The organism is Aurantimonas marina (genome assembly GCF_017183135.1).
GTDB classification, from domain to species: Bacteria; Pseudomonadota; Alphaproteobacteria; order Rhizobiales; family Rhizobiaceae; genus Aurantimonas; species Aurantimonas marina.
Genome location: NZ_JADDXW010000002.1, coordinates 280833 through 323173, shown reverse-complemented (window position 1 = coordinate 323173; position 42341 = coordinate 280833). Strand labels below are relative to the sequence as shown.

At 64.7% G+C, this 42341-nt stretch carries 46 protein-coding genes (1 of these 46 only partly in view); 16 read left to right on the top strand and 30 right to left on the bottom strand.

Features of this window, described 5'->3' with window-relative positions; all coding sequences use genetic code 11:
* Positions 1-257 precede the first annotated feature (257 nt).
* Positions 258-2168 (bottom strand): putative bifunctional diguanylate cyclase/phosphodiesterase, encoded by a 1911-nt coding sequence (locus tag ING15_RS04325; protein ID WP_206453546.1) that lies wholly within the window; start codon positions 2166-2168, stop codon positions 258-260.
* Positions 2169-2702: 534 nt separating this feature from the next.
* Here ING15_RS04325 and ING15_RS04320 point away from each other — a divergent pair.
* Positions 2703-3131 (top strand): L,D-transpeptidase, encoded by a 429-nt coding sequence (locus ING15_RS04320; protein ID WP_206453545.1) that lies wholly within the window; start codon positions 2703-2705, stop codon positions 3129-3131.
* A 12-nt stretch (positions 3132-3143) separates the two neighbouring features.
* Here the strand turns inward: ING15_RS04320 and ING15_RS04315 are convergent, their stop codons facing one another.
* The 8 genes from ING15_RS04315 to ING15_RS04280 all read right to left on the bottom strand — a co-directional run bounded on the left by ING15_RS04315 (position 3144) and on the right by ING15_RS04280 (position 10405).
* Positions 3144-3371, bottom strand: a complete 228-nt coding sequence (locus tag ING15_RS04315) for a hypothetical protein (RefSeq protein WP_206453544.1) — start codon at positions 3369-3371, stop codon at positions 3144-3146.
* 26 nt (positions 3372-3397) lie between these two features.
* Positions 3398-4321, bottom strand: a complete 924-nt coding sequence (locus ING15_RS04310; RefSeq protein ID WP_206453543.1) for a universal stress protein — start codon at positions 4319-4321, stop codon at positions 3398-3400.
* A gap of 244 nt (positions 4322-4565) precedes the next feature.
* The gene (locus ING15_RS04305) at positions 4566-5501 is read right to left on the bottom strand and encodes a lipid A biosynthesis lauroyl acyltransferase (RefSeq protein ID WP_206453542.1); all 936 of its coding nucleotides are present in this window, start codon (positions 5499-5501) and stop codon (positions 4566-4568) included.
* Positions 5498-6547, bottom strand: coding sequence for a zinc-binding dehydrogenase (locus tag ING15_RS04300; protein ID WP_206453541.1), 1050 nt, complete (start codon positions 6545-6547; stop codon positions 5498-5500). The genes ING15_RS04305 and ING15_RS04300 overlap by 4 nt, the downstream gene beginning before the upstream one ends.
* Positions 6548-6690: 143 nt before the next feature.
* Positions 6691-7989 (bottom strand): beta-ketoacyl-ACP synthase, encoded by a 1299-nt coding sequence (locus ING15_RS04295; protein ID WP_206453540.1) that lies wholly within the window; start codon positions 7987-7989, stop codon positions 6691-6693.
* Positions 7990-7999: 10 nt separating this feature from the next.
* Positions 8000-9211, bottom strand: a complete 1212-nt coding sequence (locus ING15_RS04290; RefSeq protein ID WP_206453539.1) for a beta-ketoacyl-ACP synthase — start codon at positions 9209-9211, stop codon at positions 8000-8002.
* Between the two features lie 195 nt (positions 9212-9406).
* Positions 9407-9688 (bottom strand): acyl carrier protein, encoded by a 282-nt coding sequence (locus ING15_RS04285; protein WP_206453538.1) that lies wholly within the window; start codon positions 9686-9688, stop codon positions 9407-9409.
* Positions 9689-10015: 327 nt separating this feature from the next.
* The gene (locus ING15_RS04280) at positions 10016-10405 is read right to left on the bottom strand and encodes a DUF302 domain-containing protein (RefSeq protein WP_206453537.1); all 390 of its coding nucleotides are present in this window, start codon (positions 10403-10405) and stop codon (positions 10016-10018) included.
* Positions 10406-10880: 475 nt separating this feature from the next.
* On the opposite strand from ING15_RS04280, the gene ING15_RS04275 reads away from it, so the two are divergent.
* The gene (locus tag ING15_RS04275; RefSeq protein ID WP_206453536.1) at positions 10881-11330 is read left to right on the top strand and encodes a MarR family winged helix-turn-helix transcriptional regulator; all 450 of its coding nucleotides are present in this window, start codon (positions 10881-10883) and stop codon (positions 11328-11330) included.
* Between the two features lie 256 nt (positions 11331-11586).
* On the opposite strand, the gene ING15_RS04270 is transcribed toward ING15_RS04275, so the two are convergent.
* Positions 11587-11790 carry a dodecin family protein gene (locus ING15_RS04270; protein ID WP_206453535.1) on the bottom strand — a complete coding sequence of 68 codons (204 nt, stop codon included), beginning with the start codon at positions 11788-11790 and terminating at the stop codon, positions 11587-11589.
* 431 nt (positions 11791-12221) lie between these two features.
* Between ING15_RS04270 and ING15_RS04265 the strand changes: the two genes are divergently transcribed.
* The gene (locus ING15_RS04265) at positions 12222-12749 is read left to right on the top strand and encodes a hypothetical protein (protein ID WP_206453534.1); all 528 of its coding nucleotides are present in this window, start codon (positions 12222-12224) and stop codon (positions 12747-12749) included.
* Here ING15_RS04265 and ING15_RS04260 read toward each other — a convergent pair.
* Positions 12739-12948, bottom strand: a complete 210-nt coding sequence (locus ING15_RS04260) for a hypothetical protein (RefSeq protein ID WP_206453533.1) — start codon at positions 12946-12948, stop codon at positions 12739-12741. The genes ING15_RS04265 and ING15_RS04260 overlap by 11 nt on opposite strands.
* A gap of 331 nt (positions 12949-13279) precedes the next feature.
* Between ING15_RS04260 and dusA the strand changes: the two genes are divergently transcribed.
* Together dusA and ING15_RS04250 are read left to right on the top strand one after the other, a co-directional pair.
* Positions 13280-14281 carry a tRNA dihydrouridine(20/20a) synthase DusA gene (gene dusA / locus ING15_RS04255; RefSeq protein WP_206453532.1) on the top strand — a complete coding sequence of 334 codons (1002 nt, stop codon included), beginning with the start codon at positions 13280-13282 and terminating at the stop codon, positions 14279-14281.
* Positions 14282-14364: 83 nt separating this feature from the next.
* A complete protein-coding gene (locus ING15_RS04250; RefSeq protein ID WP_206453531.1) occupies positions 14365-15189 on the top strand; it encodes a sulfite exporter TauE/SafE family protein in 825 nt (274 codons plus the stop codon).
* 16 nt (positions 15190-15205) lie between these two features.
* Here the strand turns inward: ING15_RS04250 and ING15_RS04245 are convergent, their stop codons facing one another.
* From ING15_RS04245 to ING15_RS04235, 3 genes are all read right to left on the bottom strand, one after another.
* Positions 15206-15913: a retropepsin-like aspartic protease family protein gene (locus ING15_RS04245; RefSeq protein WP_206453530.1), complete on the bottom strand. Its 708-nt coding sequence runs from the start codon at positions 15911-15913 to the stop codon at positions 15206-15208.
* The gene (locus tag ING15_RS04240) at positions 15906-16151 is read right to left on the bottom strand and encodes a DUF1289 domain-containing protein (protein WP_206453529.1); all 246 of its coding nucleotides are present in this window, start codon (positions 16149-16151) and stop codon (positions 15906-15908) included. Before ING15_RS04240 ends, ING15_RS04245 begins: the two co-directional genes overlap by 8 nt.
* A gap of 108 nt (positions 16152-16259) precedes the next feature.
* Positions 16260-17765, bottom strand: coding sequence for a sensor histidine kinase (locus tag ING15_RS04235; protein ID WP_206453528.1), 1506 nt, complete (start codon positions 17763-17765; stop codon positions 16260-16262).
* A gap of 239 nt (positions 17766-18004) precedes the next feature.
* On the opposite strand from ING15_RS04235, the gene ING15_RS04230 reads away from it, so the two are divergent.
* The 3 genes from ING15_RS04230 to ING15_RS04220 all read left to right on the top strand — a co-directional run bounded on the left by ING15_RS04230 (position 18005) and on the right by ING15_RS04220 (position 19805).
* A complete protein-coding gene (locus ING15_RS04230) occupies positions 18005-18616 on the top strand; it encodes a glutathione S-transferase (RefSeq protein WP_206453527.1) in 612 nt (203 codons plus the stop codon).
* Positions 18617-18627: 11 nt separating this feature from the next.
* Entirely contained in the window at positions 18628-19245 is a 618-nt protein-coding gene (locus ING15_RS04225; protein WP_206453526.1) for a uracil-DNA glycosylase family protein, read from the top strand.
* Between the two features lie 74 nt (positions 19246-19319).
* A complete protein-coding gene (locus ING15_RS04220) occupies positions 19320-19805 on the top strand; it encodes an Lrp/AsnC family transcriptional regulator (protein WP_206453525.1) in 486 nt (161 codons plus the stop codon).
* 73 nt (positions 19806-19878) lie between these two features.
* On the opposite strand, the gene ING15_RS04215 is transcribed toward ING15_RS04220, so the two are convergent.
* The 6 genes from ING15_RS04215 to ING15_RS04190 all read right to left on the bottom strand — a co-directional run bounded on the left by ING15_RS04215 (position 19879) and on the right by ING15_RS04190 (position 25785).
* Positions 19879-20748 carry an NAD(P)-dependent oxidoreductase gene (locus ING15_RS04215; protein ID WP_206453524.1) on the bottom strand — a complete coding sequence of 290 codons (870 nt, stop codon included), beginning with the start codon at positions 20746-20748 and terminating at the stop codon, positions 19879-19881.
* Positions 20749-20841: 93 nt separating this feature from the next.
* Positions 20842-21648 (bottom strand): ABC transporter permease, encoded by an 807-nt coding sequence (locus ING15_RS04210; protein WP_206453523.1) that lies wholly within the window; start codon positions 21646-21648, stop codon positions 20842-20844.
* Positions 21645-22355 carry an ABC transporter permease gene (locus ING15_RS04205; RefSeq protein ID WP_206453522.1) on the bottom strand — a complete coding sequence of 237 codons (711 nt, stop codon included), beginning with the start codon at positions 22353-22355 and terminating at the stop codon, positions 21645-21647. Before ING15_RS04205 ends, ING15_RS04210 begins: the two co-directional genes overlap by 4 nt.
* A 287-nt stretch (positions 22356-22642) precedes the next feature.
* Complete coding sequence (locus tag ING15_RS04200) at positions 22643-23440, bottom strand: ABC transporter substrate-binding protein (protein ID WP_206453521.1); 798 nt, start codon at positions 23438-23440, stop codon at positions 22643-22645.
* 210 nt (positions 23441-23650) lie between these two features.
* The gene (locus tag ING15_RS04195; RefSeq protein WP_232845547.1) at positions 23651-24895 is read right to left on the bottom strand and encodes a multidrug effflux MFS transporter; all 1245 of its coding nucleotides are present in this window, start codon (positions 24893-24895) and stop codon (positions 23651-23653) included.
* Positions 24892-25785, bottom strand: coding sequence for a DMT family transporter (locus ING15_RS04190; protein WP_232845546.1), 894 nt, complete (start codon positions 25783-25785; stop codon positions 24892-24894). The genes ING15_RS04195 and ING15_RS04190 overlap by 4 nt, the downstream gene beginning before the upstream one ends.
* 207 nt (positions 25786-25992) lie before the next feature.
* Between ING15_RS04190 and ING15_RS04185 the strand changes: the two genes are divergently transcribed.
* Entirely contained in the window at positions 25993-26487 is a 495-nt protein-coding gene (locus ING15_RS04185) for a hypothetical protein (protein ID WP_206453520.1), read from the top strand.
* A 35-nt stretch (positions 26488-26522) separates the two neighbouring features.
* Here the strand turns inward: ING15_RS04185 and ING15_RS04180 are convergent, their stop codons facing one another.
* Both ING15_RS04180 and moaA read right to left on the bottom strand, forming a co-directional pair.
* Positions 26523-27002 carry a hypothetical protein gene (locus ING15_RS04180; protein ID WP_206453519.1) on the bottom strand — a complete coding sequence of 160 codons (480 nt, stop codon included), beginning with the start codon at positions 27000-27002 and terminating at the stop codon, positions 26523-26525.
* 4 nt (positions 27003-27006) lie between these two features.
* Positions 27007-27996 carry a GTP 3',8-cyclase MoaA gene (gene moaA / locus ING15_RS04175; RefSeq protein WP_206453518.1) on the bottom strand — a complete coding sequence of 330 codons (990 nt, stop codon included), beginning with the start codon at positions 27994-27996 and terminating at the stop codon, positions 27007-27009.
* A gap of 189 nt (positions 27997-28185) precedes the next feature.
* Between moaA and ING15_RS04170 the strand changes: the two genes are divergently transcribed.
* On the top strand, positions 28186-28551 hold the full coding sequence (locus ING15_RS04170; RefSeq protein ID WP_206453517.1) for a gamma-butyrobetaine hydroxylase-like domain-containing protein: 366 nt from the start codon (positions 28186-28188) through the stop codon (positions 28549-28551).
* A 21-nt stretch (positions 28552-28572) separates the two neighbouring features.
* Here the strand turns inward: ING15_RS04170 and ING15_RS04165 are convergent, their stop codons facing one another.
* The 3 genes from ING15_RS04165 to ING15_RS04155 all read right to left on the bottom strand — a co-directional run bounded on the left by ING15_RS04165 (position 28573) and on the right by ING15_RS04155 (position 31912).
* On the bottom strand, positions 28573-29307 hold the full coding sequence (locus ING15_RS04165) for a peptidase (RefSeq protein WP_206453516.1): 735 nt from the start codon (positions 29305-29307) through the stop codon (positions 28573-28575).
* Positions 29308-29567: 260 nt separating this feature from the next.
* The gene (locus ING15_RS04160; RefSeq protein ID WP_206453515.1) at positions 29568-30515 is read right to left on the bottom strand and encodes an alpha-E domain-containing protein; all 948 of its coding nucleotides are present in this window, start codon (positions 30513-30515) and stop codon (positions 29568-29570) included.
* Positions 30516-30517: 2 nt separating this feature from the next.
* Entirely contained in the window at positions 30518-31912 is a 1395-nt protein-coding gene (locus tag ING15_RS04155) for a circularly permuted type 2 ATP-grasp protein (protein WP_206453570.1), read from the bottom strand.
* A gap of 291 nt (positions 31913-32203) precedes the next feature.
* Between ING15_RS04155 and ING15_RS04150 the strand changes: the two genes are divergently transcribed.
* The 4 genes from ING15_RS04150 to ING15_RS04135 all read left to right on the top strand — a co-directional run bounded on the left by ING15_RS04150 (position 32204) and on the right by ING15_RS04135 (position 36403).
* The gene (locus tag ING15_RS04150) at positions 32204-32683 is read left to right on the top strand and encodes a TspO/MBR family protein (RefSeq protein WP_206453514.1); all 480 of its coding nucleotides are present in this window, start codon (positions 32204-32206) and stop codon (positions 32681-32683) included.
* Between the two features lie 112 nt (positions 32684-32795).
* A complete protein-coding gene (locus ING15_RS04145) occupies positions 32796-33557 on the top strand; it encodes an SDR family NAD(P)-dependent oxidoreductase (RefSeq protein ID WP_206453513.1) in 762 nt (253 codons plus the stop codon).
* A 96-nt stretch (positions 33558-33653) separates the two neighbouring features.
* Entirely contained in the window at positions 33654-34988 is a 1335-nt protein-coding gene (locus tag ING15_RS04140) for a type III PLP-dependent enzyme domain-containing protein (RefSeq protein ID WP_206453512.1), read from the top strand.
* A complete protein-coding gene (locus ING15_RS04135) occupies positions 34985-36403 on the top strand; it encodes a pyridoxal phosphate-dependent aminotransferase (RefSeq protein WP_206453511.1) in 1419 nt (472 codons plus the stop codon). Before ING15_RS04140 ends, ING15_RS04135 begins: the two co-directional genes overlap by 4 nt.
* Here the strand turns inward: ING15_RS04135 and ING15_RS04130 are convergent.
* Genes ING15_RS04130 through ING15_RS04120 form a run of 3 tightly spaced genes read right to left on the bottom strand, consistent with a single transcriptional unit; the run spans position 36371 to position 39425 of the window.
* On the bottom strand, positions 36371-37300 hold the full coding sequence (locus ING15_RS04130; RefSeq protein ID WP_206453510.1) for a glycosyltransferase family 2 protein: 930 nt from the start codon (positions 37298-37300) through the stop codon (positions 36371-36373). The genes ING15_RS04135 and ING15_RS04130 overlap by 33 nt on opposite strands.
* A 4-nt stretch (positions 37301-37304) precedes the next feature.
* Positions 37305-39110, bottom strand: coding sequence for a B12-binding domain-containing radical SAM protein (locus ING15_RS04125; protein ID WP_206453509.1), 1806 nt, complete (start codon positions 39108-39110; stop codon positions 37305-37307).
* Positions 39111-39425 (bottom strand): acyl carrier protein, encoded by a 315-nt coding sequence (locus tag ING15_RS04120; protein ID WP_206453508.1) that lies wholly within the window; start codon positions 39423-39425, stop codon positions 39111-39113.
* A 100-nt stretch (positions 39426-39525) separates the two neighbouring features.
* Between ING15_RS04120 and ING15_RS04115 the strand changes: the two genes are divergently transcribed.
* Positions 39526-40425, top strand: a complete 900-nt coding sequence (locus tag ING15_RS04115) for a hypothetical protein (protein WP_206453507.1) — start codon at positions 39526-39528, stop codon at positions 40423-40425.
* Here ING15_RS04115 and ING15_RS04110 read toward each other — a convergent pair.
* Together ING15_RS04110 and ING15_RS04105 are read right to left on the bottom strand one after the other, a co-directional pair.
* Entirely contained in the window at positions 40338-41501 is a 1164-nt protein-coding gene (locus tag ING15_RS04110; RefSeq protein WP_206453506.1) for a radical SAM protein, read from the bottom strand. The two genes, ING15_RS04115 and ING15_RS04110, sit on opposite strands and share 88 nt — an antisense overlap.
* A gap of 66 nt (positions 41502-41567) precedes the next feature.
* Complete coding sequence (locus tag ING15_RS04105) at positions 41568-42092, bottom strand: GNAT family N-acetyltransferase (protein ID WP_206453505.1); 525 nt, start codon at positions 42090-42092, stop codon at positions 41568-41570.
* Between the two features lie 160 nt (positions 42093-42252).
* On the opposite strand from ING15_RS04105, the gene ING15_RS04100 reads away from it, so the two are divergent.
* Positions 42253-42341 carry the start of an S-adenosylmethionine decarboxylase family protein gene (locus ING15_RS04100; RefSeq protein ID WP_206453504.1) on the top strand. 265 nt of this gene lie beyond the right edge of the window, so only the first 89 of its 354 coding nucleotides appear in the window; the start codon lies at positions 42253-42255; its stop codon lies off the right edge, out of view.

Below are 42341 nucleotides of genomic sequence, written 5' to 3'. Positions count from 1 at the left end.
GTTCGTAGCGGCGTCGCGACATCAAGGCCTCCTCGTTCGGACCCTTGAATCAGTCGCGTTATCCGTTGCCAACCAGATTTATGAGTTTACGGCCTAGGCCTTTCCGAGAAAAACTCGGCGGCCGATGAGTCGATGATGCCCTGAACCGTTGCGGTCTTGGAATTCCACGCGATTTTTGCGTGAACGATCGCGGTTACCGCGCTCCGGTCTCCTGCGGCCGCGCTACGGTCCTGGCCATGGCGCGCGCGGCGCCAGCGTCAGGAGCGGTGGTTTGCACGCTCCAGAATGGGAGCAGCCGCCGGATTTTCCGCGACGTTGTGCCGGAAGCGCTCCAGGATCTCGGCCGCCACCTGGTCTGCCGGCATTGGCCGACCGAAGAAATAGCCTTGCATCTGATCGCAGCCCAGGCTCTTCATCAGCGCCACCTGCGCCTCGGTCTCGACACCTTCGGTGGTGACCTTCATCTTTAGATGATGGGCCATGGAGACGATGGTCTCGAGAAGCCGTGATACATTCGGTTCGCCATTGTCCAGCGCCACCATGAAGGACTGGTCGATCTTCAATTTGTCGAAGGGAAAGCGCCAGAGATAGCCGAGAGACGAATAGCCCGTGCCGAAATCGTCCATGTCGACCGAGATTCCAAGCGTCTTCAACTGACGAAGTTGCGCAAGAATGTCGTCCGAGCGATCGAGCAACAGCGATTCGACGACCTCGATCTCGAGTCTGTTTCCGCCGATGCCGGCCCGGTTGAGAGCCGCCTCGACGATCTTTACCAGATCTCCATCACCAAACTGGACCGCGCTGAGATTGACCGAGACGAATAGGTCCTTCGGCCAGAGTGCGATCTGGCGGGTTGCCTCGCGGATAACCCATGTGCCGATGGCTTTGATGTAGCCGCGTGCTTCGGCGATCGGCACGAACACAGCAGGAGAGATGTGGTCGCCCTTCTCATCGCGCAGCCGCAGGAGCGCCTCGAAGCCAAGCAGGCGAGAGCCGTCGCCATTGACGATCGGCTGATAGAAGAGTTCGAAGCTTTCATTCTCGACCGCCTCGCGCACCAGCGCCTCGACATAGCGTCGGTGGTGCATCGCCTCGTCCATTGTGGGCTCGAAGAAGACGAGATTGCGGCTTTTGTCGGTCTTGTGGTGCAGATGCGCGATCTCGGCATGCTTGACCAATTCGGAGTGGGTCCGCCCGTCCTCTGGCACCATGGCGCAGCCGATCGAAACCCGGGGCTTGACGATCTCCCCGGCGAGTTCGGCCGGCTCGCAGACCGCGTCGAAGATTCGTTTGGCCAGTGCCGCAATGTCCTCGACCGAGGTAATGCGACGGCGCAGAACCGCGAAGTCGTCGGCACCGATCCGGCCGACGAGATCGCAGGGATCGACAACCGCGGCAAGGCGGGCCGCGACCATCGTCAGAAGTTCGTCGCCGCAGTTCTGGCCAAGCCGGTCGTTGATCTCGGAAAGTTCGTCCAGATCGATGTACAGATAGCCCATCTGCTCCCGCGTTGCGCGCACCGTGGCTAGAACGCGGTCGGTTTCCTCCTGCATGCGTCTGCGATTCAACAGGTTGGTCAGGGCGTCATGATTGGCCAGGAAGTCGATGCGGTCGGCTGCCTCGGCGATCTTGCGTTTGCGGCGCAGGTAAAGCAGCAAAGGCACCCCGGTCGCCAGGAACAGGATGAGCAGCAATGACGCCGAGGCGCGGGCGAGTGTGACCTTGAACGCATAGCGCTGGGCGATCATGTCGGCGACCACCGAGACATAGCCGATCGTCTGGCCATTCCGAATCAGGGGGGCCAGAAACGAGGGATTGGTGACGCGGTCGTCTTCGACGATCGACCATGCGCCGGACTTCGTCAGCACAGCTGTCGAAAGCCGATCACCCGAACTGATGCCGCCCGGCCGGTCGCGCAGCAACCAGTCGTAGCGATCGGAACGGGACCGATACACTTCCTGACCTTCACGGTCGAAGACGGCGAAGCTTTCGATCCCCGCCAGGCCCGCGATCTTGCGGATGGATGTCTCGGCGTCAGAGGTGCGGGTGATACTGGTCAGAAACGCGTCGACATGTCCTCCGGGTCCCAAGAGAAGGCGGGCAAACTCAGCGCCGCGAGCGCGTGCACCCGTTTCGACGAGCTCTCCAACAGTCGCTCCGCCGATCATGAACGCGCTCGTGACGACAAACCCGGAGATAATCAATCCGCCGAGCAGGGTTGCGCCGTATCGTTTTATCACGCTGAGCAGCATTGCCATCCGCATCGATATTCAGGCGTAACGCTAGAGCGAAGATGTAAACAATTGTCGAATTCGAGTTCGGTAGACAATTGTTGCGGTCATTTCTTGCCGCCTCGCGTGCCTTAATACCGACCCGGGGTAATAGGGATCCACACGATGACGTCGAACGGGCTTCTCCGGCCATCAGCCGCAAGGCTCAGTGCGCCGCGTCGCCTCTCGTCCTGTTCCTCGTCATGCGTCGGCGCCTAGGCACCGGCCATGGCCAATTGAAGGGGTTCCTGTCACCGCCGGTTGGAATAAGGGGCCCTCGTCGAAAAAGAACTCATCCGTCGCCACCGTCCGAGCTCGCGAAAAGCCACGCAGACGGCACATCACGCGATCGGCAATTGACCATCCGACGGATGTGAAATTAGACTTTTTTGGGGCGACTATTTTATGCCTTTCGGGGCTGGAGAGGTTTTCATGAAAAACGGACTGCTTGTCATCGCCGTGATGGCCGGATTCCTCGCATTCGCTATGTCCAGCGCCACGGCGGGGCTGGTGGCCAAGGTCGATCTTTCGTCCCAGACGCTGACCGTCATCAAGAACGGCAGGGTGATGTATCGCTGGCCGGTGTCGACGGCGAGGAAGGGCTATGTGACACCTACCGGGAGTTGGCGGCCCAAGCGCACGCACCGCATGTGGTATTCGCGCAAATACGACATGTCGCCGATGCCCTATTCGGTCTTCTACCATGGCGGCTACGCGATTCACGGCACCAACGCCGTCAGCCGCCTCGGACGCCCGGCGTCGCACGGCTGCGTGCGGCTCCACACCGCCAATGCGCGCATCTTCTACTCGCTGGTCAAGAAGATCGGGATGCGCAATACCCGGGTCATCGTGCAGCGCTGACCGGAGCATCGCTCAGTGGGGCGGCCGCAAGACCCGCTGCGCGAGATCGGGGGCGTCGGCGGGGCGGGCGACGACCACCGTCACCTTGTGCCCCATGCGCTCGACCCGGTCGGCGTCCGATAGCGCGGAGCGGATGGCATCGACGCGCCGGTCGAAGAAACCATGGGGTGAGTGGCAGAAGGAAACCATCCAGCGTCCGCCGGTCGGTTCCACGCAGTACCGCAATTCTGACGAGTGCATAGCAATATCTCCTTCGCTTGCGGCCCTCAGTGAGCCATGAGGAGCGGGATCGGGCAGTCCCTCAGAAGGGCTCGCGTGACCCCGCCGAAAATCATCTCGCGCAGGCGCGAGCGTCCATAAGCCCCGGCGACCATGAGGTCCGCGCCGACGATCGCCGCCTCGTTCAGCAGCGCCTCGGCCGGGTGGTTCCATTTCGGCAAATGCCGGACCTCTACCGAAATGCCGTGGCGGGACAAATGCTTGGCCATATCGGCGGCGGGTTCGATGCGCTTTTCCTCGCTGGAGGATGTCTCCGCTACGGAAACCAGATGTACCCGCGCCGCGCGTTCCAGAAAAGGCAGCGAGGCGGCGATCGCGTGGGAGCACTCAGTGGTATCGCGCCAGCCGATGAGGATCGTCCGCGGGTCCTTCGCCGCCGCCGCATCCGGCGGCATCACGAGAGCAGGGGCTCCGGCATCGAAAAGAACGGCTTCCAGAATATCCGTCCGCCATCTGTCGCCATCGGGGCGGCCGAGCAGAAACAGGTCGAGCGAACGGGCCAGCGTCGCCGTCGCCGGGACGAGTTCGTGCGGCATCCCGTCGACGCGCCGCAATTCCGCAGAGAAGTCCAGCCGATCCAATCGGGCGCGAATCGTCTTCTCGGCGACGTCTCCCGCGGCCGCGCCTTCGGCCCAGATCTCGGCGGGAAGGCCCTCGTAGCCGGGTCCGATCGGGATGAAGGCGGTCGGAATGGGGTTGGCGAAAAAGGCTTCGACATGGGCACCGAAGATGGTGCGGATCGTCTGCAGGTGAGCGATCTTCGCCGCGTCCTGATCGCCCCCGTCGAGATGAACCGCAAGGTCCGCGATCCGATGCGATCGATTGCGCTGGCTGCGGGGCGAGGGCGCGTTTTCGAAGTCGGGTGCTCTCGCGTCGCCATCCGCTCCGATCCGCGTTCCGATGGTGCCCATGGGGTGTTCCTTTCGCCTGTCGGAGTATCGCTCCATTGGAAAGGACTTTCCACGCCCTCGTGGCCCTGAACCTTGATCCGGGTCAATCGCCGGAGGATTTGGCGTCCGCTCGACCACGGCCGGTCGGCCGCCGTTGCCGATCGGGCAGGCGACCCGCATCAGATCACGACGAGATCGCACTGCCTCCGGTCAGGGAGCGCGTACTGCGAGCGGAACATGGATATCCACTTTTCCCGATTCCGCGCTAGCGCTTGGTCAGCGGCTTCGATTTCCAGCGGTCGTGAAACCACATCCACTGTTCCGGGTGCTCGCGCACCCAGCCTTCGACGGTATCGTTGAGCAACTGGCAGGTCGCCGGAACGTCGATTTCGCCGGTGGCGTCCCGTGGCAGATCCAGCCGCGGCTTCAATTCGAGGCGATAGCGGCCGTCCGGTAGCCGGATCGAACGGGCCGGATAGATTTCGCAGTCGAACTGGCGGGCGAGTTTCGGCAGCAAGGGGTTGGTCTTGCAGGGGCGGCCGAAGAACGTCGTCTCGACGCCTTTGCGGAATTTCTGGTCGACCAGCATGCCGACCGAGCCGCCCCGCTGTAAAACGCCGGCGAGCGACCAGGCGGCACCGGCTTTTGAGGGTACCAGATGTCCGCCGCTGGTGCGGCGGGCCGACTGAACCTCCTTGGCGATGTAGCGGTTGTTGGGCTGGCGGAAGAGCGCGGTGAATTCGAGGCCGAACGCCGCCGCGCCGATCGGCAACAGCTCGAAGCAACCGAGATGGCCAGTGAAGAAGATGAAGGGTCCCTTGCGCTCGCGCAATTCCAGGAACGTGTCGACGCCCTCGACCTCAATTCGCCCGCGGCCGGGGTTTTCCGGGTCGAAGTCGAAGAGATCGTCGAGAAACACAAACTCCGCGGCGATACGGCCCATCTGGCCCCAGTTCTCCCGGGCAATGCGCTCGACCCAGGCGTCATCCTTTTCCGGATAGGCTTGGCGCAGATTGTCCTTGGCAAGCCGGTGGCGCGGCGTCAGCGGCCCCAATAGCCGCGCCGTGCGGTCGGCGAAGGCGAGGCCCGTTCCGGCTGGCAGCAGGCGAACCAGCCGGAGAAGCCCGAACAGAAGTTGGGCGATAAGATAATCCGCCGCCCGTTTGCCCCGCAGAGCGAGGCGAGCTGTTGCGGGATTCATAGGGTGTCCGCGCCCTCGGCCTTCAGGTCGAGAACGATCTTGCCGAATACCGCGCGCGTTTCCATTCGTTTCAGCGCGACCTCGATCCCATCGAAGCCGATCCTGGTGTCGATCACCGGATGGACGAGGCCGCGCGCCATCTTCTGCATGGCGTCGCGCATATTCTCCATGCGGCAGCCGAAGGAGCCGATCAGCCGCAGTTGCTGCTGGAAGAGCATCATCAGATTGATCTCGGTTGAGATGCCCGAGGTCGAGCCGCAGGTCACGAGCCGGCCACCACGCTTCAGGCACAGCATCGAGCCCGGGAAGGTATCCTTGCCCACGTGCTCGAAGACGACGTCGACGCCCTTTTTCTTCGTCAGCTTGCGGGTGACGCCCTCGAAGCGATCCTCGCGATAGTTGATCACGTGATCGGCGCCCAGCGCCCTGGCGCGCTCGATCTTGTCATCGGAGCCGACCGTCGTGATGACCGTGCAGCCCATCTTCTTGGCGAGCTGGATCGCGGCCGAGCCGATGCCGGAGCCGCCGGCGTGAATCAGGATCGTTTCGCCCGGCTCGAGCTTGGCATTGTCGAACAGCATGTGCTCGACGGTGCCGAAGGTGACCGGCGCCAGCGCCGCGCCAACCGCGTCGCAGCCCGGAGGGGCAGGGACGAGCAGCCGGGCCGGCAGGTTGACCTTCTCCTGCGCGAAGCCGTCGAGATGGAAGCCGTGGACACCACCGACATGCTCGCAGAGATTGTCGCGACCCTCGCGGCAGGCCCGGCACAGGCCACAGGTGCGCGCACCGTAGATCGAGACCAGCTGACCGGGCAGAACCGAAGAGACGCCTGGGCCGATCGCCGACACCACACCGGCGGCCTCGGCGCCGACGACCAGCGGCATCTTGCGCTTGGCGAACGCCATGCCGCGCCAGCCCCAGACGTCGATGTGGTTGAGCGCGACTGCCTTGATCGCCACGGTGACCTCGCCGGGGCCGGGCTCGGGCGGCGGTGGCAGGTCGACCACCTTCAGGTCGCGGTCGCCGACGAGTTGCAATGCCCGCATGATTCTACCTCAGCCTGGATCACGATGACATCCGATCGGTTTCGCCCCAATCCCACGTGATCGAATTTCGCAAATGAAAGCGAAAGAGACGCAGGAAACCGTTCCTGCTCTTGCTTGCGCTCTTGATGTTGTGGAACCGGCGGTCAGGCGCGCGGTTCGCGCCCGATGACGAGACAGACGTTCTGGCCGCCGAAGCCGAAGGAATTGGACAGCACCGCGCGGATATCGGCCGAGCGTGCCGTGTTCGGTACGGTGTCGAGAGGGATCGCCGGGTCCGGATTGTCGTAATTGATCGTCGGCGGCAGCACGCTGTGTTGCAGCGACAGCACCGAGAAGGCGGCCTCGATCGCCCCGGCCGCGGTCAGCGTGTGGCCGATCATCGACTTGTTCGACGAAATCGGGGTGGTCTTCAGCGCTTCGCCGAAGACGGCGCCGAGACCGGTCGCTTCCATCCGGTCGTTTTCCGGAGTCGAGGTGCCGTGGGCGTTGATGTAGTCGATGTCGGTCGGCGCCATGCCGGCGTCGGCGAGGCCGGCGTTGATCGTCGCGATGATCGGCGAACCGTCCGGTTTGGAGCGCGTGCGGTGAAAGTCGTCGGCGCGTTCGCCGCAGCCGTGGATGATACCGAGGATCTTGGCCCCGCGTGCCTTGGCCGCGGTCAGCGACTCCAGGACGAGCGCGCCCGCGCCCTCCGCCATGACGAAGCCGTCCCGATCCTTGGAGAAGGGCTTGGAGGCCTTTTCCGGGACGTCGTTGTTGGTCGACAGCGCCGAAAGCAGCGAAAAGCGGATCACCGATTCCGGCGTGATCGAACCATCGGTGCCGATGGCGATCGCCCGCTCGCTCTCGCCGCGCCGGATGGCCTCGACGCCGAGCTGAATGGCGGTCGCGCCCGAAGCGCAGGCTGTCGAGAGGGTAATCGGCAGGCCACGGGTTCCGAGCCGATCGGCCAGCAGCTCGGAGATCCGGCTGCACTGGGTCAAACGGTAGATCGCGGGATTGGGGTGACGCCTTGCCACTTCCAGCAGCCGGTCATAGCCGGCCTCCTCGCGTTCGGCGCCGTCCATCGCGTCGAGGGCGAGACGATGCTTCCATTCCATCTCCACCGGCGGAGCGGCCAGGAACAGCGGTCCTGCGAAGTCGTTATCCGGCAGGCCGGCCATCTGGATGGCCTCGGACCCGGCGGCTTCGGCCATGGCATAGGAGAGCGTGGTCGAGGTGTCGTTCTCCGCTCCCATGAAATCGACGGAGCCGGAAATGGTCGTCCGCAGCCCTTCGGTCGAGAACCGCTCGATGCTGTGAATGCCCGAGCGGCCCGAGGAGAGCGCGGCCCAATTGTCCTCGACGCCGCGGCCGAGCGAGGACACGATGCCAAGCCCGGTGATCGCGATCACCGGACGGCCCAGGAAATCGGTCTCCACGGCGGTCACATTGGCGCTCATGATCTGGTCCTCACAATCTGCGGCCGTCCACGGCCTCAAGCAGACAAGCGCCCTCGGCATGCAGATGGCCGATCGCGGTCACGACCGCCCGGCGGGGCCTTGCCGATGCCGGCTGTTCCTCGCCGGGATCGAGAGGCGGCAGGGCCTCACCGCGCGACAGAGCACCCGCCGCCAGCGCGATCCCGGCGGGTAGCTGCGCCTCGAAGGAATGGCCGAGCAGCGTTCCATAGGCCCGAACCGGCGCCCCCGGAAAGGTATTTTGCAGAACACTGTGTTCGATAGCCAGAAGATCGGCGATGCCCGTCGCGCCCGACAGAACCAGTGTCTCTTCCGCCGGCCCCTGCTGCGGCGGCAGAACGGCCTCAAAGCGAGCCTCGGTCGCGGCTGTCTCGCGGCGGCCGCGGTCGCCGGTCGCGGTGAGGAGCCGGGCGTAGGCGAGCGCCGATCGCGCGGCGGCATGCTCGGCCGATTCCAGGATGACGAAAGCGCCGACGCTGCCCACGGCGATGCCGTCATGGGGCGCCACGCGGGACGACACCGGGCGCCACTCGTCCTTGAGCATCAACTCGGCGAGATCAAAATTGAGGATCAGATCCTTGCGCTCGGCCGAAAACGCGCCGCCAACCAGACAGATGTCGCTCTGGCCGGACGCGATCCGGGCCCTCGCCGAGGCGAACGCCGAAATCCCCGCCGCTTCCTCGCCCATGAAGGTGCGCGACGAGCCCGTCACTTTGTGGACGATCGAAATGTTACCCGCGAGGAGGTTGGAAAGCTGCGTCAGAAACAGGGTGGGGCGCAGTTCCGTCGACAGGGTTTCGTTGACGATCCGATCGCGGTCGTTGGACCCACGAGCCCGTTCCATCACTAGCGCGTCAACCGTCATGTCGCGCTCGCCGCCCCCGGCTGCGACGACCATATCGATCTTGCCGCGTACCGCCTCGTCGGCGGGAATGCCGGCGTCGTCCAGCGCGAGCCCGGCCGCGTAGGTGCCCAGCTTTTGCCAGGTCTCCATCTGACGCTGGTCGCCCTTCTTGGGGATCTGGTTCGACCAGTCGAGCGGGGGCAGGGGGTGGACGAAATACGGCGCGTAGGTCTCAGCCTCAATCTTCGGCTGCGGCGCAGGCCCACGGGCGAACGCGTCGAGATGTGCCGCGACTCCCTCGCCGAGAGAGGAAACCAGCCCGATTCCGGTTATGACGACGTCCCTGGCACTCTCAGTCATGCGAATGTTCCAAGCTTCCGGACCGTTCCGCCTCCCACCGGTGCGATCGGTTTATGGCGTCCCGCGCTCCCCGGCACGATGGCGACACTCCGCATGGGTCGTCGGATGCCATCCTGTCGCCATTCAAGCACCACGCCAATTCCCCGCACTCGCTCGAAGGCGGGGGAGTGGCGGCGGCGCGATGATGACGCTGCCTCAGACGGCTTTTGCTGCGCGCAATTCATCGATCTTCGCGCAGAGATTCTTCAGCACGAAATATTCTTCCGTCGGAACGTCGCCGTCATTGACCTCCTGGGTCCATTTCTCAAGTGGGATCTTGATCCCGAACTCCTTGTCGATCGCGAACACGATGTCCAGGAAATCGAGCGAATCGATTCCCAGATCGTCGATCGTATGACTTTCCGGTGTGATCTGGGCGCGGTCGATCTCGCTGGTCTCGGCGATGATGTCCGCGACCCGGTCGAAGGTTGAAGACAATGATTTATCCTTGTCTGATGGGCCAGGGCGAATTTGGCGCGAAGCTATAGGGAATTCGGGGCCAAATGCAAAGCCGCGATCACCCTGTGCCGACATGGCGGGCGCTATGCTGGCGCAAGGTGTCGAAAATGTGGGGTGTGTGGGCGTCAAGCGCGGTGCTTTCGTTTGACTGTAGCACACCCGCCGGCATTGGCGCGCTCAAACCATCCCGCCTGCGATCAGAGGGGATGGTTTCGAGGATACCGGTTGTTTGACCGGGAACCGCTCGGCGGAGATGGCTCATGCTTCGACGAGCCCGCTCCGCCAACGGATCATCGCAGGCTGGTGTCAGATGTTCTGGACCACCGTTTCAAGCATGTCGCGCACCTGACCGGCGACCGATGTCAGCTCTGTGTTATCGATCGATGCCATCGAGGCCACTGGATCGACCGCGCTGACCTCGACGGCGCTCGGTCCGGTCTTTCGCAAAATCACGTTGCAGGGAAGCATGGCGCCGACGCGCGGCTCGATGCCGATGGCCTGATGCGCCATGCGCGGGTTGCAGGCGCCGAGGATCAGATAGTCGTCCATGTCGATGTCGAGCTTCTTCTTCATCGTCGCCTTGACGTCGATCTCGGTTAGAACGCCGAAGCCCTGGTCGGTGAGCGCAGATCGGGTGCGTTCCACAACGGCATCGAAATCCTCCGCGTCGAAGACCCGGTTGATCGTATAAGCCATTTGATGTCTCCTTAAAAAAAGGCTCAGCGGCTGAGATATTTCACCAGAGCAGCAATCGCCAGGATGACGATCACCAGCAGCAACAGCATCCAGAAACCGCCGAATCCCATGCCGCCGCCCATCCAACCAAATCCGTCCATCATCGGTTCCCCTTCGCTGTTTCTCACGAGCGGCAGAGCGCTCGCAGTTCACTGTGTGGCCAGACCGCGACATAGGGTCAATGATCGGAATCAACAGGCCCGGCGGCTTCGCGCCTGCTGGATGTCGCGGGCTCCGAAGCATTCGATGCAGGCGCCGAGGGTCGGAAATGCTTGCGTTTGAGGGATCAGGCGGAACAGTCGGCGCGATTGCAACGTTTGCTCAACACGACCGGATCACTTTCCAACGGTCGGCGACGCAGGGCCCTTGGCCACGGCGGGCCGATCGCGGCAAGCCGGAGATGATGTCCAGATCTCCAGGTGCAGGGCAACGATTGATGAGCGCGAACAAGACAGAGGGCCGAACCCTTTTTCTCACCAACCGGTTGATCCGGGCGGCTACCGCGCTTGGCCGGATCACCGCCCAGGTGCACAGGGATCAGCACGGCCTTACCCCACCGGAATTCAGCGTTCTGATCATTCTCGGCGCCGCAGATGGGAAGGCGTTCACCTCGTCCTACATCGTCGAAACCACGGCGATGGACAAAACCAAGGTCAGCCGGGCGGTGTCATCTCTCGATGATCGGGGGTGGCTGGGCCGAAGCCGTGCGACCACCGACCGGCGTTTTGAATATCTGACCCTGACGGAAGCGGGCATGCGTGCCTACTCGGCGCTCGTCCCGAAGGTCGAGGAAGCCGAAAACCAGGTGCTGAGCGAATTGAGCGAGGACGAACTCGCTGGGCTCGAACGGGGGCTGGCCGGCCTCGACCGGGCCTTCGATCACTAGATAAGCGGGGGAGGGATCGACCGGAGGGGCTTCGGCGCGTGAGTCGGGTGCGCGTGCCGACGTGCTCACCCCTGCTGCAGGTGCGGCTTCGGCAAAGCGAGGATTCGGCCGGACGTGTCATGGGAACAAGACGCGATCTCGCCGCGTAAATCATGGGCCACGCATGCGGATTCCACTCCTGGTCCAAGGGATAATGCCCCCGGACGTTCTTGACCTGCACGATGGATGCGCGAAGACGTGAGGCTGCGGTCCGGTCTCAGTCCTCAAGCAGGAAGGTGACCATCAGATTGACCTTGAATGCGGTTATCTTGTCATCTTTGACCCGAACCTCTTGCTCCTTCACCCACGCACCCTGGACGTTGCGCAATGTTTTCGTTGCCCGGCTGATGGCTTCGCGAATCGCCGCCTCGAAGCTTTCAGGCGAGGTTGCGGAGATTTCTGTGACGCGTGCGACGGTCATGATATTTTCCTCCCGCGAGTAAATTGAGAAAACGGTTTGTGGCTGCTGGAGGTTCCGTCTCCGTTTTGAATCCTGACAGTCGTCGGACGCTGGGCGAGCCAATGGCGCGGCGCCGCGTCGATGCCGGCCCCATTACAAAGGTCGGCTGTTTGCTCCATATCGAACTCCAGGGCGTTCAAACGCGATCTTCAATGGTGCAGGCATCATGCAATTCATCCAAACACGCCGCTTTGCCGTCGCGCCCATGATGGATGGGACATGCCGTTCCTAATCAGGTAGCGATTCCAAACATTTAGCGCTACAATATCGTAGCATGTAGCACCGAGGTTTGGATTGAACAAACATCAAAAACCCCCGGGGCGACCGTCCGCAAGCCGGAAGCCGAGCAACAAACCTGAACGACGGCGGAATACCGCCGCGAGGAAAATTCTATGACGACCGAAAACGACACCGAGAACCGCCAGCAAGCGGTCACGAGTGGGTATGTGATGGTGCCGATTGAGGCTAGCGAGGCAATGCTTGCAGCAGCATGGCGTGAGTGCAGCGAAGGTGGAAAGGAAACATACAGGTCCGCATGGGGGGCTATGATTCAGGAATGGCAGGCCGCAGCTGTCAAGGATTCCTTGACAGCTCAACCCATCGCTTACGCAGCATTTGCCGACAGCGGGAATATTCAGATCTGGTGCTCTGATCCAGAGCAGGCGGAAACGCTTCGCCAAAATTACGGACACGATCTGAAGCCCCTTTACGCAGCCCCGCCCGCCCCTGACATTAGCGGGCTGGAGTTGTTCGCAAAGCGCGCTATCGGGATATGCGAAGGCGAGGCGGGCGAATGGGATTCGGACGATGTAATCATCCAGAAGAACTATGCCCAAGCCTGCGCCAATCGTATCCGGCGGTTGCGCGACGAGTTTCTCGCCGCCCACAAGCAGGAGGGGGCTGGCAACGTCAGCGGCTGATACTGATGCCGAGAGCGGTGATTGCGATCATCGTTCCGATGATCCACTTCCAGTGATCAAGCCAGAACTGAAATATCCGACTGAGCGCTCTTGCTAGAGGAGGGCGCTCATAGTGGCCCTGCAAAAAGATGATCGCGTCGAGGTCGTTTTGCGGCTCGACATATCGGCCCTGATACCAGTCTTTGATTTTCTGCCACATCAGCTACTCCGATCCGCTGGACATGGATAACCGCCCCGTTCATTCCGTGCTAGGGCGGGTGGATAGTCTCCACAAGCAATGACTGACGGAGCGCGCTGTCGGTAGTGCCGGTCGGTCCAAATTTCGAAAAGACCGACTGGCGATAATTCGATTCCCGCTAAGGCTTTGAACCGACTGGAAGAGTCCCAAAAAGTGCTACAGACCCGTTCGTAGCAATTTTTTAGCACCGGACGCTGGGGCGGAAGCACTGAGCTTCGGGATACTGCAACGGGCGCAAGATATCCAGAAGTGGCCCCATCAGCATCGCTAACAACGATTGGACGGACAGCAAGTGTTAAGTCATTGGGAACACAGTAGATTTTCCATTGCGCCTATGATCGACTGGACCGATCGTCACTGCCGGTTCTTTCACCGGCAGTTGACCCGGCGCGCGTTGCTCTACACCGAGATGATCGTCGCAGACGCGATCCTGCATGGCGATGCGGAACGGCTCCTCGGCTTCGACGCTGCGGAGCACCCGGTGGCGCTGCAGATCGGCGGTTCGGATCCGGACAAGCTGGCGCGCGCCACGCGGATCGCCGCCTCTTATGGCTATGAGGAGATCAACCTGAACGTCGGCTGCCCGTCGGATCGCGTCCAGTCCGGCACTTTCGGCGCCTGTCTGATGCGCGAGCCGAGCCTCGTCGGCGAATGTCTGGCAGCGATGGCCGAAGCCAGCGCCGTCCCGGTGACGGTCAAGTGTCGGCTCGGCGTCGACGATCAGGATCCCGAAGAGGCGCTCGACTGGCTTGCCGACGCGGCCGTGGCGGCTGGCGTCGCGGGTATCTGGGTCCATGCGCGCAAGGCCTGGCTCGAAGGGCTCAGTCCAAAGCAGAATCGCAACATTCCGCCGCTCGACTACGATCGGGTTCATCGCCTGAAGCAGCGGCTTCCCGGTGTCTTCGTGGGGCTGAATGGCGGCTTGAAAACGCTTGGCGAGGCCGAGGCGGAGCTTCCCCACGTCGACGGCGTGATGATGGGACGCGCCGCCTATCAGACGCCGGACCGGCTGGTCGACGTCGACGCCCGCTTCTTCGGCGAAGCAGCCCGGAGCATCGATTTTTCCGCGCTGATCGACACCATGGCCGCCTACGCCGGCCGGCACATCGCGCAAGGTGGCCGGCTCGGCCAGGTCACGCGGCACATGATCGGGCTGTTCAACGGCATGCCCGGTGCTCGGCGCTGGCGGCAGATCCTGTCCGAGGGCGCAAGCCGTCCCGATGCCGGGCCGCAACTGCTCAAGGAGGCGTTTGCCGCCGTGCGCATCGAGGCTTTCGGGCGCGCCGCCGCCTGAGTTTCACGGCCCCGGCCGATCTTTCGCCCTTCGACGCGCCGAAACAGGGATGCAAAGGTCGCGTCGACGGCCTATGACGCGCCATGATTCCGATCGATCTCGCTTCCCTTGCCGCTCTGGCCTTGCCAATCGTCGCGGCCGCCGCAGCCGCCGGCTTCCTCGCCGGTCTGTTTGGCGTCGGCGGCGGGGCGATCTTTGTTCCCGTCCTCTATCAGACCTTCGAGGGGCTTGGCGTCAGCCACGCCGTCTCGATGCATCTGGCCATCGGCTCTTCGGTCGCGATCATCATACCGACGTCGCTGCGCTCGCTTGCCTCGCACTGGAAGCGGGACGCGGTCGACTGGCGGTTGCTGAAGGGCTGGACGATCGCCATCCCGCTCGGCGCCGTCGCCGGGGCCGCTGTCGCGGCGTCGGCCACGTCGGCGGAACTTCGCGCGATCTTCGCCGCGCTCGCCCTCACGCTCGGACTGAAGCTGATCTTCGGGCGTATCGGCTTCTTGCTGGGTCCGGACCTACCGGGCCTTGCCGGACGCTCGGTGGCCGGATTCCTCATCGGTCTGCTGTCGTCGCTGATGGGAATCGGCGGCGGTATTCTCAACAACACCTTCATGACCCTCTACGGCCGGCCGATGATCCAGGCGGTGGCGACCAGCGCCGGCGTGGGCGTCCTAATCTCGGTTCCCGGCGTTCTCGCCTATATCGTCGGCGGCTGGGGCAATCCGCTGCTGCCGTCGTTCAGCCTTGGTTTCGTCAGCCTCGCCGCCGTCGGCCTCGTCGCGCCGGCCTCGATCCTCGCGGTGCCGCTCGGCGTGGCGCTGGCGCATCGGCTGACCCGACGCCAGCTCGAGCTCGGCTTCGGCGGGTTCCTGCTGATCGTCGCGGCGCGCTTCGCCTATAGTCTGCTGTGACTGCCGATCGGGCGACCTAATCCGTCAGGATCAGCCGGTCGCCGCGGAAGTCGAAGGAGGTGAGGGTGTTGAGGAAACTCATGCCCAGAAGAGCGACGCCGAGACCCTCACCCTCGGTGACCGCCGCCGGGACATCGTGGCGCACGATATCGCCGACGCGGACCGCGTCGAGCCGGATCGGTGCCGCCCGGGCGATGCCGTTCGCCGTCATCACCTCCTGTGAAAAGCGGAGGCTGGCCGTGTCGATGCCGATCGTCTCGGCGATCGTTCGGTCCATGGCGACAACGGAGGCGCCGGTGTCGACGATAAAGGAGACAGACTTGCCGTCGATCGAACCGTCCAGCCGGAAATGATCGTCCCGTCCGCGCAGCGTCATGAACCTGTTGCCCTCGGGGGCGCCGATCGCCACGAGCGTGCCGGGCACAAGCGCCGCCATCAACCGGTTTTTCAGGGAGGCCAAGTCCGGCAGGAAGGTATAGAGGCCGATCAGTACGACAAAGGCGAGAAACCAGATCGCCGCGCCCCTCAGTGCTTCGCCGAGACGGGTGCGCAGCATGAGAACCGCCGTCGACGCCAGCACCAGGCCCCAGGCACCATAATAGGCAAGGCTGGCGAACTGATCGTCATCAAGGCCGACGATTTTGCCGTCGCCATTGAACACGAGCGCCAGACCGGCCGCGGCCAGAAGGCCGAGGATGATCCAAAGGAGCCGGCCGCTACGCATCGCTGCCGGCGTCCATTTCACGCCGCTCGCGGGCACGCCGGGAGCGGGCGGTCTCGCGCCGCGCCGGTCGCTCGACGTTCGCGAGCCGGCTGGGCAGCACTTCAGTCACCGCGCGGCGGGTCTCGGGCGAGACCGAGGTCCAACTGGCGATCTCCTCGCCGGTCCGCCCGCAGCCGAAGCAGTAGCCGCTCTTCGGATCGAGTACGCAGACGAGGATGCAGGGGCTTTCGATGCTCATGAGTCCCGCCGGGTCTGGTCACAGCCATGGTCGTTCACAGGCGTTCATATGGCGAGCGTAGGGAGACGGAACAAGCAAAAAACCGGCGACCGGGCACCGCGCATCCGTTCATTCCTGCTCGTCGAGCGCCGGCATCACCTCGAGGACACGGGAGTTGGGGAAGATCGCGATCGCCTCGGTGCCTTCGCGCAGACGCGACAGGAGTTCGAAGCTGCCACCATGCATTTTGACCAGCGCCTGGACGATCGGCAATCCAAGACCGGTGCCCTGTTCGGCGCTCTTGATGGCGATCGAGCCCTGACCGAAGGACGACAGCACGATCGGGATTTCCTCCTCGGGAATACCGGGGCCATTGTCCTTGACGGAAACGTATTGGCCGCCTCCGGCCGTCCAGCCGACCCGCAGCACGATCTCGCCGCCGCGCGGGGTGAATTTCACCGCGTTCGACAGAAGGTTGATGATGATCTGGCGGAGCGACCGTTCGTCCGCCCACATCGCCGGGAGGTCCTTCTCGAACTCCGAGCGCACCACGAGGTTCTTCGCCTTGGCCTTGACTTTGATATAGCCGATGCAGGCGCGGGCGATCGGCACGAGTTCGATGGCTTCCTCGTCGAGATTGTATCGTCCCGCCTCGACGCGCGAAAGGTCGAGGATCTCGTTGATCAGGCCCAGGAGATGCTGGCCGGAGGCATGGATGTCGGCGACATATTCCTTGTAGGAATCATTGCCGACCGGCCCGAGAATCTCGTTGCTCATGACCTCCGAAAAACCGAGAATGGCGTTGAGCGGCGTGCGCAGCTCATGGCTCATCGTCGCCAGAAAGCGGGATTTGGCCAGATTGGCTTCCTCGGCGCGCAGGCGCGCTTCGTCGGACATGACGCGGGCGATGTCGAGTTCGGTGATCAACTCGTCTTTTTCACTTTGATGCTTCAATTGCGCGATCGCGGCGCGGCGCAGTGTCTCCGCGACCACGGCGAAGAACGGCACGGCGCCGATCAGCACGGCGTGCATGGCGCCGAGAACCGGCTGCGGAGCCGCGACGATGCCATAGCCGAGGACCAGCACCATCGGTAGAAACGTGAGGGGGACCACCGCCTTCAGGGTCGAGGAGATCATCGCGATCATCGCGATCGCCAGGAACAGCACGGTGAACTGGAAGATCTCGAAGCGAAGCGGTACGCAATCGGCGCAGGACAGCGTCGCGAGATAGGCCCACGAAAGCCCGGCGGCGACATGGCCGACGACGAAGATCTTGGCCCAGCGTGAGACGTCGAGCCGTCCCGATATATCGGTCGCGAAACGCCGCGAGAGGAGAACCAGTGCGAGGTAGCCGAGAAGCGCGAAGCCGGTCCAAAGGATCGCGGGCAGCGGACCGGTGAAGACCGACAGCCCCAGTCCGGTCAAGATGACCGGCAGCGGCAGCACGATGGCCGCCGCCTGCAGCGCGGCGGCATGCTGGGTCAGTAGCTCGCGGTCGAATCCCGGCGCAAGACCGCCGCGCGACGACAGCCGCTCGCGCGTCGCCTTGAGGGTCTTGGCGATATCGCCGCTACGTGCGGCGCGCCGTCGTGCGACGACGGCGTGGTCATAACTGGGTGGGGCTGCGACTGACATGAACCCGATCGATCGCCTGGCTACGCGCTGAAACGATGCCATCCTGTTTCGAGAAGCTTAAAAAAATGCCTTAAGGAATAACGAAAAGGCTAGTTGTTCTGTGGAAACCGCGCGGCGGGCATCCGTTCGGGCGTTACGTGTCCTCCCGCAGGACGAACGCCGGTGTGCCGCGTCGCCTTGGCAGCGGGGCCGCGCCTGCCTAAACCATTGCCGGTGAAGCGGGATCGGGAGATGACGGAATGAAACTGTTCGATGGGGGGCGCGCGCCCAATCCGCGCAGGGTGCGGGTCTATCTGGCCGAAAAGGGGATCGATGTCCCAATCGAGCCCGTCGATATGGGCGAACTGGGTCACAAATCGGATGAGATTACCCGCCGTAATCCCTTGCAACGGCTTCCGGTTCTCGAGCTCGACGACGGCACCTGCCTGACCGAGTCAATCGCCATCTGCCGCTATTTCGAGGAAGAACATCCCGAACCGCCGCTGTTCGGCACCGGCGCGCTGGGCCGGGCCAAGGTCGAGATGTGGAACCGCCGGCTTGAACTCGGCCTCCTCCAGCCTGTGGCCGCGGCGTTCCGTCACACCCATCCGGCGATGGCCGGATGGGAAGTGCCGCAGGTCGCAGAATGGGGCGAGGCGAACCGGCCGAAGGCGCTGGAATTTCTCAAGCTGTTCGACGCGCATCTGGCGGACAACCGATTCGCGGCGGGCGATGCCTACAGCGTTGCCGACATCACCGGCATGATCGCGGTGGATTTCATGAAGCCGGCGAAGATCACGCCGTCAGAGGATCTGGAGAACGTTCGCCGCTGGTATGCGGAGGTCTCATCGCGGCCAAGCGCCAAGGCCTGAGCATCGCGGCGGTGAGAGACGATCCGACGACGCTCTATCACACGATCCGCTCCTGCCGGATTTGCCGCGAGGCGCCGCTCGGCCCGCCGCTTCCGATCGAGCCGAACCCGGTGCTGGCGATCTCGCCGACCGCGCGCCTCGTCATCGCCGGGCAGGCGCCCGGCAATCTCGCCGACAAGACGACCAAGCCGTTCAACGATCCGTCGGGCGTGCGGCTGCGCGATTGGCTGGGGATCGGACCGGATGTCTTCTACGATCCGACGCGGGTCGCGATCGTGCCGATGGGCTTCTGCTTCCCGGGATACGACGGCAAGGGCGGCGACCTGCCGCCGCGCAAGGAGTGCCGGGCGACGTGGCACGAACGGGTGATGCGCGCGATGCCGCAGGTCGAGCTGGTTCTGGCGATCGGCCTGTACGCCCAGCGTTTCCATATCGCTGGCGGCGGCGCGCGGACGCTGACCGAGACGGTTGCCGACTGGCGCAACATCCTCGCAGGGGAGGGGCGCTTCGCGCAGGTATTGCCGCTGCCGCATCCGTCCTGGCGCAACAATGCCTGGCTGAAGCGTCATCCCTGGTTCGCGGCCGAGCTTCTGCCGGAACTGAAGCGGCGGGTGGCGGACCTTGTGTGAGCAGACCGGCCGGCCTACCGATTTTTGCGCGCCTCCTGTAATCCTTCGGGCGCAGGACAGGGAGTAAGGCGTCGATGGACCGGCTGGACAAGAAGATACTGAGGCTGCTGCAGGAAAACGCGACGCTGGCGGTCGCCGACGTCGCCAAGCGCGTCGGCCTGTCGACGACGCCGTGCTGGCGGCGCATCCAGAAGCTCGAGGAAGAGGGCGTGATCAAGCGGCGGGTGGCGATCCTCAATCCCGCCAAGGTTAACGCTCGAGTGACGGTCTTCGTTTCGATCCGCACCAGTTCCCACTCCAACGAATGGCTGAAGCGCTTCTCCGAGGTGGTCGGCGAGTTTCCCGAGGTTGTCGAGTTCTACCGCATGAGCGGCGACGTTGATTATCTCCTGCGCGTCGTGGTGCCGGACATCGCCGCCTATGACGCCTTCTACAAGCGGATGATCGCCAAGATCGAGATCCGCGACGTCTCCTCGTCCTTCGCCATGGAGCAGATCAAATACACGACCGAAATGCCGCTCGACTACATGGTGCTGGACAAGGAACCGCGGGAGAGTTGAGACGGAGCGGCGGTGGGTCGCGCTGGACGGGCAGGCGCGGCAGCGCCCGCCGGGAAGCCGCCCGCCGCGTTGCTCAGCGCTTGAGCCGCGCCAGCAGCGACGAGGTATCCCAGCGCTTGCCGCCCATCTGTTCGACGTCGGCATAGAACTGGTCGACGAGGGCGGTAACGGGGAGGGTCGAGCCGTTGCGCTTGGCCTCCTCGAGGCAGATGCCCAGATCCTTGCGCATCCATTCGACCGCGAAGCCATGCTCGTAATGGCCCTCGTTCATGGTCTTGTGGCGGTTCTCCATCTGCCAGGAGCCGGCGGCGCCCTTGGAGATGACGGAGACGACATTCTCGATGTCGAGTCCGGAATTCTGGCCGAAGGCGATCGCCTCCGACAGCCCCTGGACGAGACCGGCGATGCAGATCTGGTTCATCATCTTGGTGAGTTGGCCGGACCCGGCCGGACCCATCAGCCCGACCATCTTGGCATAGGCCTCGATCACCGGCTTCGCGGCGTCGAAATCGGCCTGCTTGCCGCCGCACATGACAGTCAGGGCGCCGTTCTCGGCGCCGGCCTGGCCGCCCGAGACCGGAGCGTCGATGAATTTGAAACCCTTTTCCCTGGCCGCCGCGTCTAGTTCGCGGGCCAGCTCCGCCGAAGCGGTGGTGTTGTCGATCAGGGTCGCGCCCGGCTTCATGCCGGCGAAGGCTCCGTCGTCACCGTAGATGACGGAGCGGACGTCGTCGTCATTGCCGACGCAACAGAACACGAAGTCCGCGTCCCTGGCAGCTTCGCGCGGCGTCGCGGCATGCGATCCGCCATGCTCGGCCGCCCATTTCTCGGCCTTTGCGGCCGAGCGGTTGAACACGGTGACGTCGTGCCCGCCCTTGGCCTTGAGGTGGCCCGCCATCGGATACCCCATCACGCCCAATCCGATGAATGCAACCTTCGCCATGCCACTCTCCCGTTGCTACGTTTGCCCTTGGGCGCTTTCCCTTCGGGCTAACCGCAGTGGTCGGCTTGGTCAATGCGCATAAACGACATTGCGCTACCGCTTCAGATGCCGGGTCAGCCGCCGTTCGACGAAATTGGTGGCGTGGCGCAGCGCCTCGACGATGGTGAGATACAAAAGCGCCGCCCAGATATAGGTCTGGAAGTCGAAGGTGCGCGAATAGGCCTGCCGCGTCTCGCCGAAGAGGTCGTAGACGGTGATGATCGCGACGATCGCCGAGGCCTTGATCATCAGGATGATCTCGTTGGCGTAGGGGCGCAGCGCAACGATCATCGCCTGCGGCATGACGATCTTCCAGAAGATCACCAGCCGGTGCAGGCCGAGCGAGCGGGCGCCTTCCAACTGACCGTTCGGCACGCTCTCGATGCCGCCGCGCAGGATCTCGGCCTGATAGGCCGCCGTGTTCAGGGATAGGGCGAACAGCGCGCAGTACCAGGCCTCGCGGAAGAACCACCATAGCCCCACCGTCTCGAAGGCGTCGCGGAACTGGCCGAAGCCATAATAGACCAGGAAGATCTGGGCGATCAGCGGCGTGCCCCGGAAGAAATAGACGAAGACGAAGGCCAGCGTCCGCGCCACGGGATTCCTCGCCATGCGCCCCAGCGCGACCGGCAGCGAGATCACCGCGCCGCAGACGAAGGAAATGAGGACCAGCGACACGGTAATCCACAGACCCGACAGGTAGGACGGGCCGAAGCGGGTGAACAGGCTCGGATTCCAGACGCTGGCAATGTAGGCGACGAGCCCGATGGCGATCGCGATCCAGAGGCCCAGGGCGACGATGCCGCTGACGCCGCGCTTAGGCCTGGCGGCGGCCGGGGCGGTGAGCGCCGGGGCGCTCACTTGGCCATCTCGCCGCGCTTGGCCCAGCGATCGATCCGGCCGATCGCCGCCGAGGAGACGATGGTGAGGATCAGATACAGCACGATCGCCACCCCGAAGAACAGGAAGGGCTCGCGGGTCACGCGGGCGGCGATCTGCGACTGGCGCAGGATGTCGGCAAGACCGATGACCGATACCAGCGCGGTGTCCTTCAACAGGTTCATCCACAGATTGCCGAGACCGGGAAGGGCGATGCGGATCAGCTGCGGCAGGATGACCAGCACCATGGTCTGCGATCGGCGGAGGCCGAGAGCCGCGGCGCCTTCCCTCTGCCCCTGCGGAATGGCCCGAAAGGCCGAGAGGAAAACCTCACTGGCGAAGGCGGCGAAGACGAAGCCAAGGGCGACCATGCCGGAGACGAAGCTCGACAGGGCGAGATTCGGTAATCCGGTGGCGTCGGTGAGCGACTTCAACGCGCCATTGACGCCGAAATAGACGAGAAACAGGGTCAGCAGCTCGGGCAGGCCGCGGAAGATGGTCGTGTAGATATTGGCTGACAGGTTGAGGAAGCGATCCTCCGACTGCTTGGCGAGCGCCAGCAGGAAGCCGGCGGTGAGGCCGATCGGCAGGGTCGCGAGCGCCAGCGCCGCGGTGACCAGAACGCCCCACGCGATGTCGTCGCCCCATCCGGTCGGGCCGAAGCCGATCAGGGTCCAGTCGATGTTCATCGGGATCGATCGTTAGCGGGCACACGGAGGATCATCAAGCGGCGATAACGCAGGCGGGCGTGGTATCTCGAAGATCAGCGCCAATCGCACCCGCGTCGCCGGAATGCACATAGCCTTTCCCGGCGTCGGCCACATTGTCGCGGGCACCGACGGCGCCGCCTATGCGTTCGAGCCGGCCGCCTGGCAGTACGATTTCGGCTGACCGACGCCCGCGACGATCTGTTGAAATGACAACGGCCGCGACGGGAAATCCGCCACGGCCGCCTTCGTTTCGATGAAAGATCGGCTTATTCGCCGTAGACGTCGAAGTCGAAATACTGGTCCTGGATTTCCTTGTATTTGCCATTCTCGCGGATCGCGGCGATGGCGTCGTTGAACATGCCCTTGAGCTTGTCGTCGCCCTGGCGCAGGCCGATGCCGATGCCCTTGCCGTAGATCGCCGGATCGGCGGGCAGTGTGCCCAGCACCTTGCAGCAAGCGCCGGCGTCGCTCGCGATCCATTCGTTCAGGACCACGACGTCGTCGATCACCGCGTCGACCCGACCGTTCTCGATGTCGAGCTTGTATTCCTCGGCCGTGGGATACTGGCGCACATCGGCATCGGGAAACAGCGCCTCGGCAGCGCGGGCGTGCGTCGTTGCAGCCTGGGCGCCGATCGCCTTGCCGGCCAGAGCCTCTGCCGTGGCTTCGGAGATGTCGGAATCCTTCGGGACGGCGATCGCCGGCGGCGTCTGGTAGTATTTATTGGTGAAGGCGATCTGCTCCTCCCGCTCCGGCGTGATCGACATCGAGGCGACGATGGCGTCGAAATTGCCGTTCTGAAGCGCCGGGATGATGCCGTCCCAATCCTGCGTGACGAAGCTGCATTCGACCTTCATCTCGTCACAGAGGGCCTGGGCGATATCGACGTCAAAGCCCTTCAGCTCGCCCGAGGCGTCGAGAAAGTTGAAGGGAGGATAGGCGCCTTCGGTGCCGATGACCACTTTCGACCAATCCTTGTCGGCATCGTTTTCCTGGGCCGTGGCGGGGCCGAAGGCGATGACTGCGACAGAGGCGGCGAGCGCCAGAGAGATGGGGAGACGCATGAATACCTCTTCTGTTGAGCGGCACGGCTTGGACGTTCGTCGCCCGTTCGAGCAGCATGCCTGTTGTGCAGGCGATGCTGCCACTATTCCAAGGTGATAGGCAACTGCGTCCTTCGCCTTGGGCAGGCATTTTCAACCATGATGCGACGGCGCGGGGCGTTTTCGAGCGCCTGATCCGCTCCGTGTGCCGATTCCGCCGCGGCGGATTTCCTATGGGTTCGGTCGCACGCGCCGCGCCGCGAGCGCGCAGGCAAGGCCCGCCAGGCCGAATCCCGTCATCAGGGCGGTGAGACCGACGGCGCCAACCGCGCTGGTGGCGAGGATGGCCGCGAGGATCGAACTGATCGCGCCGAGGCCGATCTGGCAGGCGCCGAGAAGACCCGCCGCTGCCCCAGCCGCTTCTGGACGCACGCTGACGCCACCGGCGGTCGCCGTGGGCAACGCCAGACCGTTGCCGATCCCGACCAGAAGCATCGGCCCGAACAGCGTCATCGGTGACAGAAGCCCCAAACCGATCAGCACCAGGGACAGGGCGGTGGCGGTGAGGGTCATCGCCGCTCCCGTCACCATCAAGGTCTTGACGCCAAACCGCTCGGACAGGCGCGCGGTGCCGAAATTGCCGATTATGTAACCCATCGCCGCCAGCATGAACCAAAGGCCGTAGCCGGCGGGCGTCATCCCGAGAATGGTCACTGCGACGAAGGGGGCGCCGCCGAGAAAGGCGAAAAAGACCCCCGAGGTCAGCGACGACGTGCCGACATAGATCCAGAAAGCGCTGGCCCCGACGAGTTCGCCATAGCTGCGGAACTGGCTGACGATCGGCTTGCCGGTGTCGTCGTTGGTTTCCGAAAGGTCGAAGACGAGCAGGGTCATGGTCAAAACGCCCATGACGGCGAGCAGCCAGAACACGCTGCGCCAGCCGAACGCGGTATCCATCACGCCGCCGATCGCGGGGCCGAGCATCGGGGCGACGGCGAGCCCCATGGTGACGTAACCGATCATCGCCGCCGCGCGCTCGCGGCTATAGACGTCGCGCACGATGGCGCGGGACAAGGCTATGCCGGTGGCGCTGGCCGCCTGGACGACGCGACCGACCAGAAACAGGCCGACATCCTGGGCGAGCAGGCAGAGGGCCGTTCCGAGCAGAAAGAGGGCCATTCCGCCAAGGATGACAGGCCTCCGCCCGAAGCGGTCGGAGAGGGGCCCGGCGATCAGCTGGATGATCGCGGTGGCGGCGAGATAGAGCGACAGCCCCAGCCCGACCGTCGCGCCGTCGGCATTCAGATCGCGCGCGATCGAGGCCATCGACGGGATGAAGATATTGATCGCCAGCGGCGACAGCGCCGAGGCGATCATCAGCGTCGCCAGCATGGGGCGCCGCGCGCCCATGCTGTCTTCCTCCCGTGCCGTGGCCGGCGACGAGGGCAGGATCTTCGGTAATGGCTGCTCGCTCAATGGATATGGCTCTTCAAGGGGGCCGCGACGCCGCGTACCCGTTCGCGATAGAGGGTGTAGAGGCCGCTCGCCACGACGATGGCCGAGCCGACCAGCACCGGTATCGAGGGCCAGTCATTGAAGACGACGACGCCGATGACCAGAGCGTAGAGCAGCACTGAATAGCGGAACGGCGCGACGAAGCCCATATCGCCGGTCCGCATGGCTTGGACGATGAAGATATAGCCGACGATGATGCTGACAGCGGCGCAGGATAGCCACAGCGCGTTGGCGGCCGAGACCGGTTGCCAGCCGCCGGTGAACGGGATCAGGGTCCAGCCGAGCAGCGAAACCGCGATTGCCGCCATCAGCGAGATGAACAGCGAGGGTATCGCCCGGTCCATGCGGCGCGTGGCCAGATCGCGAATGGCGGAAAATACCACGGCGGCGAGGATGGACAGAGAATAGATGGTGAAGCCGTCGGTGCCCGGCCGCACGATGATGATCACCCCGACGAAGCCGACGCCGATAGCGGCCCAGCGGCGCCAGCCGACGGGTTCGCGCAGGAAGACGGCGGCGCCGAGCGTCACCGTCAGCGGCAGGGCCTGGAAGATCGCCGAGGCGTTGGCGATCGGCATCTGGCTGAGCCCGGTCAGGTAGCTGAAAGTCGCCATGAAGTCCGCTCCCGTGCGCAGCATAAGCCGGGGCTGCAGGGCGAGGCCGATCGGCCGGAGCGCCCCCATGCGCCAGGCCAGCAGGAACAACAGCAGCGATGCGGCGACGCCGCGTACCGCCATGATCTGCGGCGGCGACAGCTCCTCCGCCGTGAGCTTCACGAAGGTGTCGTTGACCACGAAGCCGGCCATGGCGACGAGCATGAAGACCGCGGCGCGGATGTTGTCGCTGAACAATGGAAAAGGCCGGACGGTTGCTGGGAGGGTGGTCAGTCGTCCTTACTCTTCCTGGAGGGGATTAGCGAGAGCGGGTCTGAGCCGACTTGTCGCAGTCCAAGTGCAGTTCTCACCGAGTGTTGACTAGAGATTTAGGGATTTCCGGAAGCAGGCGGAAATAATCTCACGGCTAGACATGCGCCATCGTAATATCGAGGATAATAGTGCATGTCATTGTCGTTCAACCTATTGCCTGCCGGCGGCACGCAGTCGTCGCAGCAAAGCTACCAGTCGCCGCCCCCGGACGAGTCCGCATCCAACACGGCACCGGCGTCCGAAAGCCCATCGTCGGGAACGACCGCGACCGGTTCTTCTTCGCAGACTGCGTCGAGCGGCTCCAGCACGGCCCCGGCCACGACATCCGCCAGCCCAGCGGCGCCGTCGCAAGCCGCTCAGCTATCGGCGCGTGAATCGGCTCCGACAACCGGCGCGACCGCGCCGGGCTCGGTCAATGTGGCGGCGAAGTCGACGTCCGTCGAGCAAGTGCGTCCGGCCGCGATTAACAACGTCGACCCGCAGAAGACATTCAGCCTTATCAAGGGGGTCGGCGAGATATCGACCCAACTGGCGCTGTTCGCGGCGGAACAGCCCGATGCCGACCTGTCAACGGCTAAGGCAAGCTACGAAACCGTCCAGGAAGCCTATCGCGGCGAGCTGGTCTGATCGAAGCGGCGCGACCGGCGCCGCTTCCTCTCGCCTCAGCCGTTGGCCGGGCCGCGTAGCGTCATCGTGACCGGCCCGACCAGCGGATCATAGGTGGCGCGCAGGCTTTCCGGATAGCGGATCGACACCGAGTGGATCAGATCGCCGCGAAAGATGTAGCGTTCGTAGAAAATCTGGCCGTCGCGATAGCCGGATACCACGGCCCAACTGCGGCCGGATTTGTCATAGGTGACCTTGTCGACCTCGGCGCGGTCCCTGATGACCGATTTCGGTGTCTCGCCACCCTGATTGGGTCGCGCATAGATGAAGATCTCGGCACCCTCCGGTGACGTCCAGCCCAAGCCGTCGCCATTCGTCGGCGCCGGCAACTGATCCGGGAAGGCTTCCGACGGAAAGCTCGCCGACGTACCGAACCGCTCGTTGCGGTAGGTCACCTCGTCCGCCATCGCCGGCGCACTCGCCAGCACCAGCGCGGCGGCGGCGGCAGCCGCGAACGACATCATCCAGCTACGCATGAAACTATCCTCCGGTCACGCTCATGTGCCGCGAGACCGAGGGTCTTCGCGTCGCGCGGTCGATGATGAAATCATGTCCCTTCGGCTTGCGGCCGATCGCCTCGTCGATGGCGTTCGACAGCAATTCGTCGCCTTCGGAGGCGCGCAGCGGCGCCCGAAGATCGGCCGCGTCCTCCTGGCCGAGGCACATGAACAAGGTGCCGGTGCAGGTGACGCGGACCCGGTTGCAGCTTTCGCAGAAATTATGGGTCATCGGCGTGATGAAGCCGAGCCGGCCGCCAGTCTCCGCGACCTCGACGTATCGGGCTGGACCGCCGGTCTTGTAAGGAATGTCCGACAGCGTCCAGCGCTCGGCAAGACGCTCCCGCACCTGGCTCAGCGGAAGGTATTGGTCGGTCCTGTCCTCGTCGATCTCGCCCATCGGCATCGTCTCGATCAGGGTGAAATCGAGGCCCTCGCCATGAGCCCACTCGATCATCGAGGGAATTTCGGCGTCGTTGAAACCCTTGAGAGCCACAGCGTTGATCTTGATCTGGATGCCTGCCGCCTGGGCCGCGCGAATGCCGCCCATGACCTTGTCGAGTTCTCCCCAGCGGGTGATCTCCTTGAACTTCGCCGCGTCCAGCGTGTCCAGCGAGACATTGAGCCGTTTCACCCCGCAATCGGCGAGTTCGTCGGCGAAGCGGGCGAGCTGCGAGCCGTTGGTGGTCAGCGTCAGCTCTTCCAGCGCACCGGTGTGCAGGTGCCGCGACAGCGAGCGGACAAGGTGCATGATGTTCTTGCGCACCAGCGGCTCGCCGCCGGTCAGCCGCAGCTTTCTGACACCCTTGGCGATGAAGGCGCTGGACAGCCGGTCGAGTTCTTCCAGCGTCAGCAGGTCGCGCTTCGGCAGGAAGGTCATGTCCTCGGCCATGCAATAGACACAGCGGAAATCGCAGCGGTCGGTGACGGAGACGCGCAGATAGGTTATCGCTCGACCAAACGGGTCGATCATTTCCGCGCCGGAGGCCTTAGTCGGGCTGGTCGCCGTGGAAGGCAGTTCTATGTCGCCTGCCGCCCGGGACTGTCGATGCGGCGGGGCCGGGAAGTTCGTCATATCCATGCTGGCGAATGTGGAAGGCCGATGGGCCCGGGTCAAGCGTTTCGTGACGATCAAACCATTGGATGAAGGAATGAAATTGCCATGACGACCGCCACGCTCACGCCCGAACAGATCCGGGTGACCCCCGACCGCAGGACACTCATCGTGGTTCTGCCTGGCGACGAGCGCATCGAATTGCCGGCCGAGATGCTGCGGGTGATGTCGCCGTCGGCCGAGGTGCAGGGGCATTCGCCGTCGCAGCGTCAGACCGTCGGCGGCAAAATCCAGGTTCAGATCATCGACATCCAGCCGGTCGGAAACTACGCAGTCCGAATCATGTTCGACGATATGCACAGTTCCGGCATCTTCACCTGGACCTATCTCGCCGAACTCGGTCGCGAGAAGGAGGAGCGCTGGCAGGCCTATCTCGACGAGCTAAAGGCCAAGGGGTTGAAGCGCGAGCGGTGAGGCCAGCCCATCAAGACCGAATCAGGTGCGGACAAAGGCCGGCAACTGGTCGAAGGCGCTCTTGAGCGCGTCGGACCAGCCCTCGGAGATCTCGCTATAGTAGGGATCGCGCTGGTCGAAGCGGTGCCTGTAACCGGGCCTAAGGCTGTCGGTATCGTAAAACTGCATGTCGATCGGCGGGCCTACCGACAGATTGGAGCGGATCGTGGAATCGAACGACACCAGCAGCAGCTTGGCGCACTCCTCCAGCGACATCGCGGGGTCGTAGGTGCGGATGATGATCGGTCGACCGTATTTATGCTCGCCGGTCTGGAAGAACGGCGTGTCCGCACCCGCCTCGATGAAGTTGCCCTCTGGATAGATCAGATACAGCCGCGGCGCGCCGCCCTTGATCTGACCACCGAGAATGAAGGAGCCGGAAAACACCGAATCGGCCATCTGTCCAGCCGTCGCTGCGCCTGAAATCACCTCGCGCAGCGTCTCGCCGACGAGTTTTGCGGTCTGGAACATCGTCGGCTGGGTCAGGATCGCCGGCTGTCGCTCCGACGGGGCGATGCTGCGCTCGTCGAGCAGCGAGATGGCGGCTTGGGTCGTCGCCAGATTGCCGGCGCTCAACAGGCAGAGAAAACGGTCGTCCGGCACCTCCCAGGTCTTCATCTTGGAGACGACGGAAATGTTGTCGACGCCCGCATTGGTGCGGGTGTCGGACATGAAGACGAGGCCGCGATCGACAAGAAGCCCGACGCAGTAGGTCATGGGGGTGTTCGTCCTCAGGAAGCGCGCCGACCGGCGCCGAATCGACCCCAGCCATCCAGCTTTCGGTCATCCAGGCAGATACGCAATGGGAACCGGGCTCGCAATGGCGCGGATGCCGCAGTCGACAAAACGATCCTGGGTGACGGAAGAAGGCGGCGCGGAACGAAGCGTCCGCGCCGAGTCGTCCTGCCGGGATTGGATTGGATCGTGCGGGGCGCCAGTCGATCGTTCGCTCCGTCGGCTCATGACCGAGCGTGGTCTCACGGATAAAACCGGTAGCTCTTGGCGATCTCGCCGGCGAGGCGGTTGTTGTCAAGAATGAAGGCTTCCAGGAACTCGTGCAGCCCGCCGTCGATGATCTCCTTCACGGAATTGTCGGCCAGCCGCTGCTTGATCGCCCCTGCGGTGAGATAGCAGGGGTGCTGCACCTCGTAGTTGCGGTTGAGATATTTCAGGCTCTCCTCGATGCAGTCGTAGCAATAGGCGAGCGAGCGCGGCAGCCGCCGGTTGAGCATCAGGAAGTCGATGATGTTCACCGCCTTGTAGTCGGCATCGTATTCCCAGGCGTAGGAACGGTGCGCCGAGACCGAGCGTAGGATCGACGTCCACTGGAAATTGTCCAGCGAAGAGCCGACCGAGGAGTGCTCGGGCAAAAGCACCCAATATTTGACGTCGAGGATGCGGGCGGTGTTGTCGGCGCGCTCGAGGAAGGCGCCGAGATGGCAGAAGTCGAAGATCTCGTTGCGCAGCATGGTGCCGTAGAAGGCGCCGCGGATCAGTGCGGTCTGCCGCTTGACGAGGTCGAGAACCGTCTGCAGTCGGCGCGGATCGAGCGGTCGCTGGAGTTCGGCTTTCGTGATCAGCCAGCTCTCGTTCAGCGTCTCCCACAGATCGCGGGTGAGGGCGGTCCGCACCATCCGACCGTTGGTGCGGGCGGTCTCGATCGACGAGCGCACGCTCGATGGGTTGTCGCGGTCACGCAGGAGGAAGTCGACGATCGTGTCCGGGTCGAGTTCGGCGTGCTTGGCGCGATAGGCCGCTTCGACGCCGGCCGAGACAAGCACCGACTGCCATTCGTCCGGTTCCGCCGACAGGTTGGTGAGCGACAGCCGCTGTCCGGCATCGACGAGGCGGGCCATGTTTTCGGCGCGTTCGATGTAGCGGAACATCCAGAACAGGCCGTTGGCGGTGCGTCCGAGTAGTGCCATGTTCAGTCCCTCAAAACCCAGGTGTCCTTGGTGCCGCCGCCTTGGCTGGAATTGACCACCAGCGAGCCGTTTTTGAGGGCGACGCGGGTCAGGCCACCGGGGATGATCCGGACCTTGTCGGATACGAGAACGAAGGGACGAAGGTCGACATGACGGGGGGCCAGCCCCTGGTCGACCAGGATTGGGACGGTGGAGAGCGCCAGCGTCGGCTGCGCGATGTAGTTGCCGGGCCGGGCCCGCAGCTTGGCGGCGAAGCTTTCGCACTCGGCCTTGGACGCAGCCGGTCCGACCAGCATGCCGTAGCCACCGGAGCCGTGGACCTCCTTGACGACGAGGTCTTGGAGATTGTCGAGCACATAGGCGAGGCTGTCTTCCTCGGCGCAGCGCCACGTCGGAACGTTCTCCAGGAGCGCCGGCTTACCGGTGTAGAACTCGACGATCTCAGGCATGTAGGAATAGATCGCCTTGTCGTCGGAAATGCCGGTGCCGGGGGCGTTGGCGATAGTGATGCCGCCGTTCTTGTAGACCTCCATGATGCCGGGGATGCCGAGCATGGAATCGGGTCGGAACGTCTTGGGATCGAGATATTCGTCGTCGACGCGCCGGTAGAGGACGTCGATCGGCGTGTAACCTTCCGTCGTGCGCATCTGGATGCGCCCGTCGATTTCCTTGACGTCGGAGCCTTCGATCAGTTCGACGCCCATCTGATCGGCGAGGAAGGCGTGTTCGTAATAGGCCGAATTGTGGATGCCCGGGGTCAGGACGGCGATGGTGCAGGGGCCGTCGCATGCGGCGGGCGCGACGGCGGCGAGCGAGCGGCGCAGATGATGGGGATAGGTTTCGACCGGACGCACCCGGTTCTGCGCGAACAGCTCGGGAAACATCTGCATCATCGTTTCCCGGTTCTCGATCATGTACGAGACGCCGGACGGGGTGCGGGCATTGTCCTCCAGAACGTAGAACTCGTTCTCTGCAACCCGCACGATGTCGGTGCCGATGATGTGGGTGTAGACGCCGCCGGGTGGGCTGAAGCCTTCCATCTGCGGCAGATAGGCTTCGTTGCCAGCGATCAGCCGCTCCGGCACCTTGCCGGCCTTCACGATCTCCTGGTCATGGTAGATGTCATGCAGAAAGGCGTTTAACGCCTGGACCCGCTGCTCGATTCCCTCCGCCAGTTTTTCCCATTCGGCGCGGGCTATGATCCGCGGTACCAGGTCGAAGGGGATCAGACGTTCGGCCGCCTCGTCCTCACCATAGACGTTGAAGGTGATCCCGGTGCGGCGGAAGAAGCCTTCCGCCTCGTGGGCTTTGGCCGCCAGTTCCTCGACGTTTTGCTCGCGGAACCATTGGTTGAACCGTCCGTAGGGTTCGCGGACCTCATCCGGTCCAGAAAGCATTTCGTCGAACGGTTCCACCGGCATCCTCCAGTCGGGTTCCCCCTAGAGAGAAAGCGGAACCCCGGAAAATCAAGACTTGACGGCCAGAAGATCGGCAAATGCGCAGGACTTGGATGGTATGCCGCGGTCGCCGGGCGCCCACTTTCTCGGCCGGCCCGACCGTAGCGCTACGATCCTCGCCGCCCTCCGCGTGGATCACTGCGGCGAGCCGAGAAACAGAACCGCGTACATATTATCGTCCGATGCTCTAAATAGGACAGGCAGAATGCCAGCGTGCAACGGAAGTATCTCATGAGTTTCGCAGACATCGTCAGCTTCGCCGGGTTTCTGGCGCTGGTATGCGCCGTTGGCCTCAGCGGCGTGATCTTCAAGCCGGGCGCTTGGTACCGTCGTCTCGACAAGCCCTCCTGGACGCCGCCGAATTGGGCTTTTCCGGTCGTCTGGTCGGCACTTTACCTGATGATCGCGATCGCCGGATGGCGGGTCTTTGATACGGCCGGCCTGGCGACGCTCCCGTTCATCTTCTACGCCGTGCAACTCGTCCTCAACGCGGCGTGGTCGCCCCTGTTCTTCCGCCTGCACCGGCCCGATCTCGCATTTGTCGATATCACGCTGTTGGCGATCGCCGTCGCGGCGAACATCGTGCTGTTCTGGTCCATCGACGCTGTCGCCGGCTTGCTGCTGGTCCCGTATCTCATCTGGGTCTGCGTCGCCGCCGGCCTCAATCTTTCGGTCTGGCGCAGGAACCCCGGCGCGTTCTCGCACGCGTGACGCGGCTGCGCAGATCCGGGCGAATACGTGCTTCGCTCAATTTCTGCTTCCGTTTCGGGGATAAAGCGGCCAGAACCCTTTCTCATTTTCGTTGAACCAAGCGGGGATTTCCATGCGCTTTGCCAGCTATCCGAGCCTTGAGGGCGCCAGCGTCATCGTCACCGGCGGCGCCTCCGGCATCGGCGCCGAGATGGTCCGCGCCTTCGCCGCGCAGGGCTCGAAGATCGGCTTTGTCGATCTCGACCGCGAGAAGGGCGAGGCGCTTGCCGCCGAGCTGGTCGCCGATGGCCGGACCGTCACGTTCCAGGCTTGCGACCTGCGCGATATCGCTGATCTGCGACGCGCCTTTGCGACACTTGCCGAAGCGCACGGGCCCGCCACCGTCCTCGTCAACAACGCCGCCCGCGACGACCGGCACGGCTGGGAGGATCTGACGCCGGAGTATTTCGACGAACGCATCGCCACCAATCTGCGCCACATGCTGTTCGCCATCCAGGCGGTCGCGCCGGGAATGATCGCCGCCGGCAAGGGCTCGATCGTCAATATGGGATCGAATTCCTGGTGGGAGGCGGGTGGCGGCATGCCGGCCTATACGACCGCCAAGGCTGCGGTCCATGGCATGACCCGTTCCTTCGCCCGCGATCTCGGCGAGCACCGCATCCGGGTCAACACCGTGGTGCCCGGCTGGGTGATGACCGAGCGGCAGAAGCAATTGTGGGTGACCGAGGAGGCGATCGAGAAACACCGCGCGCGGCAATGCCTGCCGGACCTGATCGAGCCGGTCTATCTCGCGCGAATGGTCCTGTTCCTGGCCTCCGACGATGCCGCGATGTGCACCGCCAACAACTACATGGTCGAAGCCGGCTCGATCTGAGCGAAGCACGAAGGCATCGGCTACGGTTGACGGCCGCCTCGATAGCGCATCCTATGGTTGTGTAACGTGAAGGGTTCGCCAACCACGAGGTCGGCTATGGCCGAGTTGCCCGACATCCCGAATGCCGGCGCGGGTGCGGCCGGAGGTGAGGCCGCCAACCTGCCGCACGCTCGGCTCGAAGGCATCGCCGAGCGCTATGGCACGCCCTGTTTCGTCTATGACGCGGCCGCCATGCGCCACGCAGCTGGGCGGTTGCGCGCGGCCTTTCCCGAGGGCGCCGCACTCTTTTACCCGGTCAAGGCCAATCCGAATCCTGCTATCGTCGGGCTGTTCGCCGCACTTGGCTTCGGGGCGGAGGTCGCCTCCAGGGGCGAGCTGGCATTGGCGATGGCGACGGGAATCCCGGCGAAACGGATCGTCTGGTCGGGGCCAGCCAAGACCGACGACGATCTTGGCGCGGCGGTCGCGGCCAGGATCTTCGCGCTGCAGGTTGAATCACCGGGCGAAATCCAACGGCTGGCGGCGATCGCGAGGCAGGTGGGACGCCCGGCCGCCGCGGTCTTGCGGCTCGATCTGCCACAGGATGCCGGCGCGCGGCGCGGCGACTGGGCGGGCGCCTCATCCTTCGGCATGGACGAGGCGACCGCCGCCGCGATCCTCGGAGTCCGAGACCGCCTGGCGCCGGTCGAGATCATCGGGTTTCACAATCATCCGACCTCGGGATCGCTCAACGCCGCCGATTTCGTCCGGCGCTTCGCGACCTTGATCGAGGCGGTTGGGCGTCTGTCGCAGGGGTTTGCTCCGCGCTTCGTCAATTTCGGCGGCGGCTTCGGCGCGCCGTTCTATGCCGACGACCCCGCCCTAGATCTCGACCCGATCGCGGCTTTCCTGCGAGGACCCGAGGTGCAAGCCGTGGTCGGGGACGCTCCGCCCCCGCAACTCGGCTTTGAGATGGGGCGATACGTCACCGGGCCGGCCGGCCGGTATCTCGCCCGCGTCGTCGCGGTGAAACGCACCGCGGGGCGGCGTTTCGCGGCGCTCGACGGTGGCATTCACCATCTGATGGTGGTCTCGGGCACGTTGCGCTTCCTGCGGCGGCCGGTCGCCGTCTCCGGCCCGCCGGCAGACGAAAGCAAGAGCGAGCCGACGGAACTCACCGGTCCGCTCTGCGCGCCGACCGACCGGCTGGCCAGCGCGGTGCCGCTCTCGAAGACCCTTGCGCCGGGCGGCCTCATCGTCTTTTCCGGCTGCGGCGCCTACGGCAAACAGGCGAGCCCGCTGAACTTCCTCGGCCACGACTGGCCGCCGGAGATCCTCGTCGACGGCGACCATGAACGTCTGATCGCCCGCCGGGTGCGGTTCGACGAGGTGCTGGCGCTGCAATCGCCGGACCATCCCGCCGCTGCCGGGCCGGGCCGGGTGCCGCCGTGACCTACCGGTCGCTGGAGCGGGCGAATGCCTATTTCTACGATCCCGCGCGTCGGGCCACCGCCGTCAGGCGCCATGGCGGCATCCGCTATCTCTCCTCGGGGGTCAATCACCTGAAGGCTCCGTCGGTTCTGCTCGACATCGCCGCCCGTGAGCTTAAAGAGCGGATGCTGGTCGAGAACTATACCGCGCCCGGCGGCGCGCCCGCCGTCGTCGCGGCGATCGCCTTCGAGACCCATGAGCGGATCGGCGCCGCCGCCTTCGGCGCGATCGGGCCGGCCAATATCGCGATCACCGCTGGCGCGACCGGCGCGCTCGCCTTCGCCTTTCGTTATCTCGCCGAGATCGCCGGGGCGCGGACGGCGCTCGTCCTCGGGCTGAACTACAGCTACTTCTCGACCATCTGCGACGAACACCGGATCGCCTATCGCACCTGCTGTTCCGAGGAACCGGACAGTATTCTGCCGAGCGCGGCGGAAGCCGTCGCGCTCGTCGCAAAGCTTCGCCCGGACATCGTGGTGCTGACCCAGCCGACCAACCCGTCCGGCGAAGTCTACAACGCGGAGGAACTGGACGCCGTCATCGCGGCGGTCGCGGCCACTGGAAGCTGGCTGGTGTTCGACGAGGTGCCCGATCTTGCCCATCCGGGCGAGGCCGATCGGCCGCATCCGTTGCCCGCGAAGGCGGAGGCCTTTCTGGAGCGGCTGATCTGGATCAACTCGTTTTCCAAGTCGCGCAGCCTTGCCGGCCTGCGGGCTGGCTGGCTGATCGCCGACCGGCCGGTCGTCGATTTCGTCCGTCGCCACAACGAACGGCTCCTCTGGTCGCCGGTCCACGCCGGGGCGAGCGCCCTGGTGCTCGACATGGTGCTGCGGGCCGCAGCGCGCCGGGTCCGGGCTGCTTCGCTCGTCGTGGGCGATCCGAAAGACGACGCGGCGATCGATCACCTGGTGGTGCGCGTGACACGGCGGGCCGGGCGTTATCTCAAGCTGTTCTCGCCATACTCTGACGACTTTTCCCGGCCCGGCGATCTCTGGGCGTTTCTCGACGCGGCCGTCGACTGGCCGCAGGCGTTTCGCCGTTACCAAGTCGATCTTTCCGCGACCGGCGCCATCTGCGCCGCCAACTGGCAGGCTTTCGAGGGGCGGCTCGGCGACCGGCTGCGATCGGTGATCGCCGCGCCGGCGGGCTTCAACCATTGTGTCAAATTCGACGGTGGTCGCGACGAATGGGCCTTCGCGCGCTACGCCTTCGACGACGCCGGCCTCGACTTCTACACCGAGAGCGTCTTCGCCGATTATGATCGCGAGGATTCCAGCGAGTATTGGGTGCGGATTTCGACGGCGAACCAGAAAGAGATTTTTGCGGCGGGTTGCGAGAAACTCTCAGATTTCCTCGACCGCGGGCATGGCGCCTGAGGCTGACAGACTGCCCGGCCGACGGTCTTCTCCGAGGATCAGCCGCTCGACCGCGCGGATCGCCGGGTCGCGGTGTTTGGCGAAGAAATGGTCGAAACTCGCCGCGAAACTGTCGAGCGAGGCGCGGCGCGGGTGGTCCATATGGGCCGAGAATATGCCGGGCAGGTCGCGAAACTCCGCGCCGCGCCGCATCAGCCGGTAGCCGAGTTCGATCGCCTCGGCGCCCCAGCGAAAGCCGAAGTCCTCGTCGTAACCGCCCGCCGCCTCGAACAGCGGTTTTGCTAGCGCAACGCCGGACCCCGAATAGCCGAGCCAGCGATGGGCGGCCGGACCGTTGGCGAGCGTGTCGCTCACCAGCCGCTCGAACCGGTTGCGGTGGACGCATTGACGGGCGATCGACGGCCAGTCATCGACGATGGCTTGGCGGGACACGAGCTGTTGGGTGAGCCGCGAATTGGGCTGGAGTGCCCGCCCGTCATAGCGGATGCCGCGTTCGGGATCGCGGAACGGCGCCAGATAGCGCAGCAGATAGACCGGCGCGCGGACCACGCGGTTCGGTTGGTCGGCAATATGGGCGAGGGCGGTCTCGAGATAGTCCGGCGACAGCAGCACGTCGTCATCCATGAACAGCATCATCGGAGCGAGCGCGGCGGCCGCGCCATGATTGCGCGCCGCCGCCTGACCCTTGGTGGCCATGCGCAGAAGGCGGACAGCCAGTCCCGCCGCGCGAACCGTTGCCACCGCCGCTTCGGTGCCGGCGGCTGGTCCGTCGGCGACGACGATGGTCTCGAAGCGACCCGGAGAAAGCGTCTGCGGGATCAGCGAATGCAGCGCCAGCACGAGCCGCTCCGGCTTGCCCGATGTCGGGATGATCACCGACAGGTCGGGAACGCCCATTCGTCTAGACGATCTTCGCCGGCATGGCCCCGGTCGGTCGCGCTGACGGCCGCGAGGCCGCACCCGGCATCGCCACCAGACCCGTCGGCTTGGGCGCGAGCCAGGCGTCGAGCCCTTCGGGGAACAGCTCGGTCTCGAACCCTTCGACGAAGCGGCGGGCGACGCCGTCGAGGCCTTCGGGGCGATGACTGGCGTTTTCCTGTTCCTGCGCTGCGTCGACAAGTTGCCGCATGAGCCCGGCGAGCGCGCCGCCGACGGAGCGCCGGAACGTCGCGATCCGTTTGATGCGGGCCAGGGCGTCGCCCCGACCGGTGTCGCGCGATGTCTCCCGCAGCGTCTTGAGCAGCGGCGGCAGCACTTCGTCGATCAGCACCGACCAGCGGTTCGCCTCGCCGTTCAACGCCGACCAGAAGGCCGCGACATGAGGGTCTTCGATCGGCGTTCGCTGATAGGTCGCGGCGGCGCACCAACGCGCCAGGCTACCGGGGTCGCCGGCGTCGACCGGCGGCAAATCCGGCTTGCCCCGGACATTGTCGTAGCGCCGCGCGGCGGCTGTGCCGCAATGCACCTTCAGCCGGTTGACCAGCCACAACGGCTGGTTCGAGCGCCACAGCCGCGTGCGCTCGATGAAGCCGATACTCTCCTCGACCTCGTCCAGGCCGGACTCCCAGTCGAGCAGGATCATGCTCGGCATCAGGTCGAGCTTGAGCTCGCGCGCCAACGCCACGGCCGCTTCGTTCTGTTCCACGGTCTGGCCTTTGGCCCAGCGCTTCAGCGTCTTGGTCGACCCGGATTCCAGACCGAAAAGGATCTGGTCGAAACCGGCCTCGCGCAGCCGGACCAGCGTTGCCGGCACCAGCGAATCGACCCGGCATTCGGCGTGAAAGTTGATCTTGAGGCCGCGCGCGAGGATTTCGTCGGCGAAGGCCAGCATGCGCCGGTTGCTCGCTTCGCCATAGCCGAGGAAATTGTCGTCGGCCATGTAGAAGCGCGTGACGCCGTGGTCGCGTGTCACCGCCTCGATCTCATCCACGACGCCGCGCGGGTCGCGCATCCGGTAGACGCCGTCCCTCATGCCGCGCACGATATTCGGTACCGTGCAGAAGGTGCAGAACGCCTTGCAGCCGCGCGATGTCGTCAGATAGGCGCTCGGCACCGGCAGGCCGCGCTGGCGGATCGCGGCGACGATGTCGCGGGCGGGATGCGGCAGCGTGTCGAGGTCGGCCGGCGTCGCGCGGGGATGCTTGACGATGCCGCCTTCCGAGCGGCGCACGAGCGAGGGAACCGCGTCCAGCGCGCAGCGCCCTTCGACAGCGTCGGCCAGCCGCGCCATCGCCGCTTCGCCTTCGCCCTCGACGACGGCGTCGATGAACGGAAAGGTGTCGAGCAGCAGCGCCGAGATCGCCGAGGCCAGCGGCCCGCCGAAGACGATGAAGGTTTCGGGCCTTGCGCGTTTCAGGGCCCGCGCGGCGGTCAGCGCGCTCTTCAGTTGCAAATCGTAGAGCAGCGAGAAGCCGGCGATATCGGGCGCGAAGGCGGTGAGCCGCGCGATCAGCGCCTTGTCGTCGAGCCCCTCGTTGCCGGCGCCGACGACCGCCACCCGGCGGCCTTCCCGGCGCAGCGTCGCCGCCAGATATTCGATGCCTAGGAACTCGCGCGACAGGGTGTAGTCGGTGCCGAAGGTGACGATGTCCCGGCAGATCTCCTCGAAGCTGCGCAGCATCCGCTCGCGGTGTTCGCGGTCGGGATCGTCGGTGAAGGGGTCCTCGCGCGGTCCGACGAGGGCGACCCGAAGCGGGGCGCCGGGCATCTAGGCCGTCGCGGCGCCGACCAGCGGCGTCGCCAGTTCGTCGCGGTGCCGGGCGAGATAGCCGGCCCAGAGCCGCACGGAGGCGAGGGCGGGGTCCATCAGCGCCTCGTCCGGCACGTCGATGTTCAATTCGGTCTCGACGTTGAGGATGAACTCGAGATAATCGACCGACGTCAGCCCGATCGCGCCGAAACTGTCGGTGCGCAGATCGGCGTCCCGCCGGACCATCTCGTTCGGCGCGCAGAGACTTTCGAGGATTTGCGCCAGTTGGTCCTCCAACTGGCGAGCCGCGATCCCGTCCTGGTTGGTTTCCATGCCGCCCACCCGTTTCTCCGACATATCCAACGGAAATACTATCTCTGGTTGCTTCGATATACAACCTTAGATAGCGTAACGGCATGAGACCTGCGGTTCGATGATTGCGGTTCAGACCGATCGCCTCCGGCGCGCCTGGGGCCGTTCGATGCTGCGCGAATTCGCGGCCAAGCAGCAGATCGTCGATCGCGGCCATGTCTTTTCGGATCTGGTTGATGATCGCGACGGGCGGCAGCTCCGCTCGCTGGCGGTTGCCTGCGAGGCGCTGGCCAGCGGGCGCTTCGATGCCGACAGCCTGGCGCGTCTGCTGCACAGCGAGGAGACATGCCTTGAGGCCTGCGCGGAACGGCTTGCCCAGGCGGCGCCGGGCGCCGGGGCGGAGCTTGCCGGCATGGCGCTGGCGCTGATCTATCTGCCCTTCGCGATCCCCGACACATTTGCCAGCCTGGCGTTAACGCCGCGCGACCTGCGCCAGGCGGCGAAACACGTCGACCCTGACCGCCGCCTGTCGCCGCGCACCCGGCTGTTTTTCGCTGACCGGCTGATGCGCAACCGGTCCGTGCAGGGATTGATCGCGGCGACGGGCGCCGCCGTGGCGCTGTACGAGAACGGCGGCGTAGGCGACGCGGCTTTCGACGTCGAGCCCGAACGGCTGCGGCGGCTGGCGGATTTCGCCGTGGCGCTGGCGGATCGTCCGGCTTTGTTCGCGGCCATGCTGCGCGCCTGCGACGAGGGCGACTGGCAACGGGTCGACGAACTCTGCCGCCATGTCGCGGGCGATACCGGGCGCGACGACGGTGAAAACGCCCGTCCGCCCTGGCTCGCCGATTGTCTTGTGCTGACATTGCTGCCGACCTGCGACACGATCGACGCCGCGGCGCGGCTTCTGGCCGTGGGGGCTGGGTCGACGGTCTACCGCTCGGCCGCGACGGTCACGGCCGACGCCGACCCCGACTCCGCTGGCGCAGCAAATCGCGCGCGGGCTTCGGCGGGCGCCTGAAGCGCTCGCGTCCGGGCGGCTTTCAGTTCGATCAGCCTTTGCCGCGCCGCCGGCGCGGCGACGAGCGGCATGACCGCCAGCTCCTCCAGATCGATCGCGCCGTCGAGATAGAGGTTGATGACATCCGCCTGGCTGAAGCAGCTGCGGCAGACCGGCACCCGCGGCGGGTCCCGCTGCATTAGATCGTAGAGCTTGTGCTCGCCGATCACGGCGCTCGCCGCGTCGATCCCGTCGCGGCGGACATTGGCGATCTCGGCCGTCCAGCCGACCGGGCAGGGGGTGATCGCGCCGGTGTCGAACAATTGCACGGCGGCGGCCGTCAGATGGCAGCGGTGACGGCGAACGCCGTTCTCCCGATCGAGAAAATCCGCCAGCCGGTGATAGTAGGCGGCGGGGCCGAGCACGGGGGCGAAGTCGCCGGGCAGGTTTCGCAGAGCCTCCGCGAAGGCCCACCGAGATGCCAGACCGAACAGCCGACCGGCATGGAAGCCGCGCACCGGAATCGGGATCAGCACCACCCGGCAGGGCAGCGTCGCGAGGAACGCCAGGAAGTCGCAAAGATGCGCCGCATTGGCATCGCTGACCACCATGGTGATCTCCAGCGGCCGGCCGGCGGCCGCGATCGCTTCCAGCGCCGCCATCACCCGTTCGCCGAGCCGGGGCGAGCGCCAGCGCATGGCGTTCATCTGAGGCGTGTGGCCGTCGAGCGAGAGGTTGAAGCCGACATTGCCGAGACCGGACAGGCGCGCGACGATCGCCGGCGTCAGTTCGGTGCCGTTGGTCAGCACCTGGACATGGGCGTAGCGCGCGGAAAGCTCCGTGACGAGATCGGCGGCATTGGCCAGCAGGAACAGTTCGCCGCCGCTGACCCTGATGACTGGCGCGTCGACATGACGGCGAAGCCCATCGAGCATGGCCAGGACATCGGGTACCGCGATCGATGCGCCGCGTTTCTTGGCCGACGCCGAGGTCGCCTCGCCGAAATCGCCCGCGTCGGCGACGCTGGTGCAATAGCTGCATTTCAGGTTGCACCAGTTCCCCGCGACAATCAGGTCATGATAGAGGAACCGCTTCATTTCGGCCTCCTGTCTCGTGGAACACGATGGCATGGGCCTTGAAAATCTGCAACCGTGGGTTACATGTCAGTCAAGCGCGCGTCCTGGCACGCTGCGCCTCGAAGACGGGGCGATGTCCATCTCGTAGACGATATGTTTTTCCTCAAAGCCGGCCAGACGGTAAAGCGCGCGCATCGCATCGTTGGAACTGGCCGTGCGCCCGACGATCCGGGTGTAGCCGGCCTCCCGGCAATGGTCGAGGACGGCGCGCAAGAGTGCGATCGCGGCGGTGGGGCCAGCCCGTTCGCTATCGACGTACATCGAGCGGAAGTCGGCGTAGGTGTCGCCGGTGATGAAGTTCTGGCGCGGCGCCATCCAGACCCAGCCGACGATACGTCCGTCCTGTTCGGCCACCTTGGTCCAGTCGCCGCCATATTTGATCAGCTTGGTCAGCTTCTTGCGGTAGTGCGCCGGGTCGGTGACCGCTTCGTCGGCGAAGGATTTCACGGCGATGGCGGCTTCGAATCCCGCGACCGCCTCGACATCGGACAGGCGAAATTCGCGCAAGACGAGGCCGCTCGGTGCGGCTGCGGCGGGTGGACGGTCGGCCATGACGGGGCGCTCCGGTCGTCGACAGGAACCGCGCAACTGTCGCGCGCGGGTGGTGGCGCGGGGTTGCGGCCCGCATGGCGCGTGACTATAGCGAGCCGAGCGAATTGAACAGGGCCGATGGCGGCACTGGCATTCGCCCTCGCAATCATAAGGTGCAATCATGCGAATACGCCAAGTCCTCGCCGACATGCGCGACTGTTCGGCCGCGATCGAGGACGATGTGGCGCTGCGCGACGCGGCGCTCGCCGG

Coding starts and splice junctions, on each gene's coding strand:
- ING15_RS04125 (WP_206453509.1), bottom strand. CDS start 39,110: ATGCCCGGCGCCCCGCTTCGGGTCGCCCTCGTCGGACCGCGCGAGGAC.
- ING15_RS04120 (WP_206453508.1), bottom strand. CDS start 39,425: ATGGAAACCAACCAGGACGGGATCGCGGCTCGCCAGTTGGAGGACCAA.
- ING15_RS04105 (WP_206453505.1), bottom strand. CDS start 42,092: ATGGCCGACCGTCCACCCGCCGCAGCCGCACCGAGCGGCCTCGTCTTG.
- ING15_RS04160 (WP_206453515.1), bottom strand. CDS start 30,515: ATGGCACTACTCGGACGCACCGCCAACGGCCTGTTCTGGATGTTCCGC.
- ING15_RS04320 (WP_206453545.1), top strand. CDS start 2,703: ATGAAAAACGGACTGCTTGTCATCGCCGTGATGGCCGGATTCCTCGCA.
- ING15_RS04230 (WP_206453527.1), top strand. CDS start 18,005: ATGAAACTGTTCGATGGGGGGCGCGCGCCCAATCCGCGCAGGGTGCGG.
- ING15_RS04215 (WP_206453524.1), bottom strand. CDS start 20,748: ATGGCGAAGGTTGCATTCATCGGATTGGGCGTGATGGGGTATCCGATG.
- ING15_RS04275 (WP_206453536.1), top strand. CDS start 10,881: ATGAGCGCGAACAAGACAGAGGGCCGAACCCTTTTTCTCACCAACCGG.
- ING15_RS04305 (WP_206453542.1), bottom strand. CDS start 5,501: ATGAATCCCGCAACAGCTCGCCTCGCTCTGCGGGGCAAACGGGCGGCG.
- ING15_RS04315 (WP_206453544.1), bottom strand. CDS start 3,371: ATGCACTCGTCAGAATTGCGGTACTGCGTGGAACCGACCGGCGGACGC.
- ING15_RS04280 (WP_206453537.1), bottom strand. CDS start 10,405: ATGGCTTATACGATCAACCGGGTCTTCGACGCGGAGGATTTCGATGCC.
- ING15_RS04290 (WP_206453539.1), bottom strand. CDS start 9,211: ATGACTGAGAGTGCCAGGGACGTCGTCATAACCGGAATCGGGCTGGTT.
- ING15_RS04240 (WP_206453529.1), bottom strand. CDS start 16,151: ATGAGCATCGAAAGCCCCTGCATCCTCGTCTGCGTACTCGATCCGAAG.
- ING15_RS04110 (WP_206453506.1), bottom strand. CDS start 41,501: ATGAAGCGGTTCCTCTATCATGACCTGATTGTCGCGGGGAACTGGTGC.
- ING15_RS04170 (WP_206453517.1), top strand. CDS start 28,186: ATGACGACCGCCACGCTCACGCCCGAACAGATCCGGGTGACCCCCGAC.
- ING15_RS04185 (WP_206453520.1), top strand. CDS start 25,993: ATGTCATTGTCGTTCAACCTATTGCCTGCCGGCGGCACGCAGTCGTCG.
- ING15_RS04165 (WP_206453516.1), bottom strand. CDS start 29,307: ATGACCTACTGCGTCGGGCTTCTTGTCGATCGCGGCCTCGTCTTCATG.
- ING15_RS04150 (WP_206453514.1), top strand. CDS start 32,204: ATGAGTTTCGCAGACATCGTCAGCTTCGCCGGGTTTCTGGCGCTGGTA.
- ING15_RS04200 (WP_206453521.1), bottom strand. CDS start 23,440: ATGCGTCTCCCCATCTCTCTGGCGCTCGCCGCCTCTGTCGCAGTCATC.
- ING15_RS04265 (WP_206453534.1), top strand. CDS start 12,222: ATGACGACCGAAAACGACACCGAGAACCGCCAGCAAGCGGTCACGAGT.
- ING15_RS04310 (WP_206453543.1), bottom strand. CDS start 4,321: ATGGGCACCATCGGAACGCGGATCGGAGCGGATGGCGACGCGAGAGCA.
- moaA (WP_206453518.1), bottom strand. CDS start 27,996: ATGATCGACCCGTTTGGTCGAGCGATAACCTATCTGCGCGTCTCCGTC.
- ING15_RS04130 (WP_206453510.1), bottom strand. CDS start 37,300: ATGGGCGTTCCCGACCTGTCGGTGATCATCCCGACATCGGGCAAGCCG.
- ING15_RS04250 (WP_206453531.1), top strand. CDS start 14,365: ATGATTCCGATCGATCTCGCTTCCCTTGCCGCTCTGGCCTTGCCAATC.
- ING15_RS04295 (WP_206453540.1), bottom strand. CDS start 7,989: ATGAGCGCCAATGTGACCGCCGTGGAGACCGATTTCCTGGGCCGTCCG.
- ING15_RS04180 (WP_206453519.1), bottom strand. CDS start 27,002: ATGCGTAGCTGGATGATGTCGTTCGCGGCTGCCGCCGCCGCCGCGCTG.
- ING15_RS04300 (WP_206453541.1), bottom strand. CDS start 6,547: ATGCGGGCATTGCAACTCGTCGGCGACCGCGACCTGAAGGTGGTCGAC.
- ING15_RS04235 (WP_206453528.1), bottom strand. CDS start 17,765: ATGTCAGTCGCAGCCCCACCCAGTTATGACCACGCCGTCGTCGCACGA.
- ING15_RS04245 (WP_206453530.1), bottom strand. CDS start 15,913: ATGCGTAGCGGCCGGCTCCTTTGGATCATCCTCGGCCTTCTGGCCGCG.
- ING15_RS04115 (WP_206453507.1), top strand. CDS start 39,526: ATGATTGCGGTTCAGACCGATCGCCTCCGGCGCGCCTGGGGCCGTTCG.
- ING15_RS04270 (WP_206453535.1), bottom strand. CDS start 11,790: ATGACCGTCGCACGCGTCACAGAAATCTCCGCAACCTCGCCTGAAAGC.
- ING15_RS04220 (WP_206453525.1), top strand. CDS start 19,320: ATGGACCGGCTGGACAAGAAGATACTGAGGCTGCTGCAGGAAAACGCG.
- ING15_RS04145 (WP_206453513.1), top strand. CDS start 32,796: ATGCGCTTTGCCAGCTATCCGAGCCTTGAGGGCGCCAGCGTCATCGTC.
- ING15_RS04140 (WP_206453512.1), top strand. CDS start 33,654: ATGGCCGAGTTGCCCGACATCCCGAATGCCGGCGCGGGTGCGGCCGGA.
- ING15_RS04155 (WP_206453570.1), bottom strand. CDS start 31,912: ATGCTTTCTGGACCGGATGAGGTCCGCGAACCCTACGGACGGTTCAAC.
- ING15_RS04205 (WP_206453522.1), bottom strand. CDS start 22,355: ATGAACATCGACTGGACCCTGATCGGCTTCGGCCCGACCGGATGGGGC.
- ING15_RS04325 (WP_206453546.1), bottom strand. CDS start 2,168: ATGATCGGCGGAGCGACTGTTGGAGAGCTCGTCGAAACGGGTGCACGC.
- ING15_RS04260 (WP_206453533.1), bottom strand. CDS start 12,948: ATGTGGCAGAAAATCAAAGACTGGTATCAGGGCCGATATGTCGAGCCG.